Origin of the sequence: Micromonospora sp. HK10 (genome assembly GCF_000982955.1) — a bacterium.
GTDB lineage: Bacteria > Actinomycetota > Actinomycetes > Mycobacteriales > Micromonosporaceae > Micromonospora.
Genome location: NZ_KQ058661.1, coordinates 1 through 46,476, shown reverse-complemented (window position 1 = coordinate 46,476; position 46,476 = coordinate 1). Strand labels below are relative to the sequence as shown.

Here is a 46,476-nt window from a genome sequence, read left to right as displayed (position 1 = left end):
CTGCCCGGCCAGCGCGGCCGCGCGGGCCCCGGGCGCCGCGCGGTTCTCGCCCCGCAGCGCCGGGTTGCGCTCGCGCAGCCGCCGGTAGTGGCTCTCCACCCGCAGGCCCGTCCCGGTGGACCAGGAGTTGCGCTCGCAGCTCATCAGCACCAGGCAGGAACCGAAGCCGGTGGTGATCGAGTCGCCGAGCGCGGTCAGCACCGCCGGGGTGCCGGGCGGGGGCGAGCCGGACGGTCGGGGCGAGGCGGAACCGGCGCCGTCACAGGCGAGCGCGACCAGCGCCGCCAGGCAGGCCAGCGCGGTGACCCCACGTCGAGACATCGCGAACCCCGTCCGACGGTGTGCAGCAGCGCGTCGACCCTACGTACACCGAATGTGACGGCGGTGGTTCTGTCGGGCTTCCGGCATCGACGACCATCGTTAACAATGCCCTGGTAGCCTCCCCGCCGGGTGCGCCGGTGGCAGCCGGTGCCGGTTGTGCGGTTAGCCCGGCCCGAGCCGGGGTAGCCCGAAGGGATGACGCGATCACAGCCCCGGCGTGCCCGCGGCACGGTCGGCCACGCGTACAGCGCGCTCAACCTGCGGCTCGCGCTGGCCCTCTTCGGCCTGGTCGTGATGACCGTCTTCGCGGTGCTCGCCTTCCGGGCCGACGTGGTCTTCCTCGGCGTCGCCTGCGCGATCCTCGCCGTGGTGGCCGTGGTCGACCTGGTCGTCATCCAGCGCCGCCGCGCCGCGCGCCGCCGCGAGGAGCCGGGCGTGCGGCACTCGCTGTTCGAGTGACAGGAGTACGAGATGCCCATCGCCACCACCAATCCCGCCACCGGACAGGTGCTCAAGACGTACGACGAGATGTCGGACGAGCAGGTCGACGCCGCCATCGACCGCGCCGACCTCGCGTTCCGGCAGCTTCGGGAGACCACCATCGCCCAGCGCGGCCGCTGGCTCACCGCCGCCGCCGACCTGCTCGAGGCGGAGCGGGACGAGACCGCCCGGCTGATGACCACCGAGATGGGCAAGACGTACGCCGCGGCGAAGGCCGAGGTGACCAAGTGCGCCACCGCCTGCCGGTTCTACGCGGCCAAGGCCCCCGAGATGCTGGCCGACGAGCCGGCCGACGCCGCCGCCGTCAAGGCCAGGCGGGCCTACGTCCGCTACCAGCCGCTCGGCCCGGTGCTCGCCGTGATGCCGTGGAACTTCCCGCTCTGGCAGGTCATGCGCTTCGCCGCGCCGGCCCTGATGGCCGGCAACACCGGGCTGCTCAAGCACGCCTCCAACGTGCCGCAGACCGCCCTCTACCTGGAGGACCTGTTCCGCCGGGCCGGCTTCCCCGAAGGCGCGTTCACCACCCTGCTGGTCGGCTCCGAGACGGTGGACCGGATCCTCAGTGACCCCCGGGTCCGGGCCGCCACCCTCACCGGCAGCGAGGGCGCCGGCCGGTCGATCGCCGCCAGCGCCGGCCGGGAGCTCAAGAAGACCGTGCTGGAGCTGGGCGGCAGCGACCCGTTCGTGGTGATGCCCTCGGCCGACCTGGACAAGGCCGCCGAGGTGGCCACCACGGCCCGCTGCCAGAACAACGGCCAGTCCTGCATCGCCGCCAAGCGGTTCATCGTGCACACCGACGTCTTCGACGCCTTCGCCGAGAAGTTCGCCGCCCGGATGTCCGCGCTGCGCGTCGGTGACCCGATGGACGAGCACACCGACGTCGGCCCGCTGGCCAGCGAGCGTGGCCGGGACGAGATCCACGCCCAGGTGCAGGACGCCGTCGACAACGGCGCCACCATCCTCTGCGGCGGCGAGAAGCCGGCCGGCGACGGCTGGTACTACCCGCCGACGGTGGTCACCGACCTGCGGCCCGGCATGCGGATGTGGTCGGAGGAGGTCTTCGGCCCGGTCGCCGGCCTCTACCGGGTCGCCTCCTACGAGGAGGCCATCGAGGTGGCCAACGGCACCAGCTTCGGCCTCGGCTCCAACGCCTGGACCGAGGACCCGGCCGAGCAGGAGCGCTTCGCCACCGACCTGGACGCCGGCAACGTCTTCATCAACGGCATGACCACCTCCTACCCGGAGCTGCCCTTCGGTGGGGTGCGCAACTCCGGCTACGGCCGCGAGCTGTCCGCCGTGGGCATGCGGGAGTTCTGCAACACCAAGACCGTCTGGGTCGGCGAGGGAGAGGCCGGCGCCGGCGCCGGGGCACACGCCGAGTGAGCTGGGCCGGGGCCCGCCGGCGCCGGACGCGGCGCGGGGCCCCGGCTTACACCCCCGGCCCGGTGGGTAGGAGTGCCGGACATGACGGAGTTCGGCTTCCACGCGTCCCACGAGCAGATCCACCCGTCCGAGCTGCTGGCGGCGGTCGTCCACGCCGAGCGGGCCGGCTTCGACGCCGCCATGTGCTCGGACCACTTCTCGCCGTGGAGTGCCCGGCAGGGCCACTCCGGCTTCGCCTGGTCCTGGCTGGGCGCCGCGCTCCAGGCCACCAGCCTGCCGTTCGGCGTGGTCAACGCTCCCGGGCAGCGCTACCACCCGGCGATCATCGCGCAGGCCATCGGCACCCTCGCCGCGATGTACCCGAGCCGGTTCTGGGCCGCGCTGGGCACCGGTGAGGCGAGCAACGAGCACATCACCGGCGCGGGCTGGCCGCGCAAGGACGTGCGCGCCGCCCGGCTGCGCGAGTGCGTCGACGTCATCCGGGCGCTGCTGGCCGGCGAGGAGGTCAGCCACGACGGCCTGGTCACCGTCGACCGGGCGAAGCTGTGGACCCGGCCCGAACGGCCGCCCGCCCTGATCGGGGCGGCGGTGAGCGTGGAGACCGCCCGCTGGTGCGCCGAGTGGGCCGACGGGCTGATCACCGTCAACGCGCCCGTGCCGCACCTGCGCCGGATGATCGACGCCTACCGGGACGCGGGCGGGCGCGGACCGCTGCACCTGCAGGTGCACGTCAGTTGGGCGCCCGCGCAGGCCGACGCCGAGGCCATCGCGTACGACCAGTGGCGCAGCAACGTGTTCGCCCCACCGGTCTGCTGGGATCTGGAGCTGACCGAGCACTTCGACGTGGTCAGCGCGGACGTGCCGCCGGCGAAGGTCGCCGAGGTGGTGAACATCTCCGCCGACCCCGGCCGGCACGTCGGCTGGCTGGAGGAGTACGTCGGCCTGGGCTTCGACCAGATCGCGCTGCACCACGTCGGGCAGGAGCAGCGCGCCTTCATCGACACGTTCGGCGCGGAGGTGCTGCCGAAACTGCGGACCACCGCGTGATCACGCCGGCACCGCCGGCCGCCTAGGCTCGTACCCCATGGAAGCTCTGTTCGAGGTGGTGGTCATCCTGGCCATCGCGACCTTCGGTGCGGCGCTGGCCCGGCGACTGGGCCTGCTGGCGCCGATCCTGCTGGTGGTGCTCGGCCTCGGCCTGTCCTTCCTGCCGTTCGTCCCGCACGTGCGGCTCGACCCCGAGCTGGTGCTGGTCGGGATCCTGCCGCCGCTGCTCTACGTGGCCGCCCTGAAGACCTCGGTGCCGGCGTTCCGGCTCAACCTGCGGCCGATCCTGCTGCTCGCCGTCGGGCTGGTGATCTTCACGGCGTTCGTCGTGGGCACCGTCCTCTACCTGCTCCTGCCCGGCCTGCCGTACGCCATCTGCCTGGCGCTCGGCGCGGTGGTGGCGCCGCCCGACGCGGTCGCCGCCACCGCGGTGGCCCGGCGGGTCGGGCTGCCCCGGCGGATCGTGACGATCCTGGAGGGGGAGAGCCTGGTCAACGACGCCACCGCGCTGGTGCTGCTGCGGGTGGCGGTCGCCGCGGCCACCGTGGCCGGTGGCCATGTCGGGTTCGGCACGGTGGCGCGCGAGGTGGTCGTGTCGGCCGGCGGCGGCATCCTGGTCGGGCTGCTCGGCGTGGTCGTCTTCGGCTACCTCCACAAACGGATCACCGACCCGGTGCTGGACAACGCGCTGTCGCTGATCGTGCCGTTCGCGGTGGTCTTCGCCGCCGAGCAGATCCACGCCTCCGGGGTGGTCGCCGTGGTGGTGACCGGCCTGGGCATCGGGCACAAGCAGCCGCTGCTCATGTCGGCCGCCTCCCGGCTCCAGGTGGGCGCGTTCTGGCGGCTGATCCAGTTCCTGCTGGAGGGCCTGGTCTTCCTGCTGGTCGGCCTGCAACTGCGCGAGGTGCTGCGGGACCTGGAGGAGCCGGTCGGCCGGCTGGTCGGGATCACCGCCGCCGTGCTGGCCGCCGTGGTGCTGGCCCGGTTCGTCTGGCTGCTGCCGGCCACCTACCTGGGTCGGCTGGTGCCCCGCGCCCGCCGCCGGGAGACGCCCGTCCCCGTGCAGGTCCCGCTGGTCATCGGCTGGGCCGGCATGCGCGGCGTGGTCACCCTCGCCGCCGCGCTCGCCCTGCCGCTCACCCTCGCCGACGGGCGGGAGTACCCGCGACCGCTGTTCATCTGGCTGGCCTTCGCGGTGATCGTGGTGACCCTCGTCGCGCAGGGCGCCACCCTGCCCGCCGTGGCCCGGGTCGCGAAACTGCCACCGGACGACCCGGTGCAGGACGCGCTCTCCGCCGCCGCCGTGCAGCAGCAGGCCGGCCGCGCCGCCCGGGAACGCCTGGAGGAACTCGCCGAGGGGGCGCCGGAGGCCGTCGTCGAGCGGCTGCGCGGCCTGGTGCAGAGCCGCACCAACCTGGCCTGGGAACGGCTCGGCGGCGACGCGCGGGAGACCCCCTCGCGGGCGTACGGCCGGCTGCGGCAGGAGATGATTGACGCGGAACGGGAGGTGTTCCGGGCCGCCCGCGACTCCGGGAGGATCCCGGAGGAGGTGCTCGTGCGCGCCTACCGTGACCTGGACCTGGAGGAGTCGTTGCTGCGAGTGGAGGCCGACGAGTGAGCTGCCAGCACCTGACCGAGGCCGGCGACGCCGAGCCGAGGACCACGACCGAGTGCCCGGACTGCGTGGCCATCGGCAACCCCGACTGGGTGCACCTGCGCGCCTGCCTGAGCTGCGGGCACGTCGGCTGCTGCGATTCCTCGCCGTACCAGCACGCCACGAAGCACTTCGAGTCGAGCGGGCACCCGGTGATGCGCTCGGTCCAGCCGGGGGAGGACTGGCGCTGGTGCTTCGTCGACGAGGAGATCGGCTGAGCCGTCAGCCGAGCCGGCGCTCCAGCACCTGCCCCGGCCACGGCTCGCGCCCCGGGCGCTCGACGGCGAACCGGTCGGTCGCGGTGAAGCCGCAGCCCTCGTAGAACCGGACCAGCGCCCGGTCGTCCCCGCCGTAGCAGTCCACCCGCAGCAGGCCCACGCCCCGGTCCCGGGCCAGCTCCGCCGCGTACGCCAGCAGCCGCGCGCCGATCCCGCGGCCGGCGTACGCCCGGTCGGTGACCAGCAGGTTGACGTACAGCTCCGGCTCGACGGCCGGCGGCACGTACCCGGTGGCCTCGCCGACCACCAGCGCGCCGACCACGGTGTCGTCGAGCGTCGCCAGGTGCAGCCCACCGCCGCCGGCCCACACGTCGGCCTGCGCGATCCGCCGCGGATCGGTCGACGCCGGCCCGGTGCCCCACTGGCCGGTCCGGCCGCGCGCCGCCAGCCAGGCGGTGGCGCTGTCGAGCAGCCGCAGCACGGTGGTCGCGTCCTCCGGGCCGCCCCGGCGGACGGCGATGGTCTGCTGGTCCGTCATGCCGGCCATGCTGCCATCCGGCGCCCGCACCTGCTCGTCCCGGTCATCCCGTACCGGCCGCCGGACCGGCCGGGGTGCGGGCCGCCGCGGCGGCCTCGGCGACGCCCGGTTGGCCAGCGCCCACCGGGTCAGCGCCGGGGTGGCCAGGCCGACGCCGCCGAAGAGCGCCCCGATCACCAGCCAGCCGGGCGCGCCGCCGTCGAGCACCAGCAGGGTGAGCAGCGCCGGACCGACCGCCCGGACAGGCCGGCCAGCATGCCATCCACGCCCTGGTAGGCCCCGATCGCCGCCGGCGGGGCGGAGCTTTCCGGCGGCCACGAGGCCCGGTGCGGAGATGGGTGGCCTCCGCACCGGGCCCCTTCCCGGCACCCCCGCACCGGTGATCGTGGCCGGTCGCCGTCCGCCGCGAACGGCGACCGGTGGCGGAGCCGTCAGCTCGCCGTGCAGGTGAGGGTCGGTGTGCTGTTCGTGCCGGCGAACGACCCGAGGAACCCGAAGGTGGTGCTGGCGCCGGCGGCGAGCGAGCCGTTGAACGGCGCGTTGCGGGCCGTGACCGCCGCGCCCTGGCTCGTCACGGTGGCGTTCCACGCCTGCGTGACCGCCTGGCCGTTGGCGAACGTCCAGGTCACCGTCCAGTTGCTGATCGCCGACGGGCCCGCGGTCACCCGGACCTCGGCCTGGAAGCCGCCGGGCCACTGGTTGCTCACCGCGTACGTCGCGGTGCAGCGACCCCCGGGCGGCGGCGTGGTCGGGCCCGGTGGGGGCGTGGTGGGCCCGGGCGGCGGCGTGGTCGGGGTGGTGATCGGCCCACCCCAGCCGGCGGTCGAGTCCAGCCAGGCGGCCCGGCGCAGCATCCAGTCCCGCATGTCCTGGACCTGTCCCTGCCAGGTGGGCGACGTCGAGGTGACGAAGAAGCCGATCGTCCGGGTGGTCAGGTTCGGCCAGCGCTGGAAGTTGCGCTGCGCACCGTTGGTCAGCGGCGCGGCGAGGGCGTCGATCCGGGCCTGCAACGAGGCGTCGGAGAGCAGGCCGCGCCGCAGGCTCTGCCAGCGCGCCCGGACCTGGTCCACGAAGGCCGGATCCCGCATCAACTGGGTGTACCAGTCGTTCGCCAGCGGCTGGCGCAGCTGCTGGTACTGCCAGCCGGCCGCCTGGTCGTTCTGGAAGAAGCCGCCCACGCCGAAGGAGAGGTCGAAATCCCAGAGCGGACCGGCGAAGATCTTGGTGTCCCGGTCCTTGTAGAAGTACTCGCTGCGGATGTACGAGTCCATCTCCCGGCTCAGCTCGCCGATGACGAGCCGGTCCACGAAGGAGTCGACGTCGAGGTACGCCCGGTAGCCGGTGACCGGATCCGCGAAATTGGCCGAGTGCAGCACGTCGTGGAACGCCTGGATGTGGTTGCGCAGCCAGTCCCGCTGTTCCGGTTGCAGCGGCGACGGGTCGACGACCTCCAGGTAGTTCCAGCAGGTCGAGGCCGCTCCGGTGCACGGCAGGGTCGGCTCCTCGGCGGCCATCCACTCGAATTTCCAGATGTAGCCGCCGGTGATCTTTGGCAGGGTCCGGTCGTCCTCGTCCAGCTGCTTGAGGTCGAGCCGGTTCTTCGAGTTCTTGATCGTCTCGACGATCATGTAGACGCCCTGGTAGTCCTCTGCGCCGACCGGGGTCGCGTCGGTGTTCAGATAGAGCTCCACGAACCGGTAGCGCGGCGCCGGCAGGCCCATCTCCCGCCCGAGGTCGTAGACGAAGGCCTCCCGGATCAGCGCCTTGTCGGTGAACGGCCCGCGCAGCACCCAGTCGGAGTCGGCAGGCATGCCCAGCACCGGGTAGTCGGCGTCGTCGTCCTCGTTGTCGCGGAACTCCAGCCGGTACGGGGCCTTCTCGAACGTCGCCGACGACTGCCCGCGCAGGTGGAAGCCGGCCCGGGTGGCCACGGTGGGCGCGCCGGCCAGCGAGGTCGTGCCACCCGCCGGGTCGAAGATCATGGCGGCGGCGTCGATGTACTCCCGGCCCGGCCGGCCCGCGCCGTACGAGTCGAGCACGACCAGCGGCAGATCGTGCGTGGTGGCGCTGCCGCGGGCCACGTACAGGGCGGTGCCGGGCGCGCCGGAGGCTGTCTGCCCGACGAAGGCCTGGGCCCGTAGCTGGGTGGTCCGGGTGAACCGCAGCGGGGAGCCCGGGTAGAGCGGCGACTGGGCGGTCGGCGGCCGCCCGTCCGTGGTGTACCGGATCTGCGCGTCGCTGACCGTGGTGCTCAGCGACACCGCCACCTCGTTCTGGAAGGTGCCGCTCGGCACCGAGAAGGCGATGTCGCCGGCCAGGTCGGCGGCCGAGGCGGTGGCGGCCGAGGCGTCCGCGGCGGTGGTGGCGACCCGGCCGGCCCACCGGTCCGCGGCCACCGACCCGCCGTGGGCGTCGCCGGCGGCCGGCGGCTCGGCGCCGGCCGGTGCTGAGTTCGGGGTGAGCAGCGCGGCGACCAGCACGGCCACCCCGGCCATGCGCAAGATGGTCGTCGCGGCGGCGGTCCTGGGCGCGGTCAGACGCACGATGCCTCCTGTGCGGATCGGTGGATGGTGGCGGGTGAGGGCACCGACGGTGCGATGCCGTGGAAGTGGCGGCGCAGCGTCCGACGCCACGGCCCGTCCGGCAGCTCCGGGCGGAGGGCGGCCAGGCCGGTCGCGTACTTGGAGATGCGGACGGGCCGGATGCCGCGCCGCCACAACATCCGGTCGACCGGCGCGGCGCGGGCGCCGGTCTTGGTCTCGACCACGGCGAGCCCGGGCAGGCGGAGCACCCGCTCGCCGTGCCGCCAGCTCAGGTCGGTGTCCACGGTGACCCGGCTGGCGCTGTCCGGCAGCAGCAGGGTGGCGCGCCGGTAGTCGGTGACCAGCACCGGCGCCAGCGCGGCGGCGCTGCCGGCGCAGATCGACTCGCGGCGCAGCGTCTCCTCCACGAACGAGCGGCCCGGGTGCACGCTGCCCCGGTCGGCGGGCGGGTGGGGCAGCCGGTGCTTGGTGATGCTGCCCCGCGCCCCGCTGAGTTTGACCTCCAGCCAGCAGTGGTCGGAGTCGAGGTAGGTGCGGGTGCGCACCTTGAAGCGGCGGCGCCGCCGGTACGCCGCACCGTGGAAGCTGGCCAGCCGGGGCGTGTCGAAGTACACCGACTCGTACCGGAACGTGCGGCGCCCGTCGATGTCGAGCACCCGCGCGTGCGGGACGAGCTCGGTCAGCAGGGCGGGTAGCTCCTCGACCGGGACGACGTACTTGCGGTCGACCCGGGTCAGCAGCGCGGCCCGGTCGACGAGTTCGACGAGCCCGACGGACGGCATCTCGCGCAGCGCGGCGCCGATCGACGGCGCGCTCATCGGTGCGCTCCCGCCCGGGCCTGGGCGCCGGCGCCGGCTGCCGCGCCGGGCCCGGCCGACGAGTACCGGACGTCCACCGTGGTCGTCTCGTTGACCAGGTCGAGCCGCTGCACGGTGGCGACGTGCACCCGGGCGCCGAGCAGCTGCTCCAGGTGCGCCACGAGCGCCACCGGATCGGTGACGGCCGAGTCGAGCACCATGATCTGGTGCCGGTAGTGGCGCAGCAGCCGGGGATGGTCGCCCACGAACATCACCGCGATGAGCAGCCCCATCAGGCCGGCGCTGAGCCAGACCGAGGTGGTGGTCAGCGCGCCGAGGATGCCCAGTGCCAGGGCGCAGAAGTAGTAGGCGACCTCGTGCTGGTCGAGTTCGGTCGAGCGCAGCCGGATGATGGAGAGCACGCCGAACAGCGCGAGGCCCAGCCCGAGCCCCGCGCCGGCGTTGCTGGCGCTGAGCGCGCCGGCCACGGCGAGGACGCCGACGTTGACCCCGAGGAACGCGACGACGAGGTCACGGCGGCGGTGCCGGGGGAAGTAGAGCCCGAAGACGAGCAGCACCACCGCGCAGATGTCGATCGCGAACAGGACGAGCTGCGACATCTTCTCCGTTCCTCCTGGCGGTCGGGCATCCGGTGCACCGCGAAACCGTCGGCGGCCGAGTGCCACACAAATTTCCGGTAAACTTTCCGGAACTACCGCCAGAAGAGTACCGACAGAATCGACCGATGTCGATTGGCGGAGCCGTTCCTGAGGCCAGCTCCCGCCACCCGGTCCAGCCACAGGCGCGCTGAACAGGGCCTCGGTCGGGCGGGCCGGGTGATGCTCGTGGCGGCCGCGTCCCACTAGGCGGACGGGCCCGAAACTTCCGGAACAGCACGGGGCCGGGGCGGGGACGCCCGATCGATCGTGACCGCCGCGGTCTCATCCGCACCGGCGGAGCGGCGTACCGCTCAGTGCGCCCCGCCGAGATTCAGCACCACCACGCCGGCGATCACCAGGCCGGCGCCGACGACCTTCGCCAGGCCCAGCGGCTCACCCAGGAAGGCCGCGCCGATCGCCATGATGGCGGCGGTGCCGAGGCCGGACCAGATCGCGTACGCCACCCCGACCGGGATGTCCCGGACCGTCAGGGAGAGCAGCCCGAACGACGACAGGTAGGCGACCGCCACGCCGAGGGTCGGCCAGAGCCGGGTGAAGCCGTCGGTCGCCTTGAGCAGGCTGGTGCCGATCACCTCGGCGGTGATCGCGCCCAGCAGGAAGAGGTACGCCACCGGGGGACCGTACCGGGGCGCCGGCCGGGCGTGCCGGAAGTCAGCATGCGGGCGGGCCGGGTCCTGCTGGCCGGCGGGCCGGGTCGTGCTGGCCGGCGGGCCGGGTCTTGCCGGCTGGCGGGCCGGGTCTTGCCGGCTGGCGGGCCGGGTCTTGCCGGCTGGCGGGCCGGGTCTTGCCGGCTGGCGTGGCGCGGATCGTGCTGGCTGGCGGGCCGGGTCTCGCCGGCCCGGCCCAGCTTGGCACTCCGACCGCCGGCATGGGTTCAGGGACGCTGTCGACCTGATGTCACAACCGACTCAACCACGGTGACGCGACGCCTTGTTCGCCCTCCTCCGGGTGGCCTGACCACGGCGACGACGGGCCCGGTCGGCGGCACGGTTGAGTCGCTGACGACATCAGGTCGACAGCGTCTCAGGGAACCATCGCCGGCTGGCTCGGGCTGGCCCGCCGACGCAGCTGACCTGGTTGACCTTTTGGCCCGGCTGGCCCGCTGACCTTTTGGCCCGCTGGCCCTGCTGGCCCTGCTGGCCCTGCTGGCCCTGCTGGCCCTGCTGGCCCTGCTGGCCCTGCTGGCCCTGCTGGCCCCGCTGGCCCTGCTGGCCCGCTGGCCCTGCTGGCCCGGCTGACCCGCCCCAGGGCCGATCCGCTGGCCCGGCCGGCCGGCGGGAAAGACGGCGAGGAAGCGCGGTGGGAAGGGCGGCGGGGAGGTGGCGGGGAGGTGCGGCGGGGAAGGGTGGTCGCCCGGTGTGGGCGGCCACCCTTCCCCCGGGTCCTGGCTCAGGACAGGGTGCAGGCGGAGCCGTTGAGGGTGATCAGGTTGGGGTTGGGGTTGGGGCCGCCGGCCGTCAACCCGTTCAGGCCAAAGGTGATCGACGCGCCCGGCATGATCTTCGCGTTGTACGACTCGTTCTTCGCCGTGACCGTGGCGCCGGACTGGCTGACCTTCGCCAGCCAGGCCGTGTCCACCTTCTGGTCGCCGGTGAACGCCCAGCGCAGGCTCCAGCCGTTGACCGCCGTGGGGCCGGTGTTGCGCACGGTGACCTGGGTGGTGAAGCCACCCGTCCAGCTGCCGTGGGTGGTGTAGGTGACGGCGCAGCGCGCCGCCGGCACCGCCCCGGCGTCACCCTGGTCGGCGAGGAAGGACGCCAGCCAGGCCAGCGCCGAGTTCCAGTTGATCGCCACCTCGTTGGTCGAGTACGAGTTGATGTCGTCGACGTAGCAGAACATCGGCTTGCAGCCGGCCAGCAGGTTGGCCACGAACGGGTCTTGGAGGGCGGCGTTCGCGCCGCCGGCGAGGGAGCCCGCGGGCGGGTTCGGCAGGTTCGGGTCCAGCTGGTGGGCGAAGATCCGGCTGTGCTGGTTGCGGGCGTGCTGCTCGCCCCAGCCGGTCACGTACGACATGTTCAGCGCGTTGCGGCCGAGCAGGTAGTCGGCGCTCTGCACCGCCCCGTCCCGGTAGCGGGCGTCGCGGGTCAGGTCGAAGGCGGTGCCCAGCACGATCGCGTTGTTCACGAGGTTGCTGTTGCCGCCCCAGACGTACGAGCCGGCGTCGCCGGGCAGCGGCAGTCCGTACGCCTGCTCCCGGACGGTGGCCAGGTAGCGGTCGGCGGCGGCGGTCACCGACGCCCGCACCCGGGTCCGGTCGGCGGCGGGCAGCGCGCTGGGCACGGTGGCCAGGTCGAGCCGGCCGAGCGCGGCGACGCTCTGCCAGCCGAACGCGCCACCGGCGGCGAAGACGTCGGCGGTGTGCAGCGGCGAGGCGGTGACGTCGGTCAGGTACGCCTGGTCCCCGGTGCTCAGCCACAGTTCGGCGGCCGCCCAGTAGAACTCGTCGGTCACGTTCGAGTCGTCGTACGAACCACCACCGTTGCCGTCGGCCGCCGAGGCGTAGACCGCCGGGTGGGCCTTGGCCGCCGCGTACGCGGTCTTCGCGGCGGTGCCGCAGCGGGTCGCGAAGGCGGCGTCGTAGGGGGCGTACAGCCGGGCGCACTGGGCGGCGACGGCGGCCAGGTTGAGGGTGGCCGCGGTGGACGGCGGGTGCAGCTCGCGCGGCTGCGGGTCGTCCTGCGGGGCGAGCGGCAGCCCGGTCCAGTTGCGATCGTGGATCTTGTGGTGCACCATCCCGGCGAGCGGCTGGCCCGCCGGCACCTGCATGCGCAGCAGGAACTCCAGCTCCCACCGCGCCTCGTCGAGGACGTCGGGGACCTGGTTGCCCCGCTCGGGCACCCGCAGGGTGGCGTCGCCCAGCCCCGCGCCGCCGGCGGCGGTCTCCGCGGTCTTCGTCCGCTCGAAGGTGTTCAGCAGCTGGTAGGTGGCGATGCCGCCGTTGACCACGTACTTGCCGTGGTCGCCGGCGTCGTACCAGCCGCCGCGCACGTCCAGCCGGTAGTCGCAGACCCCGGCCTGGCAGGGCACGTCGGTGTCGCCCTGGTTGGGGGCCACCCCGAGGTGGCCGGCCGGGCGGGCGTACGCCGCGCCGAGCAGGTCACCGTCGATCGGGGTGCCGCTGCGCTGGGCGTAGAAGAACTGGAGCGAGTCGGCGCGCAGCCGGTCGTAGAGGGCGCCGGAGATGTCGAACGGGTGGCTGGTCTCGCCGTCGACGGTGAGCGTGTAGCCGGTGCCCGGGGTGCGGAAGGCGGAGAAGTCGACGGTCTGCACGTTCTGCCCGGAGGCGGCGTCCACGCCGCGCGGGGCGCTCTGCCCGTCGGCCACCACCGTGCCCCCGGCCGACCGCAGCTGCCAGGGCAGCGGGTCGGTGGCGTCGGTGACCACCGTGGCGTGCTTCGGCCCGCCGGGCAGGTAGCCGACCTGGTTGACCCGCACCCGTGGCCCGGTGTCCGGCTCGTACGGCGGGGCGGCCTCGCCGCCGCGCAGCGAGACGTTGTCCAGGCAGATGGTCTGCGCGTCGGCGCTGCCGCCGACCTGGAAGATCAGCTGGGCGGACGGGTTGTCGGCCGGCGCGGTGAAGGTCTTGTCCACGTGCACCGACCCGGGGGTGGCGGTGGCGCCGGCTTCGGCGTACGTGGTGTAGGGGGCGCTGCCCAGTTGCAGGACCGCCTTGACGGCCGAGCCGGGGGTGGCGGAGACGTCGAAGGAGAGTTCGTACTCGGCGCCGGCGATCAGCGACACCGCGTCCTGGCCGATGCCGGCGTCCCAGAGATTGGCCAGGCCGCCGGGGACGGTGGTGCAGAGCCGGCCGTCGGTGACCGCGAGCGCGTCGGTGCCGTAGGAGAACCAGGGGGAGGTGCCGTCGCTGAAGTCGCCGTTGCGGATCTGCTCGGGCGCGTCCGGTGGCACCTCGGCATGGGCCACGCCGGCGGTCGCGGTGAGCACCAGGGTGGTGGCCGCGGCCAGCGCGGTGAGGCGGCGTCGGGATGGGGTCACGGAGGTTCCTTCCGTGCGGGGGTGGTGGGGGAACGCGAGGCGGCAGCGCTGGGAGCGCTCCCACCTGTCCGGGCAGATGTTTCCAGCGCGTTCCTCCGCTGTCAATTGACGCCGTCCGATGGGCCGGCGACCGGTCGCGCGAGTGAGATTCGCCGCGCCACGCAGCCTCGTCCTGATCTCCTAGAGACAACTGCGCCCTTCGCCTGGCAGGCTGCCACCCATGACCCTGAAGCTTCGTTCCGTCGGGGCGAGCGACCGAGGGCTGATCCGCAGCGGGAACCAGGACGCGCTCCACGCCGGCAGCTGGCTCGTCGCCGTCGCCGACGGCATGGGCGGGATGGCGGCCGGTGATCTGGCCAGCCGGATCACCATCGACGCGATGGCCCCGCTCGACCTGGAGACACCCGAGGACGCGTTGGTCGCCGCCCTGCAGGGCGGCATCGAGGTGGCCACCACGCGGATCCGGCGGGCCGTCGAGGAGGACCCGGAACGCCAGGGCATGGGCACCACCCTGACCGCGCTGCTCTTCGCCCGTACCGGCAGCTGCCTGGCCCTGGCCCACGTCGGCGACTCCCGGGCCTACCTCTACCGGGAGGGCGTGCTCAAGCAGGTCACCCGGGACGACACCTTCGTGCAGATGCTGGTCGACCAGGGCGTGATCACCGCGGAGCAGGCCAGCAGCCACCCCCGCCGGGCGGTGGTGACCCAGGCGTTGCAGGGCGACGAGGTCTCCCCGGCGTACGCGACGATGGTGCCCTGGGCCGGCGACCGCTGGCTGCTGTGCAGCGACGGTCTGTCGAACGTGGTGCGCGCGGACACCCTCGCCGAGGTGCTCGGCGGTTACCCGGACCGCGAGGCGTGCGCGGCCAAACTGATCGACCTGGCGCTGCGCGCCGGCGGCCCGGACAACGTCACCGTGCTCATCGCCGACGTGGTGGAGGAGGAGCCGGCCTGATCAGCGCCGCCGGGGTGTGGCGTGTCGGGTCGGCTCGGCGCTGGTCGGGTCCTCCGGCCACGGGTGCCGGGGATAGCGGCCGCGCAGCTCGGCACGGACCTGCGGGTAGCCGGTCCGCCAGAAGGAGGCCAGGTCGGCGGTGACCGCCACCGGCCGGCCGGCGGGGGAGAGCAGGTGCAGCAGCACCGGCACCCGCCCGTCGGCCAGCCGCGGCGCGTCCCGCCAGCCGAAGGTCTCCTGCACCTTCACCGGCAGCACCGGGGCGGCCGGGTCGGTGTAGTCGACCCGGATCCGCGAGCCGCTGGGCACCGGGAGCCGTTCCGGCGCCAGCTCGTCCAGCCGGGCCGCCTGCCGCCAGTCGAGCAGCCGGCGTAGCGCCACCGCCACGTCGATCCGGGCCAGGTCGGCCCGGCGCCGGGCGCGGGCCAGCTCGGGCCCCAGCCAGCTGGGCGCGGCGGCGAGCAGCGCCGGGTCCGCCACGTCGGGCCAGTCGTCGCCGAGCGCCTGCCGGCAGAAGGCGAGCCGGCGACGCAGCGCGGTCGCCTCCGGCGTCCAGGTGAGCAGGCCGAGCCCGGCCTCGCGCAGGCCGGTGAGCACGGCGGCGGCGACCAGCTCCGGGTCCGGGGTGGACAGCGGCCGGTCGACCAGCTCGATCGCGCCGAGCCGGAGCACCTCCCGGGCCACCACGTCCCCGTCTGACCAGGCGACCTCGCGAGCGTCACGCAGCAACGGCCCGCCGGCCTCCCGGGCGGTCGCCTCGTCCACCGGCGTGGCCAGTCGCACCCGGGCGGTGGGCGCGCCGGGGGAGCGGTCGGCCACGGCGACCGCCAGCCACGCGGCACCGGCCAGCCCCGAACCGGCCGCCAGCTCCGCCGCGGTCCCACCGGCCATCAGGTACGCGGCGCCGCCGGCCCGCCGGGCCCGGGCCAGCCGCTCCGGGTACGCCAACCCGACCAGCAGCCCGGCGGCCAGGTCATCCCCGAGGACCTCGGCCGCCGCCCGGCGCCCGGGCCCGTCGGGCCCATCGGGCCGGCGGGCCGCGGGATCGGCGCCACCCGTCCGGGCGCCACCCGTCCCGCCGCCACCCGTCCGGCCGCCGCCACCCGCCGGGTCGCGAGGGCCGATCGCGGCCCGTAGCCGGCGGACCTCGGCACGCCAACGGCTGGTGGCCGCGGGGTCGGTGCCGCCGCGCAGGCGGCGCCAGAGGGCGGTGAGGTCGTCCGTGCCGCCGGGCAGCGTGTCGTCGGCGAGCAGTGCGACGATCTCGGCGGCCCGGTCCGCGCCGACCCGCTGCGCCCCGTCCAGCAGCGCGCGGGCCAGCCGGGGATGCGCCCCGACCGCGGCGACGGCCCGGCCGCGGGCGGTGATCCGGCCGTCGGCGTCCACCGCGCCCAGGGTGGCCAACGTCTCCCGGGCCACCGTGAGGGCGGCCGGCGGGGGCGGATCGGGCAGCGCCAGGCCCGCCCCGTCGGGGTCGCCCCAGGCGGCCAGTTCCAGCGCGAACCCGGTCAGGTCGGCGGTGGCGATCTCCGGTTCCGGCTGCGGGGCCAGCCGGGCGTGCGTCGCCTCCGACCAGCACCGGTAGACCGCCCCGGGGGCCTCCCGGCCGGCCCGGCCGGCCCGCTGGGTGGCCGCGGCCCGGGACACCGGCACGGTGACCAGCGCGCCCAGACCGCGGGCCAGGTCGGTGCGGGCCACCCGGCTGAGTCCGGCGTCGACCACCACGCGTACCCCGGGCACGGTGAGGCTGCTCTCCGCCACAGCGGTGGCCAGCACCACCCGGCGCCCCGGTGACGCACCGGCTGTGGCCGGGCGCAGCGCCGCGTCCTGGGCGGTCGCGGACAGCCGGCCGTGCAGCGGCAGCACCGCCACGCCGTCCCCCAGGCCGGTCAGGCGGGCCGACACCGCGGCGATCTCGCCCGCCCCGGGCAGGAAGACCAGCACGTCCCCGTTCCGCTCGCGCAGCGCCCGGCGCACGGTACCCGCCACGTGGTCGAGCAGGGCCGGGTCGACCCGGCCGGCCCCGGGGGCGGCGACCGGCCGGGGCGGCGGCGCCCAGATCCGGGTGACCGGGTGCAGGGCCGCCTCGGCCCGGACCACCGGCGCCGGCCGGTGGGCCCCGCCCAGCAGCGCGGCGAACCGGTCCGCCTGCGGCGTGGCCGACATGGCCAGCAGCCACAGGTCGGGCCGGAGCGCGGCGCGGGACTCCACGGCGAAGGCCAGCGCCAGGTCGGCGTCGAGGTGCCGCTCGTGGCACTCGTCGAGCAGCACCGCGCCCACGCCGGGCAGCTCCGGATCCCGGTGCAGCCGGCGGACCAGCAGCCCGGTGGTGACCACCTCGACCCGGGTCCGCGGGCCGGTGCGGCGCTCGCCGCGCACCGCGTACCCGATCCGGCCGCCGACCGGCTCGCCGAGCAGGGCGGCCATCCGGCGCGCGGCGGCCCGCGCGGCGACCCGGCGGGGCTGGGCGATCAGCACCGTGCCGGGCACCTCGTCGGCGACCGCGAGTGGCGCCAGGGTGGTCTTGCCGGTGCCGGGCGGGGCCACCAGGACCGCCGTGCCCGCCCCGTGCAGGGCCCGGACCAGCGCCGGCAGCACCGGCCGGACCGGCAGGTCGAGGGGGACGTCGGCAAGCACGCCCCCACTGTCGCACCCGGGCCGGCGGGCGGCCACGCGCCTACCGCCGCGGCGGGCAACCGGAACGGCCCGGCCGGCGAACCGCCGACCGGGCCAGCGTGGACACGACGGTGGCCGGGCCCGCCGACCCGGCCACCGTCACCACCCCCTAGTACGTTCCGTCCAGCTGCCCCCGCAGCTTGTTGAGCGCCCGGGCCAGCAGCCGGGACACGTGCATCTGGGAGACGCCGATCTGCTCGGCGATCTGCGACTGGGTCAGGTTGCCGTAGAAGCGCAGGGTGAGGATCTTCTGCTCACGCTCGTCCAGCGTGGCCAGCGCCGGGCCGAGGGCGACCCGCAGCTCGGCCAGCTCGAACTCGCCGTCCTCGCCGCCGAGCAGGTCGCCCAGCTCGGTGGCCCGGTCCCCGTCTCCGGTGGGCGTGGACAGCGACACCGCGTTGTACGCGCGGGCGCCCTCCAGCCCTTCCAGCACCTCTTCCTCGGTGAGGTTGAGGTGGGCGGCGATGTCGGCGACCGTCGGCGAGCGGCCCAGGGTCTGCAGCAGCGTGCTGTTCGCGTCGGAGATGGCCAGCCGCAGCTCCTGCAGCCGGCGGGGCACCCGGATGTCCCAGGTGCGGTCCCGGAAGTGCCGCTTCAGCTCGCCGATGATGGTCGGGATGGCGTAGCCGGCGAAGTCGACACCGCGGGACGGGTCGAACTTGTCGATCGCCTTGATCAGGCCGACCGCGGCGGTCTGGGCCAGGTCGTCGGTGGGCTCGCCGCGACCGCTGTAGCGGTGGGCGAGGTGGTTGGCCAGCGGCAACCAGGCCTCGATCGCCCGGTCCCGCAGCGCGGCGCGGGACGGGTGGTGCGCCGGCAGGGCGGCCATCGCGTGCAGCAGGTCGGTGGCGCTGTCGGTCAGGCTGCGCGGGTCAAGCCTGGTGGTGGCCGGCGCGGTGGCCGGCCCGTGCACAGTCCTCGCGGTCATGGGTGGTCCTCCCTGCACCTCGTCCGCGGAAAATGACGTGACGCTTAGGTTTAGCGGGTTGTCGTACGTTCGGAAGTCACCTTAGCCTGATCGGCTTGCAGAAATCTAGCCGAAAGTACGATGTACTTACCGGGCATCAAGCGTGGTAAAGGGTGGAAACGCGCGAAACGGTGGTCGGCCCCTGGGTCTGACGAGCCGGATGGCGGGTCCGCTTCGGTGGAGTCGGTGACGCCGCGCGGTCAACGCAAAATCCGACAGCCGGCTCAGAATGTCGGCTTTCCGTCGTTGTCCTGCGGATGGGACCGCCGTAGCGTCCCTGGTGAACACATCGACGGAGGCACCGTGCTCGATCCCGCCGCTCCGCAACTCGTCGTCAACGCCCGGACGCTGCTGTTCAGCTGGCTCCCGGCGGACCCCGACGCGGTCGCGGCGCTCCTCCCGCCGGGCCTGCGCGCATGCCCCGACCACCAGGTCTTCATGAACCAGTACGTCGTCGACGACGAGACCCAGACCTCCGGCTTCGGCGCGTACTCCTGCACCTATCTCGGGGTGTGCCTCGCCGACATCGAGCCACCGATGGTCGGCGACGCCCCCGGCGGCTGGTGGTGCCACTACCTGACCTCCAGCCCCCGGGTCCGGGCGTACGCCGACGCGCGCGGAGCGCCGGCCACCGTCGGGGAGACCCGGGTGGACGTCCGGGGCGACCGGCTGGTCGCCGAGACCCTCGTCGACGGGGTGCCGCTGATCCGCTCGGTGGCCCGGGTGGGTGACACCGGCAACCGGGTGTTCAGCGGCCACCACCGTTACCTGACCGTCCGGGACGGCGAGCGGATCGCGGTCGACTACCCGTTCGTCGCGGAGCCGGTCACCCCGTTCGAGATCGAGTCGCTGGAGTTCCTCCTCCCCGGCCACCCGGCGCACGCGCTACGGCCGGCCAACCCGCTCCGCATCGGCGGCGGGTTCTACTCGCCCCGGGTCTCCTTCGCCTACCCGGCCCGGCCCGGCGCGCTCGACGACCCCTCGGCGGCCGCCGCCGTCGGGCCGGCTCACCACGTGCCGGCGCGGCGGGCGCGCAGCGGCCTGCCGTCCGGGTCGTAGACCAGCCGGTAGATCGGCAACGCCCAGAGCCGGGTGTGCCAGGCCAGCCGCTCGGCGCGGTGCGGCCGCAGCCGGCCCGGCGGCCGGGGTCCGGTGCGCCCGCCGGCGTGCCAACGGTCCAGCGCCTCGGCCGTCGAGGTGAGTGCGGCCACCGCGTCCGCCGGGTCCAGCAGATCGGCGTCCTGCCCGCCGTCCGGGTCCCGGTCCAGGTGCTCCCGCCACAGCCGCAGCCGCAGGTCCCGCGCGAAGACCCGGGCGCCGTCGCCCAGCCCGGCCGGGTCGGCGGGGGCCCGCTCGTCGCGGGTCTCGTCCAGCACGGCGCAGGACAGCTCGCTGTCGTGCGTCCAGGACCGGCGGTTGAAGTTGTCGCTGCCCACGCTCGCCCAGACGTCGTCGACCACACAGACCTTGGCGTGCACGTAGACCGGGGTGCCCTCGTGGTTCTCCACGTCGAAGACGTGCACCCGGTCCGGGGCGGCCCGGTGGCACAGCGCCAGCGCCTGCTCGCGACCCACCATGTTGGGCGGCAGCGCCAACCGGCCGTCCACGTCCGGGTGCCGGGGCACGACCGCCACCAGGTGCAGCTCCGGCTGCGCGCGCAGCGCCTCGGCGAAGAGTTCCGCCACCTCGGTCGACCAGAGGTACTGGTCCTCCAGATAGATCAGCCGGCGGGCCCGGCGGATCGCCTTGGTGTAGCCGCGGGCCACCGTCCGCTCTCCATTCGGGGCGAACCGGTAGCGCGGCCGGACCGCCGGGTAGGTGCGCAGCACCTGGATCCGGTGCGGCCCGCACGGCGGCGGATCGGCCGGCTGTTCGGGCAGCGGATCGGGGCTCAGGTCGGCGCCGCGCAGCCGGTCGCGCAGGTACGCCATCGGGTTCTCCGAGTCCAGCGGCATCGGGTCGGTCCACCGCTCCCGGAAGGTGGTGTCCAGGGCGCCGACGACCGGCCCGCGTAGCGCGAGCTGCACGTCGTGCCAGGGTGGGCGCCCGCCGTAGCGCGGGGACATGGCCACCGGCTGCGGGTCGCCCCGGTGGGTGGCGTCGTCGCGCCGGCTGTGGCACAGGTCGATCCCGCCGGCGAACGCGATGTCCCGCGCCGGGTCGTCCGGGTGGCGCAGCACCACCAGCTTCTGGTGGTGCGAGCCGCCCCGCCGGACCCGCTGGTCGAGCAGCACCTCGCCGCCGGCCGCGCAGATCGCCTCGCTGAGGCTGCGGTTCTCCGCCTCGCTGTAGGAGAGCTTGTCCAGGTGGGAGCGCCAGATCAACCCCTTGACCAGCACGCCGCGCTGGGCGGCCTGGGCGAACAGCTGCACCACGGTCGGGCCGTCCGGGCGCATCCGCTGATCGGGGTCGCCCCGCCAGTCGGTGAAGAAGAGGTGGTCGCCGGCCTTGAGCGCGGAGACCTCGTCGACCAGCCGGTCGAAGTACGCGGACCCGTGAATCAGCGGCTCGGCGAGGTTTCCCGTCGTCCAGACGGGTAAAGCAGAGCCTGGGTTGGCACGTTCCTGTGCGGTGAGGAACCACTCCCGCGTCGTCACGTTCCAGCCTCCCGAGGTCGACAACGTCCTCACGGTAGGACCCCCGGGACCGCCCCGCACGCCGGCCGACCGGCGGTGGGCTCCCCGGTGGGCCGCCGCCAAACATCCAGACGAGGAGGCCGCACCATGCCCGCCGAGACGACGAACACCGCCGGGACCGAGTACCGCGAGCAGGCGGTCGAGGGGGAGCGGGGTGCCGTGGTGGCGGTCTTGGTGATGGTGCTCCTCGGCGTGGCCGGCATCTTCGCCGTCTCCTGACCCGGCGGGCGCCCCGGGGGACCCGGGACGCCCGTACCCGCGGTGCCGGGGGTCAGGGCCGGGCGGCCTCGCCGCCGGTGTGCGGCAGCCGCGCGGCCGGGATCACGCCGAGCCGGCCGGCCTGGTAGTCCTCGAACGCCTGGACCAGCTCGGCCCGGGTGTTCATCACGAACGGGCCGTAGTGCGCCACCGGCTCCCGGATCGGCAGCCCACCCATGATGTACAGCTCCAGCGCCGGCGTGTTCGAGTCCTGCCGGGGGTCGGCGGTGACCCGCAGCGCGTCACCCGGGCCGTGCACCGCGAGCTGGCCGAGCTGGATCGGCCGGCGCTCGGTGCCGACGGTGCCCCGGCCGGCCAGCACGTAGACCAGCGCGTTGAAGTCCGGCCGCCAGGGCAGGCTCAGCTCGGCACCCGGCTGAAGCGTCACGTGGGCGATGGTGATCGGGGTGTGGGTCGAGCCCGGGCCGCGGTGCCCGGCGACCTCGCCCGCGATCACCCGGATCAGCGCGCCGCCGTCCGGCGTGGTGAGCAGCGCCGACTCCCGGCCGCGGATGTCCTGGTAGCGCGGCGGGTTCATCTTGGCCGCCCGGGGCAGGTTCACCCAGAGCTGCAGGCCGTGGAACAGCCCTCCGCTCATCACCAGGTGCTCCGGCGGCGCCTCGATGTGCAGCAGGCCGCTGCCGGCCGTCATCCACTGGGTGTCGCCGTCGGTGATGGTGCCGCCGCCGCCCTGCGAGTCCTGGTGGTCCATGATCCCGTCGATCATGTAGGTCACCGTCTCGAAGCCGCGGTGCGGATGCCACGGGGTGCCCTTCGGCTCGCCCGGGGCGTAGTCCACCTCGCCCATCTGGTCCAGGTGGATGAACGGGTCCAGCTCGGTCAGCGGCACCCCGGCGAAGGCCCGGCGGACCGGGAAGCCCTCTCCCTCGTACCCGCTCGGCGCGGTGGTCAGCCGGCGGACCGGGCGGAACGTGGTGTTCTCGGCCAGCTCCGGCAGGCGGGGCAGGACGAGGACGTCGTCGACGGTGATGGCGGGCATCGGGGGCTCCTTAGTTGTCGGCCGGGGTGGACGACGCGTCGCGGTCGGCGCGCAGGCGCCGGCCGAGCCGCTCGAAGACCCGGGTGAGGCAGGCGACCTCGGCGTCGTCGAGGTCGTCGATCAGGTGGGTACGCACGGAGCGCAGGTGGTGCGGCGCGGCCTCGCGCAGGGTCAGCAGGCCGGCGGCGGTGAGCACCGCCTCGCTGCCCCGGCGGTCGCCCGGGCAGGCCTCCTTGGCGACCAGGCCGCGTTTCTGCATCGAGGTGATCTGGTACGTGAGCCGGCTGGGGGAGAAGACCAGCCGGTCGGCCAGCTCGCCCATCCGCAGCCGCTGCCCCGGCGCCTCGGAGAGCAGCACCAGCACGTGGTAGTCGGCGAAGCTCAGCTCGCTGTCCGCGCGCAGGTCGTCCTCGAGCTGGGTGAACAGCCGCTGGCTCGACTCGATGTACGCGCGCCAGCAGGCCAGCCGCTCCGCGTCCAGGCTCTCCGTCATGGCCACGACAGTAGCACTATTTAAAATTTAAACAAGCGCTCGGTCAGCGGTGTGAGCAGCGGTACAACGATCGTTGACGGTGAGCCTTTTCAAAACCGAACTGAGCCGGTCCCAGCGGCGGGCTAGGGTCGAGGGGTGGATGATCTCGACCTGCTGGACTGGCGCGAGCGGATGGCCCGGCTCTACCTCTCCGACCTCGACCTGGCCGGCTTCCGGGCTGCCCGGGACGAGCTGTTCCGGACCCACCCGAGCAGCCCGCTGCCCGCCGCCGAGCGGTCCGGCGTCGGCCTGCGCTGGTACCCGCCCGACCCGGCGGCCGTCGTCGAGGCGCCGCTGCGACCCGCCTCGGGCACCGCGAGCATCGACACCGGCGGCCCCGACGGGGTGGTCCGGTACCGCCGGGTGGGCATCGCCGAGACCCCCTGGGGTCCGCTCACCCTCTGGTGGATCGAGGCGTACGGGGGCGGGCTCTTCCTGCCACTGCACGACGCCACCTGCGGCGACGGGAGCTACGGCGGCGGGCGCTACCTCACCGACACGGTCAAGGGCACCTTCGGCCGGGGCCTGACCCTGCTGCCCGGCCGCCGGGTCCGGCTCGACCCGAACTACCTCTACAACCCCAGCTGCGCGTACGACGACCGTTGGGCCTGCCCGCTGGCACCGGCGGAGAACCGGGTCGCCGTGCCGATCCGGGCCGGGGAACGGGCGTACCACTGAGCGCGCCGCCGCCCCGGCGCGGCGGGCGCACCGGGGCGGGGACGGACGGTGCGGTCAGCGGGCGGTCGCGCCGGTCGGGGTGAGATGCATCCGGCCGAGCAGCTGGCGGGCCCCTTCGGCCACGTCGGCGTCCACGGTCACCGCGTACTGGCCGGCCCGCAGCGAACTGGCCGAGGTGAAGTCCCGCTGGCCCCCGGTCATGGCGTGGGCCACCGCGCCGAACACCGCGCCCCAGATCGCGCCGATCACCAGCCCGGCGAGGATCACCGCGACCCAGTTGCCCGCGGTGAAGATGCCGAAGAGCAACCCGATGAAGAGCCCGAACCAGGCGCCGGTGCCCGCACCGAGCAGCGCGGCCCGGCCGGTGGTCAACCGGCCCAGCACCGTCTCCACGAGGGTGAGGTTGGTGCCGACGATCGAGGTCCGTTCCACCGGGAACCGGTTGTCGGCCAGATAGTCCACCACCCGCTGGGCGGACGGATAGTCCGGGTACGAGCCGATCGTGACGGTCGGCGCGCCGGCCTGCGGCCCGTGCCCGTCCCCGCTGGGTGCGGCCGGGCGACCGCCCGGACCCGACGGGAGGTTGTCGCCGCCCGGCATGCCGGGCCGCCAGGCGGCGGTCGGTGTCGAGGGTCTGGTCATGAGCATCCTCCTTCGTCAACCCGCCGGGTTCCCTCCGCTGTCGAGCGGTAACCCGTCGCCACCCGCCCATCGGGCCCCGGCCCGCGGGTGTACGCCGGCCGGCCGTGGGTAGTCACCCCGGTTCGGACGCGGATCGACCCCCGACCGCTCCCGCCCGCGCCCGGCCATGTCCGCCCGCGCCCGCCCGCATCCGCCCGTGGCGGTGCGCCAACGCGTGGCGGTGCGCCGGCCCGTGCCGTGCGCCTGCGCCCGGCGGCGGCGGTGCGCCCGGCGGACGGGGACGGGTCCGGTGGGGGAGGATCGGCGGGATGGAACTGGTGATGGTGGCGGACACGCACGTGCCCAAGCGGGCGCGGGACCTGCCCGCGCCGCTCTGGGCGGCGATCGACGCCGCCGACGTGGTGCTGCACGCCGGGGACTGGGTGGACGTGGCGCTGCTCGACGCGCTGGCGGCCCGGGCCCGGCGGCTGGTCGGGGTGCACGGCAACAACGACGGGCCCGAGTTGCGCGCCCGGCTGCCCGAGGTGGCCCGGGTCGAGCTGGCCGGGCTGCGGGTCGCCGTGGTGCACGAGACCGGGCCGAAGACCGGCCGGGAGGCGCGCTGCGCGGCCCGGTTCCCCGACGACGACCTGCTCGTCTTCGGCCACTCGCACATCCCGTGGGACACCGTGGCCCCCGACGGGCTGCGGCTGCTCAACCCCGGCTCACCGACCGACCGGCGGGCCCAGCCGTACGCGACCTACCTGACCGCGCGGGTGGCGGCGGGGCGGCTCGACCGGGTCGAGCTGCACCGCCTCCCCCCGCGCTGAGTCAGGCGCCCCGTCCGGTCTCCGCCTGGAGCTCGTCGATGCGCCGGGAGGCCTCCGCCTTGGTCAGCCCCTCCGGCACCTCCTCGCCCGCCTCCCGGGCCAGGGTGCGCAGGTACGACTCCTGGGCGGCGGTCGGCGGCTCGTCGCCGGTGACCCACTCGTCGGGATCCTTCACGGCGGCGTCCGGGTTGCCAGCGGTCCGCGTGTCGTGGCGCTCAGCCATCGTCATCCCCTCTCCTTCGAACGGGTGTACCACTACCCGGGTGCCGCCGGCTTCATGCCGGCCGGCACATACGATCACCGGGTGACGTCGGGTGTCGTGGTGGTCGGCGCGGGCATCGCCGGCGTGGCGTGCGCCAACGAGCTGGTCCGGGCCGGCATCCCGGTCGAGGTCCGGGAACGGGCCCGGGTGACCGGTGGGCGGATGGCCAGCAAACGCTTCGACGGCCGGCCCGCCGACCTGGGCGCCGCCTACCTCACCGTGGACGATCCCGACTTCGCCGCGGTGGTCCAGCGGTGGCAGGCCGCCGGGCTGGTCCGGGAATGGACCGACACCTTCCTGGCGTACGGGCCGGACGGGCGCCGCGCGGTGCCCGGGCCGACCCGCTGGGCCGCGCCGCGCGGCCTGCGCTCGCTGGTCGAGCACCTGGCCGGTGACCTGCCCGTGACGCACAACCGGCTGGTCATGACCGTCGAACCCGGCCCGCGGGTGGACGGCCGCCCGGCCGAGGCCGTGGTGCTGGCCATGCCCGGACCGCAGGCGGCCCTGCTGCTCGACCCGGCCCTCGCCGCGTCCACCCGGGCGGCCGGCACGCAGCGCTGGTCGTCCACGCTGGCCGGGGTGCTGCGCTTCCCGGCCCGGCGCTGGCCGCCGTTCCCGGGCGCCTTCGTCAACGACCACCCGGTGCTCGCGCTGGTCTGCGACGACGGCGACCGGCGCGGAGACCGGGCGCCGGTGCTGGTCGCGCACACCACCCCGGCGTTCGCCGCCGGTCACCTGCTCCAGCCCACCGCCGCCGGCCCGGCCATCGAGCAGGCGGTCCGCGACCTGCTCGGGCTCCCCGAACCGGCCGAGCTGACCCACGTGCACCGGTGGACCTACGCCAAGCCCACCGCCGGCGGCGACCGGACCTACCACCTCGACGAGGACGGGATCGGCCTGGCCGGGGACGCGTTCGGCCGACCCCGGGTGCAGAGCGCCTGGCGCTCCGGGCGGGACCTGGGCCGCGCGCTGGCCGCCCGGCTGCACGCCGCCCCGGGCTGACCGCCCGGCTGCACGCCGCCCCCGGCTGACCGCCGCACATCGGGCCCGCCAACCCGCCGGAGGGCCCGATGCCCGCGCCCGTCTCCCGGCCCGGCGGGGACGCCGGCCGGTCGCGCCGGTCAGCCGGGGACGCCGGCCAGTCGCGCCGGTCAGCCGGGGACGCCGGCCAGTCGCGCCGGTCAGCCGGGGACTCCGCCCAGCGCGGGTTCGTCCGACCGGTCCCGTTCCGAGCTGTCGCGCGTCCGCTCCTCCGCCCGGTCCAGCAGTTGCATCACCGGGGTGGCCGCGATGCCGTGCACCACCACCGAGACGGTCACCACCAGCCCGACCGTGGCCCACACCAGCTCGGCCTGGGGGAACGATGTCTCACTCGTCGCGTACGCCAGGTAGTAGAACGAGCCGACGCCGCGGATGCCGAACAGGGCGATCACCCAGTGCTCGGCCGGCCGGCCCGGCGCGCCGCGCAGCGACAGCCAGGCCACCCCCGGCCGGATCACGAAGACCAGGGCCAGCCCGACCAGCGCCGCCGGCCAGGTCAGCGGGGCGAGCAGGCCGGAGATCACCGCGCCCCCGAACAGCAGCAGCAACAGCACGGTCAGCAGCCGTTCGATCTGCTCGGCGAAGTCGTGCAGCACCGAGTGGAACTCGTGGGTGCGTTCCGCCGCCCGGATCGCCCGGGCGGCCACGAACACGGCCAGGAAGCCGTACCCGCCGACCACCTCCACCAGGCCGTACGCCAGGAACGTCGCGGCCAGGGCGAGGAAGCCCTCGGCGTGCCGGGCCAGCCGGAGCGTTCTCGGCGCGCGGAAGAAGAGCTTGCCCAGCAGCCAGCCGATGAGCAGGCCGCCGCCCACGCCCACGGCGAGCTTCCAGAGCACGTCCACGGTGACCCAGTGGGCCAGCCAGTCCCGCGGGGCCAGGCTGGTGGTGGCGATGGCGATGGCCGCGTACACGAAGGGGAAGGCCAGCCCGTCGTTGAGGCCCGCCTCCGAGGTGAGCGCGAAGCGCACCTCGTCCTCGGAGTCCTCCGCGTCGGTCGGCTCGCCGACCTGCACGTCGGAGGCGAGCACCGGGTCGGTCGGGGCGAGCGCGGCGCCGAGCAGCAGCGCCGCCGCCGGCACCAGGCCGGCCCACCAGCAGCCCAGCAGCGCCACGGCGACGATGCACACCGGCATGGCGATGGCCAGCAGTCGCCAGGTCGACGACCAGCGCGCCCAGCTCAGCGGCCGGTCGATCTTCAGGCCGGCGCCCATCAGCGCCACGATCACGCCGATCTCGGTCAGGTGGGTGGTGAGCTCCGGCCAGCGCAGCGGGTCGGGGGCGGGCAGCCCGGTGGGGAGCAGGAAGACCAGCATGCCCAGCCCGAGGAAGGCGATCGGCATGGACAGCGGCCGGCGTTCCAGCAGGCGCGGCAGGATCCCCGCCAACAACGCCCCGACGCCGAGCAGCGCGAACGCGACATCCACCGGTTCCACGGCACCACCCCTCCGCCGCCCGCGGACCGGGCAGGTGGTCCCCTGTGCCCCGGGACGGAACCCGCTATGCCTCGGTGTCCGTCTTCTCCCCAGTGGGACCGGTCACCGTGTCACCGGCCCGCCTCGGGGCGCGTACCGACCGCGACGGATCGGTGAGGGCGGCGATCACGCTTTCCGCGAGACCGTCCAGCAGGGCGGCCGGGTCGTCGTAGACCGCCACCGCGCCCGAGCCGGCCAGCTCGCCCCGGCTGGTACCGCCGCACGTGAGACCGATGCAGGGCACGTCCAGCTTGCCGGCGGCGGCCACGTCCCAGACCGAGTCGCCGACGAACACCACCCGCTCGGCGGTCAACCCCGACTGGGCCAGCGCCGCCTCCAGGATGTCCGGCGCCGGCTTGCTCTCCGCCGCGTCCGCCGAGGAGGTGACCGTGTCGATCACGTCGTCGGCGGCGAGCGCGGCGCGCAGGGCGGCCACCTCGTGCTCGGCCGCGGAGGTGGCCAGCACCACCCGCAGCCCGCGTGCGGCGCAGGCGCGCAGCAGGTCCGCCGCGCGGGGCAGCGGCGTCAGCCGCTCCCAGTACTCGGCGTAAAGGGCGTCGTGCGCGTCGCGCAGCTTGCCGTCGCCGGCCCGGTCCCGCTCCGGGCCGAGCAGATGGTCCAGGAGCTTGTCCGAGCCCATCCCGATGGCCCGGTGGATCCGGGCCATCGGCACCTGGTGGTCGCCCTGACGCAGCGCCTCCCACCAGCTCACGGTGTGCAGGTAGGTGCTGTCGACCAGGGTGCCGTCCACGTCGAAGAGGACGCCGCAGCGGTTGTCGGTGGCCATGGCACCCCTCCTACCCGGCCGGGCCGGTGCCGACGCGCCCTTTCACCCGCCGGGAATGAGGATCTCGAACCAGACGGTGGAGCCGCGCACCGTGGGATCCGTGCCCCAGGCGTCGCTCAACTCCTCGATCAGGCCGAGGCCCCGGCCGCGACTGCTCAACGTGTCGGTCTGCGCCCGGGTGACCTGCCCGCGGGTGCCCGAGTCCGCCACCGAGACCAGCAACCGCTCCGCGCTCAGGTCGATCTCCACCCGGGCGGCCGTGCCGGCGTGCAGCAGCGCGTTGGTGGTCAGCTCGCTGGTGCAGAGCACCGCCGCGCCGATCACCCCCTCGGGCACCTGCCACTCGGTGAGTTGGGCGGTCAGCCAGTGCCGCACCCGGCTCGGCGCGGTCGGCTCGGCCGGCACCCGCATCCCGGCCGAGCGGCTGGGGCGTACCGCGTGCTCGACCGCGAGCACCGCCACGTCGTCCTCGGTGGCGCCCGGCACGGCCGCGGTGGCCACCGCGCAGAGCGCCCGCGGGTCACCGCTGGTGGCCGCGGTCACCGCCGCGCCGAGCCCGCTCAGGCCGGCGGCGAGATCCTGCCAGCGGCGCTCGACCACCCCGTCGCTGAACAGCAGCAGGGTGTCGCCCGGGTGGAACGGCACGGTGGCGGTCGGCGGCCGGTGGCCCAGGCCGAGCGGCGGGCCGGGCGGTACGTCGACGTACTCGGCGTAGGGGGTGCCGTGGGCCGGGGCGCGGCGGATCAGGGGGGCCGGATGGCCGGCGCTGGCCAGCGTGATCCGCTGCTGCTCGGCCTCGACCACCCCGAACACCACGGTGACGAAGAGCTCCTGCGTCCCGCCCTCCAGACCGAGGCTGGCGACCAGCCGGTCCAGCCCGGCGAGCACCGCGTCGGGGCGCGGGTCGGCCAGGGCCAGCGCGCGCAGCGCGGCCCGTACCTGGCCCATTCGGGCGGCGGCCTGCACGTCGTGCCCGGCCACGTCGCCGAGCACGATCCCGAGCGCCCCGCTGGGCAGCACGAACGCGTCGTAGAAGTCGCCGCCGGCGGCGTTGCCGTCCACACCCGGGTCGTAGCGGGCGGCGATGCGCAGCCGGGACAGGTTGGGCAGCCGCTCGGGGAGCATGCTGCGTTGCAGAAGCTGAGCGGTGCCGTGCTGGGTCTCGAACCGGCGGGCCCGCTCGGCCGCCTGACCGACCAGCTCGGCGGCGGCGGCCAGCAGCGCCCGCTCGGCCGGAGACCACGGATGCGCGGCCTGGTAGCCGACGGTCAGCGCGCCCCGGATCACCGAGGAGCGCAGCGGCAGCGAGGCGAGCGCCCGGATCTTCTCGTCGTGCCGGTCCGCGGCGGTGTCCCGCAGCGGCTGCCCGTCGCCGATGAAGGAGGGCACCCCCGAGCGGGCGGCCACCCCGACCGGGATGGGGGAGTCGGCCGCGATCCGCCGCCACAGCGGCGGCAGCCGTTCGTCGGCCTCGTCGAGCAGCTCGCCCCGCACCCGACGGACCAGCCGCCAGGCCGTCCCCTCGTCCACCAGGACGGAGACCCGGTCGGCGTCGAACGAGTGCAGGAAGTAGCGCAGGGTGACCCGGGCGACGTCGTCCAGGGTGAGCGTGCCGGAGAGCGCGGCGGCGAAGTCGCTCAGGCTCTGCAACTGCTGCGTGAGCTGGGTGGTCTGCGCGGCCACGCTGAGTACGCCGATGACCGTGCCGGTGCTGTCCCGGATTGGGGAGTAGCCCCGGGTGAATACCGCCGCGTCGGCCCCACCGGGCCGCCGGTCGGCCGGGAGCACCGCCTCGCGCTCCAGGAAGGGCTCCGCCCGCCGGTACGCCCGCTCCAGCATCTCCCCGGCGCCCGGCTCCTGCCAGACCTCCGCGAACACCTCCGCGGCCGGCCGTCCCAGCGCCTGCGGGTGCCGGGCGCCGATCAGCTCGGCGTAGCCGTCGTTGTAGAGCAGGCTCAGCTCGTCGCCGTAGAGCAGGGCCATCGGCACGGGCGAGGTGAGCACCAGGTCGACCACGGCGCGCAGGGCCGGATCCCACCCCTCGGGCGAGCCGAGGACGCCGGCCCACGGGTGGCCGGCCGCGGCGGTGACGCCGCCCGGGTCCGTGGGCCCTGCGGCGGCGGGAGCCGACGGCGTGGGAACCCGTCCGACGGTGCCTGGCATGACCGCAGCCTATCCGGAGCGTGGCGCGCGGGTTGCGATCACGTGACCCGCCGCCTGCCCGGCTCCCGCCGGCCAGGGTGTCCGGGCAGGTCAGGGCCGGTTCGGCGGGGCATGTCGGGAAATTGCCGGGGTCCGGCTCGGCGTGCGGTCGATAGCAGGGGGTATGCGGGCGTCGCAGTTCACGCGACAGGAGGGACATCATGCCGAAAACCCTCGCGGTCGGGCAGGCCGACATCGGTGCCGCCCTGACCGACTTCTGGAGGTCGGTGCTGCTCTTCATCCCGAGGGCGATCGCGTTCATCGTGATCCTCGTGGTGGGTTGGCTCATCGCCCGAGCCGTCCTCAAGATCGTGGATGCGGCACTGGAACGGGTCGGATTCGACCGGGCCGTCGAACGCGGCGGCATCAAACGCGCGCTCGAACGAACCAAGTACGACGCGAGCGACATCCTGGCCAAACTCGCCTACTACGCGGTCCTGCTGTTCACCCTGCAGTTCGCCTTCGGGGTGTGGGGACCGAACGCGATCAGCGACCTGATCCGCGGGGTGGTCTCGTGGCTGCCACGGGCGTTTGTCGCGATCGTCATCGTGGTCATCGCCGCCGCCATCGCCAACGCCGTCCGGGAACTGGTTTCCGGCGCGCTGGGCGGGCTCTCCTACGGGCGGGTGCTGGCCGACCTCACGGCGATCTTCATCCTGGCGCTCGGTGTGATCGCGGCGCTGAACCAGGTTGGTATCGCCACCACCGTCACCACTCCGGTGCTGATCGCGGTGCTCGCCACGGTGGCCGGCATCCTGGTGGTGGGCGTCGGCGGTGGTCTGGTGAAGCCGATGCAGGCGCGCTGGGACCACTGGCTCGACCGGGCCGCCCAGGAGTCCCGGGCGTTCCGGGAGCAGCGCCAGGGTCAGGGGGCAGGCCGCAGCGACTACGAGCGGCAGATGGCCGACCGGGGCGGACAGCCCGCACCGGTCACGCCCCAGTCCTCGATGTCCGGCACCGGGCAGGGGGCGTACCGCTCCGGCGGGATGGGCGACGAGACCCAGCAGTTCCGCCGACCGAACGGCTGAGGCCGGACAGGGCGACGGGGAGGGTGTCCGCAGGGCGATCGCGGGCACCCTTCGCCGTGTCTCAGGCCAGGTCGCGGGGGTCCAGCGAGCGGGCCAGCAGGCAGACCGCGAGCAGCCGGGTGAGCGCCCAGTCGGGCTGGGCCCAGTCCACCGGACCGGCCGGTGGCCGCCATCCGTGCTCGAGCGCGGCGGCCCGGACGCCCTCGGCGTACCCGGCCAGCGCGGCCACGGTCAACGGCCGGTGGTCGCCGTGCAGGCTGTCCCGTACGCCCGCGGCGTGCTGGTCGACCGCGGCGAGCAGACCTGGCTCGGCGGCGGCCGCGGCCAGCCCGGAGGTGCCGACGGCGGCGGTGAGGGTGGCGAGGGTGGCTCGCGCGGAGAGTGCCGCGGAGGGGGTCTCGGCCCGGTGGTTCGGCGCGCGCATGGTGACCGAGGCTAGTCCCGCGCCGACCGGGGCGGCCTCGGCCGACCGGACGATGTCCGGGTCGTCCGGGCGCCACCGGGCGGTGGCCCAGCGGATTGAGCCGGTCGCCAGGGGGCAGAAGGAAACCGCGCGAACCGGCGCGACCGACCCCGCGGAGGAACGGAATGGGACAGCAGGCGGACGACGGACCGGACACCGCGCACCGCCGGCCGGCGGGCGTGAATGACGTCACGGTCGAGGCGCTCGGGAAGCTGAGCGAGGCGCTGGAGACCGTGGAGCGGGCCCGCGGTCACCTGTACTCGCTGCACCAGCTGATCGGCCACGCCGACCTGATGCTCGACGACGCGGTGGCGCGGTTCCGCGCGGCCGACCAGCCGGCGCTGGCCGACCGGATCGAGCAGGACCTGCTCGGCCGCAACGTCATCGCCGGCCGGTGGACGTTCCAGATCGTCGAGGACTTCGACGACGGGTACTACGCGCTCTTCCGCGAGCTGGACCGGTACGCCCGCGACACGCTGGTCGGGGGCCGCCGGCACCTGTTCGAGGCGGAGCTGAAGGAACGCCGCCGCACCTCGGGACGGCCGGGGCACGAGGCGCGGCCGGGGCACGAGGGCTAGTCGGAGGCCGAGGGCTGGCCGGAGGCCGAGGGCTGGCCGGAGGCCGAGGGCTAGTCGGAGGAGCCGGCCCCGGCCCCGGCCTGGCGGCGGGCCGTGTCGTCGGCGATGATCACCGTGGCGATCATGAGCGCCACCACGAGGCTGAACAGCCACGAGCTGTCGTCGACGAGCTTGGCGGCGACCGGCGCCTGGACGGCGGCGAGCAGGAAGCCGAGCCAGGCCAGGCGGCGGTGACGGGAGCTGAGGAAACCGGAGCCCTGTTGCATCCCGAAAGTCTTACGCGGCACCGGGGTATCGCCGTCACCCGTTCGGCCGATTCTGGATGGGCTGTCCGTTATCTCGGCCGTCCGTATCGCGCTTTTTGTCCGTACGGTGGAGCCGGTCGACCGACCCCGCCGGGCCTCCGCGCCGCACCCGCGGTACGGCAGGATGGGAAGCCGTGTCCCGCACCCCCGCCGCGCCCCGGGCCTCCCTGCTCCTCCTCGCCTACCTGGCCTTCGTCAGTCTCGGTCTGCCCGACGGGTTGATCGGCGTCGGCTGGCCGTCGATCCGCGTCGACCTGGGCGTGCCCACCGAGGCGGTCGGCGTGGTGCTCACCGCCGGCACGGTGGCCTACCTGACCTCCAGCGTGCTGGCCGGGTTCACCCTGGCCCGGCTCGGGGTCGGCTGGCTGCTGGCCGGCAGCACCCTGCTCGCCGCGGTGGCGCTCACCGGGTACGCGCTGACCCCGGCGCTGGCCGTGCTGGTCGGCTTCGCGCTGGTGCTCGGGATCGGCTCCGGCGCGATCGACGCCGGCCTCAACGCGTACGCGGCCGGCGCCTTCGGCCCCCGGCACATGAACTGGATGCACGCCTTCTTCGGACTCGGCGTGGCGCTCGGCCCACTGATCATGACCGGGGTGCTCGGCGCCGGCCTGAGCTGGCGCTGGGGGTACGCCGCGGTCGCCACCGCCCAACTCGCCCTGGCCACCGCGTTCGCGCTCACCGTGCGGGCCTGGCGGGACCGGGGCGCCAACCTCCCCAGCCGGCACGCCCCGCCGGCGGCCCCGGACGAGGCGACGTCCCCGGCCGGCGCGGCGGGCAGGAGCGGCGGCGCAGAATGCGGCATGTCGGCGCTTCCCGCGCCCCGGAAGCCACAACATGCCGCATCCGTCACCCTGGCCGCCGACCCGGACGACGCCGACCCGGACGACGCCGACCCGGACCACGCCGACCCGGACCACGCCGAGCCGCGGCCGCGGCCCACCCCGATCCGGGAGACGCTGCGCCTGCCGGCGGTCTGGCTCGGCGGGGCCGCCTTCGCCGTCTACGTGGCGATCGAGGTGACCACCGGGCTCTGGGCGTACCTGCTGCTCACCGAGGGGCGCGGGATGGCCGGCCCGGTCGCCGGGCTCTGCGTCTCCGGCTACTGGGGGAGTCTCTTCCTCGGCCGGGTGGTGCAGGGCCTCGTCGCGGAGCGGCTGGGCAGCGGCGGGGTGCTGCGCGGCAGCCTGCTCGGCATGGTGGCCGGCACGGCGCTGATCGCCCTGCCGGCGCCGGCCTGGGTGACCGTGGCGGGCCTCGTCGTGGTCGGGTTCGCCGCGGCGCCGGTCTTCCCGCTGCTCACCCTCACCACGGCGGAACGGGTCGGTCCGGCCCACGCGGACCGGACCATCGGACTGCAGATGGGCGCGGCGGGGGTGGGCGCCGCGCTGGTGCCCGCGGGCGTCGGGGTGCTGCTCGCGCGTACCTCGGTGGTGCTGCTCGGCTCGACGCTGGTGCTGCTCGCGGTGGCCCTGCTCGCGCTGCACGTCGTCGGCGCCCGGCGGGCCGCGCCGGCCGCCTGAGGACCGCTCCGGGCGTCCGTGGCGCCCGGAGCCCGGCTCAGATGTTGTCCGGGCCGGTACGGCCGGTGGTCGACGGGCGGTACGCCCGGTCCGCGTCGGTCATCTCCCGCCGCTCGGCCTCCGGTCCGGCGCCCCGGTCCACCGCCTCCGGCCCATGGCCGAAGGTGGCCTCTTCGCCGGCGTCGTTGCCGGTGGCGTCGTCGGCCTGCCCGTCGAGGGTCGACCGGGCGATCGCGCGGTCCAGCTCGTGCAGGGGGGTCCGGTCCTCGTCGCGCCACACGTGGCGGTCGTTGTCGGTCATTCCCCTGCGGTACCCGGGCCGGATGATCGCAAACGGCCGGCGGGCCGCCCCCACCCGCTCCGCGATGACTGTTGAGCCGCCCCGCACGGCGGCGCCCCCGGCCACCATCGGCGGGAGCGCGGGACGACCGACGGCCGGTGGCCCGGGAACGCCGGCGGCCCGGGCACCGGAAACGGCGATGGCTGCCCGGGAAGGGCGATGGCTGCCCGGGAAGGGCGATGGCTGCCCGGGAACGGCGATGACCGCCGGGAACGGCGATGGCCGCCGGGAACGCCGGCGGCCATCGGGGTCGGGTGTGCCCGGGGGAGCTCAGGGGGTGGGTCGGTCGACCGTGCCGCGCCAGGCACCGGTCTCCTGGCCCCGCCGCTCGATGAACTGCTTGAACCGGGTCAGGTCGCCCTTCGCGCGGTGGTCGACCACGCCGAGCTTCTCGCCGGCCTTCTCCACCATGCCGTGCGGCTCGAAGTCCATCTGCAGGGTGACCCGGGTGTGCCCCTCGTCGAGGCGGTGGAAGGTCACCACGCCGGCCTGCGCGGTGCCGCCGGTGGAGCGCCAGGCCACCCGCTCGTCGGGCAGTTGCTCGGTGATCTCGGCGTCGAACTCGCGCTTCACGCCGGCGATCTCCACCGTCCAGTGGGTCATCGTGTCGGAGAGCTGCCGGACCTCCTGGACGCCCTCCATGAAGTGCGGGAACTCCTCGAACTGCGTCCACTGGTCGTAGGCGGTGCGGATCGGGACGGCCACGTCCACGTGTTCCATAACGCCGCTCATGCTGGGTTCCTCCTGTTCCGCGGTGCGGTCGCGCGGCCGGTGGGCCGCGCGCCGGTCACCAGCGCGTCGTCTCGTTCTTGTGCCCCAGCGCCGCCCACACCTCCGAGACGGTCTGGTAGCGGGTGCCCTCGGGCAGGCCTTCCAGCGCCGCCACGATGTCGGCGGGCGCCTGGTTCTCCCGCGCGTTGGCGACCAGCGCCGCCCGGTCGCCCGGCAGGGCGGTCATGGTGATGAAGCGGCCCAGGCGGCTGCGCGCCTCCACGTCCTGGGAGCTCATCCCCTGCGGGGCGCCGCTGCGCAGCTCGCCCGCCGGGGCCGTGGTGGCCTCCGGCTGGTCCTCCCCGGCCGGTTCCGGCACGCGGAACTCGTCGACCCGGGAGCCTCCGGTGCCCGGCCCCTGGACGAGGCCGTTCACCTCGCTGCTCATCTGCTCGTCGACCCTGGGTGAGTGCTTGCTGCTGGCACGTTCCATGCCCACAGACATGCCCGAGGGGGCCGCCGGTAAACCGGGGCCGGCCGGCTGATCCGGGCAACTCGCCACGAACCTCCCAGGCCGGTCAGGACTCGGCCGGGGCGCGCGGCGGCAGCACCGGCTCGCCCGGGTCACCGGCCCCGGCCTGCATCACCCGGCCACGCTGGAGTTCCGCGTTGACCTGCACGCCGAGCATCAGCGCGCAGTTGGACAGGTAGAGCCAGACCAGGAAGGCGATCACCGCGCCGAGGCTGCCGTAGGTGACGTCGTACGAGCCGAAGTTGGCCACGTAGAGGCCGAAACCGAACGAGGCGAGCACCCAGGCCAGCAGGGCCAGCGCGCCGCCCGGGGTGAGCCAGCGGAACCGGGGCTGCCGGACGTTCGGGGCGATCCAGAACAGCAGCGACAGCAGCGTCATCGCCACCAGGGCGAGCAGCGGCCACTTCGCCACCGTCCACGCCGTGCGGGTCAGCCCGCCGGCGTGCAGCCGGTCGCCCACGAAATCGGTGACCGGACCGCTGACGATCAGCCCCAGGGCCACCACGGCGAGCAGCACCAGCGACACCGCGGCGAGGCCGATCTGCACCGGGCGCAGCCGGTAGAACGGACGCCCCTCCTCGACCCCGTAGATCGCGTTGGACGCGCGGGTGAACGCGCCGATGAAGCCCGACGCGGACCAGAGCGCGCCGAGCAGACCGAAGCTGAGCAGCACCTTCGCCGGCCCCTGCTGCTCCACCACGTTGCGCACCACGGTGACGAACGCCTCGTTGCCGACCACCGAGCCGGCGCCGATCTCCCGGGCCAGGTCGATCACGGTGTCCACGGTGCGCGGCCCGTCGGAGACCAGCCCCACCAGGGCGACCACCACGATGGTCGAGGGGAAGAGCGCCAGCACCCCGTAGTAGGTGAGCGCGGCGGCCCAGTCGGCGCAGTTGTCCTTGACGAAGTTGCGCCCCGCGCGGACCAGCACGCCGCGCCAGGTCACCCAGCTCAACTGGCGCATCCGCCGGGGGAGCCGGGCCCGCTGCCGGCCGCCGGTCGCCGCATCCGTCGCCGTCATGACGCCTCCTCCGACCCCGCCGGGCGCACCGCCGACGGGTGGCCCGGGCGGTACCCGGTGGGGGAAGCCGACAAACCGGTGCGGTTTGCCGGGCCCCGGGGCGGGCATTCATCGAGGATCCCACGGAGACGGAGGAGGACGAGATGCCCGGGCGCGAGGTACTGCCCAGCACGCTGCGGCGCTCCCCGGCGAAGGCGCAGCGGACCTGGGAGAAGACGCACGATTCGGCGGTCGAGACGTACGGCGAGGGGGAGCGGGCACACCGCACCGCGTTCGCCGCCGTCAAGCACGAGTTCGAGAAGGTCGGCGACCACTGGGAGCCCAAGGGACGCAAGGGACCCAGCGACCGGCAGGCGGCCGGGGGCGGACCCGCCCGGCGGGCGCCCACGGCCGGCGGGGTGGACGCCAACGCCACCAAGGACCACCTCATGGAGGTGGCGAAGAAGCTCGACGTGCCGGGCCGGTCCCGGATGACCAAGCCGGAGCTGGTCAAGGCGATCGAGAAGGCCAACAACAACGCCACCCGCAAGGCGCGCGGCGGCCGCTGACCGGTCGCCGACGACACCGGAGCCCGGGACCGCGCAGGTCCCGGGCTCCCGTCGTGCCGCTCACCAGTGACCGCCGCCCGGCGCCTCGATGTGCACGGCCTTCACCGTGCTGAACTCGTCGAGCAGTTCCGGGCCGTACCCGAAGCCCTGGCCGCTGCCGCGGCGCGGCTGCGCGGCACCCCCCGGCGCCCCGCCGAACACCGCGTTGATCTTCACGGTGCCGACCGGCAGCTCCCGCCAGGCCCGGTGGGCGTGGCTCATCGAGCCGGTCAGCACGGTCGCGGCCAGCCCGTACGGCGAGTCGGCGGCGCAGCGCAGCCCCTCGCTGAACGAGTCGACCACGATGACCGGGGCGACCGGACCGAACGTCTCCTCCCGGACCAGGGCCATCTCGTGGCGGCAGTCCGCGACGACGGTCGCCGGGTAGAACGTCCCCGGCCCGTCCGGGATGCCGCCGCCGGTGCGGACCCGGGCCCCCTCGGCGACCGCGGCGGTGACCTGCCCGTGCACGTGGTCCCGGTGCCGCCGGTCGACCAGCGGCCCGAGCTGCGTGCCGGGCTCCCGGCCCGGCCCCGTGACCAACGCCTCGGCCCGCTCGACCAGGGCGTCGACGAAGTCCTCGGCGATGTCCCGGTGCACGTAGACGCGTTCCACCGCGACGCAGATCTGCCCGGCGTTGGCGAAGCAGCCCAGCGCCGCCTGCTCCGCCGCCCAGACCGGGTCCACGTCGGCGTCGATCACCAGCGGGTCGCTGCCGCCATTCTCCAGCAGCACCTTCGCGCCGGTCCGGGCGCCGGCCGCCGCGATGGCCCGACCGGTGGCGGTGGAACCCACGTGGGCCACCACGTCGACCTCCTGGGCGGCCAGCGCCGCCCCCACCTCGGCCCCGCCGGTGAGCAGCGAGAGCACCCCGGCCGGCAGCGCGGAGTCCAGCGCCCGGGCCAGCAGCCAGCCGGTGGCGGGCGTCCGCTCGCTCGGCTTGTGCAGCACCACGTTGCCGGTGACCAGCGCCGCGCCGAGCAGCCCGCAGGAGACCGCCACCGGGTCGTTCCACGGGGTGATCGCGGCGACCACGCCGCGCGGCTCGGGGGCCATGAAGTCCAGCGCCGACCCGGCGCCGTGCAGGGTGCGGCCACCGCGCACCGGGCCCAGCTCGGCGTACTGCCGCAGGGTGCCGATGCCGGCCGCCACCCCGCCGCGGGCGTCGTCCAGCGGCTTGCCCATCTCCGCCGTGGTCGCCTGCGCCAGCTCCTCGGCCGCGGCCTGCACCGCGTCGGCGGCCCGGTGCAGCGCCGCCGCCCGCTCGGCCGGCGCGGTCGCCGCCCACTCCGCCGCCGCGCCCCGCGCGGCCTCCACCGCCTTGGCCACCTCGTCGTCCGTCGCCATCGGCACGGTGCTCACCGGGGAACCGTCCGCCGGGTCGTGTACGACCAGCTCGCCTCCCGTGCCACCCGCGCCCCACACTCCACCTATGAGCTGCGCAACCGTGTACATGCGGCAGTGGATGCCCCGACCCCGGGCGGACAAACGCGTTTCGCCCGGTAACCGGCCGGGTAGGCGGATCGGATGATTTCGACCGCGGACGCCGTCGTCATCGGGGCCGGCCACAACGGGTTGGTCGCCGCGAACCTGCTGGCCGACGCGGGCTGGGACGTGCTGGTGCTGGAGGCGACCGCCGCCCCCGGCGGCGCGGTCCGCTCGGCCGAGGTCACCGCGCCCGGCTACCTCAGCGACCTGTACAGCTCCTTCTACCCGCTGGGATACGCCTCCCCGGTGCTGCGCGACCTGGACCTCGGCCGGTACGGGCTGACCTGGACGCACGCCCCCGACGTGCTCGCCCACCTGCTGCCGGACGGCCGGGCCGCGGTGGTCAACCGGGACCTCGACGTCACGGCCGCCTCGCTGGAGACGTTCGCGGCCGGCGACGGGGACCGCTGGCGGCGGGCGTACGCGGACTGGTGCACGGTGGCCGGGCCGATGCTCGACACCATCACCAGCCCGTTCCCGCCGGTACGCGGCGGCCTGACCCTGCTGCGCCGGCTGCGGGTGGGCGGGGCGCTGCGGCTGGCCCGCCGGCTCGTCGTGCCGGTCCGCAAGCTCGGCGCCGAACTCTTCGCCGGTGAGGGCGGCCCCGCGCTGCTGGCCGGCTGCGCGCTGCACACCGACCTCTCCCCGGAGGAGGCCGGCTCCGGGGTGTACGGCTGGCTGCTCGCCATGCTCGGCCAGCAGGTCGGCTGGCCGGTGCCGGTCGGCGGGGCCCAGCGGATCACCGACGCGCTGGTGGCCCGGCTCATCGAGCGGGGCGGCCGGATCGACTACGGCGCCCGGGTGGACCGGGTGCTCACCGCGCGGGGCCGGGCCATGGGGGTACGCACCGTCGGGGGAACCGCCTGGCGGGCCCGCCGGGCGGTGCTCGCGGACGTGCCGGCCCCGGCGCTCTACCTGGACCTGGTCGGCGCGGCGGCGCTGCCGCCCCGGCTGGTGGAGGACCTGGCGCACTTCAAGTGGGACGGCTCCACCCTGAAGGTGGACTGGGCGCTGTCCGCGCCGGTGCCCTGGAAGAACCGGGCGGTGGCCGGCGCGGGCACCGTGCACCTGGGCGCCGACCTCGACGGGCTCACCACGTACGCGGCCGAGCTGGCCCGGGGCGAGGTGCCCCGCAACCCGTTCCTGTTGGTCGGGCAGATGTCGGTGGCCGACCCCCGGCACTCCCCGCCGGGCACCGAGTCGCTCTGGTCGTACACCCACCTGCCGTTCCGCCGGCACTGGCGGGGCGACGAGGTGGTCGCGCACGTGCAGCGGATGGAGGACGTGCTGGAGGAGGCCGCGCCCGGCTTCCGGTCGCTGATCGTCGGCCGGCACGTCGCCGGCCCGGCCGACCTGGAGGCCGCCGAGCCGAGCCTGGTCGGCGGCGCGCTCGGCGGCGGCACCGCCGCGGCGTACCAGCAGCTCTTCCTGCGGCCGATTCCCGGGCTGGGCCGGGCGGACACCCCGGTCGACCGGCTCTTCCTGGCCAGCTCCTCGGCCCATCCGGGCGGCGGGGTGCACGGCGCGCCCGGCGCGAACGCCGCCCGGGCCGCGCTGGCCCGCGACCGGGCGCTCACCGGTGCGGCGTACCACGGAATGATCGGGGCGGCGCACCGGGCGCTCTACCGCTGAACCGCGACCGACCCCGGTCGCCGGTGGCGGCCGGGGTCGGCGGTGGCGGTGCGGTCAGCTGTCCAGGTTGCGGTGCTTGGCCCGCAGCTTGAACGGCATCAGCGCGCTTTCGATCTTGGTGGCGGTGGTCATCTTCGAGGCGCCCTCCCGGCGCTCCTCGAACCGGATCGGCACCTCCAGGATGGTGTGGCCGAGCCGGGTGGCCAGGTAGTGCATCTCCACCTGGAAGCTGTAGCCGTTGGACTGCACCCGCTCCAGGCCGATGTCGCGCAGCGCGTCACCCCGCCAGATCTTGAAGCCGGCCGTCAGGTCGCGGATGCGGACCCGCAACAGGGTGTGCACGTACAGGTTCGCCCAGCCGCTGAGCGCGCGCCGGTACAACGGCCAGTTCTCGTCCAGCTCGCCGCCGGGCACGTAGCGGGAGCCGATGACCACGCCGGCCTGGGTGGAGAGCAGCGCGCCGAGCATGCCGGGCAGCGCCTCCGGCGGGTGCGACAGGTCCGCGTCCATCTGGGCGACGTACTCGGCGCCGTCGGCCAGCGCCCGGCCGAGCCCGTCCACGTACGCCCGGCCCAGGCCCTCCTTGCCCGGGCGGTGCACCACCGTCACCCGCTCCGGGTGCTCGATGGCCAGCTTGTCGGCGACCTCGCCGGTGCCGTCCGGGGAGTTGTCGTCCGCGACGAGCACCTTCAGCCCGGGCAGCGGCAGCGCGAGGAGCCGCTCGACCAGCACCGGGAGGTTGCCCGCCTCGTTGTAGGTGGGCACGACGACGGTCAGGCGTGCGTCGCGCCACGGGGCGGGCAACTGCACGGGTTCGATCATCAATGACATCCTCGGTCGCACGGCAGGTTTCACCTGAGAGGGTAGCCAGTACTCCCGGCCGGGTCCGCACGGACGCCCGCCCACGCGCGCCGCGCCGGCCGACGGGCCGGGCGGGCGTACCCCCTCAGCGCTGCGACTTCTGCCGGGTGGCGATGTCCGAGAGCCGGTTCAACGTCTCCCGGTTGCGCAGGTGGAGCACCAGATCGTTGAGCTTGTTGCGGACCCACCGCAGCGGGCCCGCGGCGAACTCCTCGCCGATGGTGACCCGGGTCCGGCCGTCGTCCAGCGGCTCCAGGGTGAACGCCACGGTGGCCTCGCCGGCCGGCCACAGGCCGGCCTTCAGCACCAGCCGGTGCGGCGCGTCGCAGACCAGCACCGTCGAGGCGTCCTGCAGGGAGAACGGCCACGGCCCCGCCCGGTGGTGCAACCGGCTGCCCACCCGGGGCCAGCTGTCGTCCACGTCCCGCACGTGCGCGGTGCCGACCACCCAGTCGCTGTACGTCCACCCGTCGGCGAGCACGTCGAAGACCTGCTGCGGGGACGCGTCGATCACTTTCTCCACAATCGCCACCTGCTCCCGGTACCCCCGCCCCGTCCGCCGCTAACGACCACCGGGTTAGCTTCTCGGGAGCGGCGGGTATCGCCGGACCGTGCCCGGTGCGCGGCGGCGTTGGTCCGGCCGGCGGGCGCCGGCGGAGGCGGCTCCGCCGAAGTTGATGTTTACTCCTCGGGGGGTCGGGAACCCGCCGCCCGTGCGACGGGACCACGAGCGGGATCAGTGCAGGTCAGCCCGGGTTCAACCGGGTACTGGCCGGATCCCGTCGGGCCTGTACGACGCGGTGCTGCTGGACCGGGACGGCACGCTGGTCGAGGACGTGCCCTACAACGGCGACCCGGAGAAGGTCCGGCCGGTGCCCGGCGCGCGGGAGGCGTTGGACCGGCTCCGTGCCGCCGGGTTGCGGCTGGCCGTGGTGACCAACCAGTCCGGGCTGGCCCGGGGCTACTTCACCGCCGACGACCTGCGCCGGGTCAACGCCCGGGTGGAGGAGCTGCTCGGGCCCTTCGACAGCTGGCAGATCTGCCCGCACGGCGAGCCGGACGGCTGCGCCTGCCGCAAACCCGCCCCCGGCCTGCTGCACGCCGCGGCGCGGGCGTTGGGCACCCGGGCGGAGCGCTGTGTGCTGGTCGGTGACATCGGTGCCGACATGGCCGCCGCCGCGGCGGCCGGCGCCGCCGGGATCATGGTGCCCACCCCGGCCACCCGGGCCCGGGAGGTGGCCGCCGCGCCGACCGTCGCCGCCGACCTGCCCGACGCGGTCGCCACCATCCTCGACCGGAGCCGGCTGGTGGCCGCGCCCGACGCCGCGCCCCGGCGCGGCGTGGTGCTGGTGGTGCGCAGCGACGCGGCCGGGGACGTGCTGGTCACCGGCCCCGGTATCCGGGCCGTCGCCGCCGGCGCCCGGCGGGTCGTGCTGCTCTGCGGACCACGCGGCCGGGCCGCCGCCGACCTGCTCCCCGGCGTCGACGAGATCATCGAATGGCCGCTGCCCTGGATCGACGCCCCCGCCCCACCCGTCGACCCCGCCGACATGCGCGCCCTCATCGACCGGCTCAGCACCGTCGCCGCCGACGAAGCCGTCGTCTTCACCTCCTTCCACCAGTCGGCGTTGCCCCTGGCCCTGCTGCTGCGGATGGCCGGGGTGGGCCGGATCAGCGCGATCAGCGACGACTACCCCGGCGCGCTGCTCGACGTCCGTCACCGCGTCCCCGCCGGCGTACCCGAACCCGAACGCGCCCTCTCCCTCGCCGCCGCCGCCGGCTTCACCCTGCCCGCCCACGACGAACCCCGACTACGGCTCCGCACCGACCGGCTGCCCCCCGCCCCGCCCGAAACCGGCGCACCCGGCTACCTGGTGCTGCACCCCGGCTCGTCGGTGGAGACCCGGGCCTGCCCGCCGGAACTGGCCACCCGGATCGTCCGGGTGCTCGCCGCCGCCGGCCACCGGGTGGTGGTGACCGGGGGACCGGACGAGCGGGAGCTGACCGCGCGGGTGGCCGCGGCGGGCGGCATCGACCTGGGTGGCCGCACCGGCCTCGCCGAACTGGCCGCGGTGATCGCCCGGGCCGGGGCGCTGGTGGTCGGCAACACCGGACCGGCGCACCTGGCCGCCGCGCTGGGCATCCCGGTGGTGAGCCTCTTCGCCCCGACCGTCCCGTTCGGACAGTGGGGGCCGTACCGGGTGCCGACCGTGCGGCTCGGCGACGCCGGGGCCGCCTGCCGGGACACCAGGGCCACCCGCTGCCCGGTGCCCGGCCACCCCTGCCTCACCGCGGTGGAACCGGGGCGGGTGCTGGAGGCGCTGCGGCTGCTCGGCGTGCCGGCCGGCGTGCCCGAGCCGCTCGGCGGCGTGCCGGTGACCGGCGGGGTGGGCCGATGAACATCCTCGTCTGGCACGTGCACGGGTCGTGGACCACCTCGTTCGTGTACGGCAAGCACCGGTACCTGGTGCCGGTCACCCCGGACCGCGGACCGTACGGGCTGGGCCGGGCGCGCACCTATCCCTGGCCGGACAGCGCGGTCGAGGTGACGCCGGAGGAGCTGCGCCGCGCCGACGTCGACCTGGTGCTGCTTCAGCGGCCGGAGGAGTTCGACCTGGCCTGCGAGTGGCTGGGCCGCCGTCCCGGCCGGGACCTGCCGGCGATCTACGTCGAGCACAACACCCCCAAGGGCGACGTGCCGAACACCCGGCACCCGATGGCCGACCGGGACGACCTGCTGCTCACCCACGTGACCCATTTCAACGAACTGTTCTGGGACAACGGCGGCACCCGCACGGCCGTCGTCGAGCACGGCGTGGTCGCTCCGGCGGTGGAGTGGAGCGGCGAGCTGGACCGGCTCGCCGTGGTCATCAACGAGCCGGTCCGGCGCTGGCGGGTCACCGGCACCGACCTGCTGCGCCCGTTCGCCGAACTCGCCCCGCTGGACGTCTACGGCATGAAGGTGGCCGGCCTGGCCGACCATCTCGGCCTGCCCGCCGACCGGTTGACCAGCCACGACGACGTGCCGCAGCACGCCATGCACGCCGAGCTGGCGAAGCGGCGCGCCTACCTGCACCTGTGCCGGTGGACCTCGCTCGGGCTGAGCCTGATCGAGGCGATGACCATGGGCATGCCGGTGGTCGCGCTGGCCACCACCGAGGCCGTGGAGGCGGTGCCGCCGTCCGCCGGCGCGCTCTCCACCCGGGTCGGCGTGCTCGTCGAGGCGGCCCGGGGCCTGCTGGACGATCCGGCGGCGGCCCGCCGGGCGGGCGCCGCGGCCCGGGTTGCCGCCCGCGACCGCTACGGCCTGGAGCGGTTCCTCGCCGACTGGGACCGGCTGCTGGAGGAGGAAGTATGCGCATCGCGATGATCTCGGAGCACGCCAGCCCGCTCGCCGTCCTCGGCGGGGAGGACGCCGGCGGCCAGAACACGCATGTCGCGGAGCTTTCCGCCGCGCTCGCCGCCGCCGGCCACGACGTCCGGGTGCACACCCGGCTCGACGCCGTAGACCTGCCGGTGACGGTCCGCGCTCCGGACGGGTACGACGTGGTGCACGTACCCGCCGGGCCGGCCGAGCCGGTCGCCAAGGACGACCTGCTGCCGTACATGCCGGCGTTCGGGCAGTGGCTGGCCGACCGGTGGCGCTCCGGCGACTGGCAGCCCGACGTGGTGCACGCGCACTTCTGGATGAGCGGCCTGGCCGGCCTGGCCGCCGGGCGGCGGACCGGGGTGCCGGTGGTGCAGACGTACCACGCGCTGGGCACGGTCAAGCGGCGTCACCAGGGCGCGCAGGACACCAGCCCGCCGGGGCGGGTCGAGCACGAGCGGGAACTGGGTCGCGCGGTCGACCGGGTGGTCGCGCAGTGCCAGGACGAGGTGGCCGAGCTGGTCCGGATGGGGGTGCCCCGGTCCCGGATGACGGTGATCCCGTCCGGGGTGAACCTCTCCACGTTCGGCCCGCTCGGCCCGGTCGCCGAGCGCGACGGCGCCCGCCCGCGCATCCTCACCGTCGGCCGGCTGGTGGAACGCAAGGGCTTCCAGGACGTCATCCGGGCCACCGCGCTGGTCCCCGACGCCGAGTGCGTGGTGGTCGGCGGGCCACCCGCCGGGCTGCTGGAGACCGACCCGTACGCGCTGCGGCTGCGCGCCCTCGCCGAGTCCTGCGGCGTCGCCGACCGGGTCAAGCTGATCGGCGCGGTGCCCCGGGAGGAGATGGGGCGCTGGTACCGCTCGGCGGACGTGCTGGTCGCCGCGCCCTGGTACGAGCCGTTCGGGCTCACCCCGCTGGAGGCGATGGCGTGCGGCGTGCCGGTGATTGGCACGGCCGTCGGCGGTCTGATCGACACGGTGGTGCCGGGGCGCACCGGTGATCTGGTGCCGGCCCGGGACCCGGCGGCGCTGGGCGCGGCTCTGCGTGGCCTGCTCGGCGACCGGATCCGCCGGTACGCGTACGCGACGGCCGCGCTGGAGCGGGCCCGTGGCCGCTACTCCTGGTCGACCACCGCCGAGCGGCTGGCCGAGCTCTACGGCGAGGTGGCCGCCGTGCGCCGGCCCAGCCGGGTGGTCGCCTGATGGCGGCGCCCGGGCCGGGCGTGGGCGGCACGGTGCTGGAGGACCACCTCACCCGGCTGGCCGCCGCGCTGCTGCCGCTGCGCGACGCGGAGCAGCTGCTGGCCCGCTGGGGCGGCGAGCTGGCGCACCGGCTGGCCGGCGGCGGGCGGCTGCTGGTGGCCGGCAACGGCGGCAGCGCCGCCGAGGCCCAACACCTCACCGCCGAACTCGTCGGCAAACTCCGCGACGACCGCGAACCCC

General features: G+C 74.9%; 43 protein-coding genes and 4 pseudogenes. 20 read left to right on the top strand and 27 right to left on the bottom strand.

The window, feature by feature from the left end:
- A pseudogene (locus tag LQ51_RS02060) lies at nt 1-321 on the bottom strand (SGNH/GDSL hydrolase family protein); the annotation flags it as partial.
- Nucleotides 322-516: 195 nt separating this feature from the next.
- Between LQ51_RS02060 and LQ51_RS02055 the strand changes: the two are divergent.
- From LQ51_RS02055 to LQ51_RS02035, 5 genes are all read left to right on the top strand, one after another.
- Nucleotides 517-780, top strand: coding sequence for a DUF6343 family protein (locus LQ51_RS02055; RefSeq protein ID WP_046562899.1), 264 nt, complete (start codon nt 517-519; stop codon nt 778-780).
- A 12-nt stretch (nt 781-792) separates the two neighbouring features.
- Nucleotides 793-2,205, top strand: a complete 1,413-nt coding sequence (locus LQ51_RS02050) for an NADP-dependent succinic semialdehyde dehydrogenase (protein WP_046562898.1) — start codon at nt 793-795, stop codon at nt 2,203-2,205.
- 81 nt (nt 2,206-2,286) lie between these two features.
- Nucleotides 2,287-3,252 (top strand): TIGR03885 family FMN-dependent LLM class oxidoreductase, encoded by a 966-nt coding sequence (locus LQ51_RS02045; protein WP_046562897.1) that lies wholly within the window; start codon nt 2,287-2,289, stop codon nt 3,250-3,252.
- 37 nt (nt 3,253-3,289) lie between these two features.
- Nucleotides 3,290-4,870, top strand: a complete 1,581-nt coding sequence (locus LQ51_RS02040; protein ID WP_046562896.1) for a Na+/H+ antiporter — start codon at nt 3,290-3,292, stop codon at nt 4,868-4,870.
- Nucleotides 4,867-5,124, top strand: coding sequence for a UBP-type zinc finger domain-containing protein (locus LQ51_RS02035; protein WP_046562895.1), 258 nt, complete (start codon nt 4,867-4,869; stop codon nt 5,122-5,124). The genes LQ51_RS02040 and LQ51_RS02035 overlap by 4 nt, the downstream gene beginning before the upstream one ends.
- Nucleotides 5,125-5,128: 4 nt before the next feature.
- Here LQ51_RS02035 and LQ51_RS02030 read toward each other — a convergent pair whose 3' ends face one another.
- From LQ51_RS02030 to LQ51_RS02005, 6 genes are all read right to left on the bottom strand, one after another.
- Nucleotides 5,129-5,869 carry a GNAT family N-acetyltransferase gene (locus tag LQ51_RS02030; protein WP_231605189.1) on the bottom strand — a complete coding sequence of 247 codons (741 nt, stop codon included), beginning with the start codon at nt 5,867-5,869 and terminating at the stop codon, nt 5,129-5,131.
- Nucleotides 5,870-6,093: 224 nt separating this feature from the next.
- A complete protein-coding gene (locus LQ51_RS34320; protein ID WP_046562894.1) occupies nt 6,094-8,205 on the bottom strand; it encodes a CotH kinase family protein in 2,112 nt (703 codons plus the stop codon).
- Entirely contained in the window at nt 8,196-9,023 is an 828-nt protein-coding gene (locus LQ51_RS02020; RefSeq protein WP_082159226.1) for a polyphosphate polymerase domain-containing protein, read from the bottom strand. Before LQ51_RS02020 ends, LQ51_RS34320 begins: the two co-directional genes overlap by 10 nt.
- The gene (locus LQ51_RS02015) at nt 9,020-9,622 is read right to left on the bottom strand and encodes a DUF4956 domain-containing protein (protein ID WP_046562893.1); all 603 of its coding nucleotides are present in this window, start codon (nt 9,620-9,622) and stop codon (nt 9,020-9,022) included. Before LQ51_RS02015 ends, LQ51_RS02020 begins: the two co-directional genes overlap by 4 nt.
- A gap of 350 nt (nt 9,623-9,972) precedes the next feature.
- Complete coding sequence (locus tag LQ51_RS02010; RefSeq protein ID WP_046562892.1) at nt 9,973-10,293, bottom strand: DMT family transporter; 321 nt, start codon at nt 10,291-10,293, stop codon at nt 9,973-9,975.
- Between the two features lie 778 nt (nt 10,294-11,071).
- The gene (locus LQ51_RS02005) at nt 11,072-13,678 is read right to left on the bottom strand and encodes a glycoside hydrolase family 9 protein (protein WP_046562891.1); all 2,607 of its coding nucleotides are present in this window, start codon (nt 13,676-13,678) and stop codon (nt 11,072-11,074) included.
- A 220-nt stretch (nt 13,679-13,898) separates the two neighbouring features.
- Between LQ51_RS02005 and LQ51_RS02000 the strand changes: the two genes are divergently transcribed.
- Nucleotides 13,899-14,633 carry a PP2C family protein-serine/threonine phosphatase gene (locus LQ51_RS02000; protein ID WP_046562890.1) on the top strand — a complete coding sequence of 245 codons (735 nt, stop codon included), beginning with the start codon at nt 13,899-13,901 and terminating at the stop codon, nt 14,631-14,633.
- On the opposite strand, the pseudogene LQ51_RS34455 reads toward LQ51_RS02000, so the two are convergent.
- The 3 genes and pseudogenes from LQ51_RS34455 to LQ51_RS01990 all read right to left on the bottom strand — a co-directional run.
- Nucleotides 14,634-15,617, bottom strand: a pseudogene (locus LQ51_RS34455) (ATP-dependent helicase C-terminal domain-containing protein); the annotation flags it as partial.
- 129 nt (nt 15,618-15,746) lie between these two features.
- Nucleotides 15,747-17,270: pseudogene (locus tag LQ51_RS34450) on the bottom strand (helicase-related protein); the annotation flags it as partial.
- A 148-nt stretch (nt 17,271-17,418) separates the two neighbouring features.
- Entirely contained in the window at nt 17,419-18,237 is an 819-nt protein-coding gene (locus tag LQ51_RS01990) for a SigB/SigF/SigG family RNA polymerase sigma factor (RefSeq protein ID WP_046562888.1), read from the bottom strand.
- Nucleotides 18,238-18,579: 342 nt separating this feature from the next.
- On the opposite strand from LQ51_RS01990, the gene LQ51_RS01985 reads away from it, so the two are divergent.
- Nucleotides 18,580-19,335: a hypothetical protein gene (locus LQ51_RS01985; RefSeq protein WP_046562887.1), complete on the top strand. Its 756-nt coding sequence runs from the start codon at nt 18,580-18,582 to the stop codon at nt 19,333-19,335.
- Here the strand turns inward: LQ51_RS01985 and LQ51_RS01980 are convergent.
- On the bottom strand, nt 19,284-20,873 hold the full coding sequence (locus tag LQ51_RS01980; protein ID WP_046562886.1) for a phospholipase D family protein: 1,590 nt from the start codon (nt 20,871-20,873) through the stop codon (nt 19,284-19,286). The two genes, LQ51_RS01985 and LQ51_RS01980, sit on opposite strands and share 52 nt — an antisense overlap.
- 126 nt (nt 20,874-20,999) lie before the next feature.
- Between LQ51_RS01980 and LQ51_RS34240 the strand changes: the two genes are divergently transcribed.
- A complete protein-coding gene (locus LQ51_RS34240) occupies nt 21,000-21,131 on the top strand; it encodes a hypothetical protein (protein WP_255352182.1) in 132 nt (43 codons plus the stop codon).
- A 52-nt stretch (nt 21,132-21,183) separates the two neighbouring features.
- Here the strand turns inward: LQ51_RS34240 and LQ51_RS01975 are convergent, their stop codons facing one another.
- Nucleotides 21,184-22,170: a pirin family protein gene (locus LQ51_RS01975; protein WP_046562885.1), complete on the bottom strand. Its 987-nt coding sequence runs from the start codon at nt 22,168-22,170 to the stop codon at nt 21,184-21,186.
- Between the two features lie 10 nt (nt 22,171-22,180).
- Complete coding sequence (locus LQ51_RS01970) at nt 22,181-22,663, bottom strand: MarR family winged helix-turn-helix transcriptional regulator (RefSeq protein ID WP_046562884.1); 483 nt, start codon at nt 22,661-22,663, stop codon at nt 22,181-22,183.
- 135 nt (nt 22,664-22,798) lie between these two features.
- Here LQ51_RS01970 and LQ51_RS01965 point away from each other — a divergent pair, with 135 nt between their 5' ends.
- Entirely contained in the window at nt 22,799-23,380 is a 582-nt protein-coding gene (locus LQ51_RS01965) for a DUF1684 domain-containing protein (RefSeq protein WP_046562883.1), read from the top strand.
- Nucleotides 23,381-23,434: 54 nt separating this feature from the next.
- Here the strand turns inward: LQ51_RS01965 and LQ51_RS01960 are convergent, their stop codons facing one another.
- Nucleotides 23,435-24,022, bottom strand: a complete 588-nt coding sequence (locus LQ51_RS01960) for a general stress protein (RefSeq protein WP_046562882.1) — start codon at nt 24,020-24,022, stop codon at nt 23,435-23,437.
- Nucleotides 24,023-24,330: 308 nt separating this feature from the next.
- Between LQ51_RS01960 and LQ51_RS01955 the strand changes: the two genes are divergently transcribed.
- Nucleotides 24,331-24,831, top strand: a complete 501-nt coding sequence (locus tag LQ51_RS01955) for a metallophosphoesterase family protein (protein ID WP_046562881.1) — start codon at nt 24,331-24,333, stop codon at nt 24,829-24,831.
- Between the two features lies 1 nt (nt 24,832).
- On the opposite strand, the gene LQ51_RS01950 is transcribed toward LQ51_RS01955, so the two are convergent.
- Nucleotides 24,833-25,060, bottom strand: a complete 228-nt coding sequence (locus LQ51_RS01950) for a DUF3072 domain-containing protein (protein ID WP_369799811.1) — start codon at nt 25,058-25,060, stop codon at nt 24,833-24,835.
- A 48-nt stretch (nt 25,061-25,108) separates the two neighbouring features.
- On the opposite strand from LQ51_RS01950, the gene LQ51_RS01945 reads away from it, so the two are divergent.
- The gene (locus LQ51_RS01945; RefSeq protein ID WP_046562902.1) at nt 25,109-26,095 is read left to right on the top strand and encodes an NAD(P)/FAD-dependent oxidoreductase; all 987 of its coding nucleotides are present in this window, start codon (nt 25,109-25,111) and stop codon (nt 26,093-26,095) included.
- Nucleotides 26,096-26,274: 179 nt separating this feature from the next.
- On the opposite strand, the gene LQ51_RS01940 is transcribed toward LQ51_RS01945, so the two are convergent.
- The 3 genes from LQ51_RS01940 to LQ51_RS01930 form a co-directional block, all read right to left on the bottom strand.
- Nucleotides 26,275-27,570, bottom strand: coding sequence for a cation:proton antiporter (locus LQ51_RS01940; protein WP_046562880.1), 1,296 nt, complete (start codon nt 27,568-27,570; stop codon nt 26,275-26,277).
- A 64-nt stretch (nt 27,571-27,634) separates the two neighbouring features.
- Nucleotides 27,635-28,396 (bottom strand): HAD family hydrolase, encoded by a 762-nt coding sequence (locus LQ51_RS01935; RefSeq protein ID WP_082159223.1) that lies wholly within the window; start codon nt 28,394-28,396, stop codon nt 27,635-27,637.
- Between the two features lie 42 nt (nt 28,397-28,438).
- The gene (locus LQ51_RS01930; RefSeq protein ID WP_046562879.1) at nt 28,439-30,559 is read right to left on the bottom strand and encodes a SpoIIE family protein phosphatase; all 2,121 of its coding nucleotides are present in this window, start codon (nt 30,557-30,559) and stop codon (nt 28,439-28,441) included.
- Between the two features lie 200 nt (nt 30,560-30,759).
- Here LQ51_RS01930 and LQ51_RS01925 point away from each other — a divergent pair, with 200 nt between their 5' ends.
- Entirely contained in the window at nt 30,760-31,626 is an 867-nt protein-coding gene (locus tag LQ51_RS01925) for a mechanosensitive ion channel family protein (RefSeq protein WP_046562878.1), read from the top strand.
- 61 nt (nt 31,627-31,687) lie between these two features.
- On the opposite strand, the gene LQ51_RS01920 is transcribed toward LQ51_RS01925, so the two are convergent.
- Nucleotides 31,688-32,050: a DUF6401 family natural product biosynthesis protein gene (locus tag LQ51_RS01920; protein WP_046562877.1), complete on the bottom strand. Its 363-nt coding sequence runs from the start codon at nt 32,048-32,050 to the stop codon at nt 31,688-31,690.
- 164 nt (nt 32,051-32,214) lie between these two features.
- Here LQ51_RS01920 and LQ51_RS01915 point away from each other — a divergent pair, with 164 nt between their 5' ends.
- Nucleotides 32,215-32,667: a hypothetical protein gene (locus LQ51_RS01915; RefSeq protein WP_046562876.1), complete on the top strand. Its 453-nt coding sequence runs from the start codon at nt 32,215-32,217 to the stop codon at nt 32,665-32,667.
- A gap of 50 nt (nt 32,668-32,717) precedes the next feature.
- Here the strand turns inward: LQ51_RS01915 and LQ51_RS01910 are convergent, their stop codons facing one another.
- Entirely contained in the window at nt 32,718-32,933 is a 216-nt protein-coding gene (locus LQ51_RS01910) for a hypothetical protein (RefSeq protein ID WP_046562875.1), read from the bottom strand.
- Nucleotides 32,934-33,106: 173 nt separating this feature from the next.
- Here LQ51_RS01910 and LQ51_RS01905 point away from each other — a divergent pair, with 173 nt between their 5' ends.
- Nucleotides 33,107-34,492, top strand: coding sequence for an MFS transporter (locus LQ51_RS01905; protein WP_046562874.1), 1,386 nt, complete (start codon nt 33,107-33,109; stop codon nt 34,490-34,492).
- 37 nt (nt 34,493-34,529) lie between these two features.
- On the opposite strand, the gene LQ51_RS01900 is transcribed toward LQ51_RS01905, so the two are convergent.
- The 4 genes from LQ51_RS01900 to LQ51_RS01885 form a co-directional block, all read right to left on the bottom strand.
- On the bottom strand, nt 34,530-34,793 hold the full coding sequence (locus tag LQ51_RS01900; RefSeq protein ID WP_046562873.1) for a hypothetical protein: 264 nt from the start codon (nt 34,791-34,793) through the stop codon (nt 34,530-34,532).
- Nucleotides 34,794-35,102: 309 nt separating this feature from the next.
- Complete coding sequence (locus LQ51_RS01895; protein WP_046562872.1) at nt 35,103-35,564, bottom strand: SRPBCC family protein; 462 nt, start codon at nt 35,562-35,564, stop codon at nt 35,103-35,105.
- 55 nt (nt 35,565-35,619) lie between these two features.
- A complete protein-coding gene (locus LQ51_RS01890; protein WP_046562871.1) occupies nt 35,620-36,036 on the bottom strand; it encodes a DUF2795 domain-containing protein in 417 nt (138 codons plus the stop codon).
- 85 nt (nt 36,037-36,121) lie between these two features.
- Entirely contained in the window at nt 36,122-37,096 is a 975-nt protein-coding gene (locus tag LQ51_RS01885; protein ID WP_046562870.1) for a YihY/virulence factor BrkB family protein, read from the bottom strand.
- Nucleotides 37,097-37,239: 143 nt separating this feature from the next.
- Between LQ51_RS01885 and LQ51_RS01880 the strand changes: the two genes are divergently transcribed.
- Nucleotides 37,240-37,644: a ChaB family protein gene (locus LQ51_RS01880; RefSeq protein WP_046562869.1), complete on the top strand. Its 405-nt coding sequence runs from the start codon at nt 37,240-37,242 to the stop codon at nt 37,642-37,644.
- Nucleotides 37,645-37,704: 60 nt separating this feature from the next.
- Here LQ51_RS01880 and LQ51_RS01875 read toward each other — a convergent pair whose 3' ends face one another.
- Nucleotides 37,705-39,138, bottom strand: a complete 1,434-nt coding sequence (locus LQ51_RS01875; protein ID WP_046562868.1) for an aldehyde dehydrogenase family protein — start codon at nt 39,136-39,138, stop codon at nt 37,705-37,707.
- Between the two features lie 72 nt (nt 39,139-39,210).
- On the opposite strand from LQ51_RS01875, the gene LQ51_RS01870 reads away from it, so the two are divergent.
- Nucleotides 39,211-40,803, top strand: coding sequence for a phytoene desaturase family protein (locus LQ51_RS01870; RefSeq protein ID WP_046562867.1), 1,593 nt, complete (start codon nt 39,211-39,213; stop codon nt 40,801-40,803).
- Between the two features lie 54 nt (nt 40,804-40,857).
- On the opposite strand, the gene LQ51_RS01865 is transcribed toward LQ51_RS01870, so the two are convergent.
- Nucleotides 40,858-41,625 (bottom strand): polyprenol monophosphomannose synthase, encoded by a 768-nt coding sequence (locus LQ51_RS01865; RefSeq protein WP_046562866.1) that lies wholly within the window; start codon nt 41,623-41,625, stop codon nt 40,858-40,860.
- Nucleotides 41,626-41,749: 124 nt separating this feature from the next.
- A complete protein-coding gene (locus LQ51_RS01860; protein ID WP_046562865.1) occupies nt 41,750-42,196 on the bottom strand; it encodes an SRPBCC family protein in 447 nt (148 codons plus the stop codon).
- A gap of 145 nt (nt 42,197-42,341) precedes the next feature.
- Between LQ51_RS01860 and LQ51_RS01855 the strand changes: the two genes are divergently transcribed.
- The 4 genes and pseudogenes from LQ51_RS01855 to LQ51_RS01840 all read left to right on the top strand — a co-directional run.
- A complete protein-coding gene (locus tag LQ51_RS01855) occupies nt 42,342-44,063 on the top strand; it encodes an HAD-IIIA family hydrolase (protein WP_197087499.1) in 1,722 nt (573 codons plus the stop codon).
- Nucleotides 44,060-45,034, top strand: coding sequence for a glycosyltransferase (locus tag LQ51_RS01850; RefSeq protein WP_046562863.1), 975 nt, complete (start codon nt 44,060-44,062; stop codon nt 45,032-45,034). The genes LQ51_RS01855 and LQ51_RS01850 overlap by 4 nt, the downstream gene beginning before the upstream one ends.
- Complete coding sequence (locus tag LQ51_RS01845; RefSeq protein ID WP_046562862.1) at nt 45,019-46,236, top strand: glycosyltransferase; 1,218 nt, start codon at nt 45,019-45,021, stop codon at nt 46,234-46,236. The genes LQ51_RS01850 and LQ51_RS01845 overlap by 16 nt, the downstream gene beginning before the upstream one ends.
- Nucleotides 46,236-46,476, top strand: a pseudogene (locus tag LQ51_RS01840) (phosphoheptose isomerase); the annotation flags it as partial. The gene LQ51_RS01845 and the pseudogene LQ51_RS01840, both read left to right, overlap by 1 nt.

Coding starts and splice junctions, on each gene's coding strand:
- LQ51_RS02055 (WP_046562899.1), top strand. CDS start 517: ATGACGCGATCACAGCCCCGGCGTGCCCGCGGCACGGTCGGCCACGCG.
- LQ51_RS02050 (WP_046562898.1), top strand. CDS start 793: ATGCCCATCGCCACCACCAATCCCGCCACCGGACAGGTGCTCAAGACG.
- LQ51_RS02045 (WP_046562897.1), top strand. CDS start 2,287: ATGACGGAGTTCGGCTTCCACGCGTCCCACGAGCAGATCCACCCGTCC.
- LQ51_RS02040 (WP_046562896.1), top strand. CDS start 3,290: ATGGAAGCTCTGTTCGAGGTGGTGGTCATCCTGGCCATCGCGACCTTC.
- LQ51_RS02020 (WP_082159226.1), bottom strand. CDS start 9,023: ATGAGCGCGCCGTCGATCGGCGCCGCGCTGCGCGAGATGCCGTCCGTC.
- LQ51_RS02015 (WP_046562893.1), bottom strand. CDS start 9,622: ATGTCGCAGCTCGTCCTGTTCGCGATCGACATCTGCGCGGTGGTGCTG.
- LQ51_RS02000 (WP_046562890.1), top strand. CDS start 13,899: ATGACCCTGAAGCTTCGTTCCGTCGGGGCGAGCGACCGAGGGCTGATC.
- LQ51_RS01990 (WP_046562888.1), bottom strand. CDS start 18,237: ATGACCGCGAGGACTGTGCACGGGCCGGCCACCGCGCCGGCCACCACC.
- LQ51_RS34240 (WP_255352182.1), top strand. CDS start 21,000: ATGCCCGCCGAGACGACGAACACCGCCGGGACCGAGTACCGCGAGCAG.
- LQ51_RS01975 (WP_046562885.1), bottom strand. CDS start 22,170: ATGCCCGCCATCACCGTCGACGACGTCCTCGTCCTGCCCCGCCTGCCG.
- LQ51_RS01970 (WP_046562884.1), bottom strand. CDS start 22,663: ATGACGGAGAGCCTGGACGCGGAGCGGCTGGCCTGCTGGCGCGCGTAC.
- LQ51_RS01960 (WP_046562882.1), bottom strand. CDS start 24,022: ATGACCAGACCCTCGACACCGACCGCCGCCTGGCGGCCCGGCATGCCG.
- LQ51_RS01955 (WP_046562881.1), top strand. CDS start 24,331: ATGGAACTGGTGATGGTGGCGGACACGCACGTGCCCAAGCGGGCGCGG.
- LQ51_RS01950 (WP_369799811.1), bottom strand. CDS start 25,060: ATGACGATGGCTGAGCGCCACGACACGCGGACCGCTGGCAACCCGGAC.
- LQ51_RS01945 (WP_046562902.1), top strand. CDS start 25,109: ATGCCGGCCGGCACATACGATCACCGGGTGACGTCGGGTGTCGTGGTG.
- LQ51_RS01935 (WP_082159223.1), bottom strand. CDS start 28,396: ATGGCCACCGACAACCGCTGCGGCGTCCTCTTCGACGTGGACGGCACC.
- LQ51_RS01930 (WP_046562879.1), bottom strand. CDS start 30,559: ATGCCAGGCACCGTCGGACGGGTTCCCACGCCGTCGGCTCCCGCCGCC.
- LQ51_RS01925 (WP_046562878.1), top strand. CDS start 30,760: ATGCCGAAAACCCTCGCGGTCGGGCAGGCCGACATCGGTGCCGCCCTG.
- LQ51_RS01920 (WP_046562877.1), bottom strand. CDS start 32,050: ATGCGCGCGCCGAACCACCGGGCCGAGACCCCCTCCGCGGCACTCTCC.
- LQ51_RS01915 (WP_046562876.1), top strand. CDS start 32,215: ATGGGACAGCAGGCGGACGACGGACCGGACACCGCGCACCGCCGGCCG.
- LQ51_RS01910 (WP_046562875.1), bottom strand. CDS start 32,933: ATGCAACAGGGCTCCGGTTTCCTCAGCTCCCGTCACCGCCGCCTGGCC.
- LQ51_RS01900 (WP_046562873.1), bottom strand. CDS start 34,793: ATGACCGACAACGACCGCCACGTGTGGCGCGACGAGGACCGGACCCCC.
- LQ51_RS01895 (WP_046562872.1), bottom strand. CDS start 35,564: ATGAGCGGCGTTATGGAACACGTGGACGTGGCCGTCCCGATCCGCACC.
- LQ51_RS01890 (WP_046562871.1), bottom strand. CDS start 36,036: ATGGAACGTGCCAGCAGCAAGCACTCACCCAGGGTCGACGAGCAGATG.
- LQ51_RS01885 (WP_046562870.1), bottom strand. CDS start 37,096: ATGACGGCGACGGATGCGGCGACCGGCGGCCGGCAGCGGGCCCGGCTC.
- LQ51_RS01880 (WP_046562869.1), top strand. CDS start 37,240: ATGCCCGGGCGCGAGGTACTGCCCAGCACGCTGCGGCGCTCCCCGGCG.
- LQ51_RS01875 (WP_046562868.1), bottom strand. CDS start 39,138: ATGTACACGGTTGCGCAGCTCATAGGTGGAGTGTGGGGCGCGGGTGGC.
- LQ51_RS01870 (WP_046562867.1), top strand. CDS start 39,211: ATGATTTCGACCGCGGACGCCGTCGTCATCGGGGCCGGCCACAACGGG.
- LQ51_RS01865 (WP_046562866.1), bottom strand. CDS start 41,625: ATGATCGAACCCGTGCAGTTGCCCGCCCCGTGGCGCGACGCACGCCTG.
- LQ51_RS01855 (WP_197087499.1), top strand. CDS start 42,342: ATGTTTACTCCTCGGGGGGTCGGGAACCCGCCGCCCGTGCGACGGGAC.
- LQ51_RS01850 (WP_046562863.1), top strand. CDS start 44,060: ATGAACATCCTCGTCTGGCACGTGCACGGGTCGTGGACCACCTCGTTC.
- LQ51_RS01845 (WP_046562862.1), top strand. CDS start 45,019: ATGCGCATCGCGATGATCTCGGAGCACGCCAGCCCGCTCGCCGTCCTC.